This window comes from Haloechinothrix sp. LS1_15 (assembly GCF_033042135.1).
Classification (GTDB): Bacteria; Actinomycetota; Actinomycetes; order Mycobacteriales; family Pseudonocardiaceae; genus Haloechinothrix.
The window spans coordinates 54,671-112,341 of record NZ_WBXM01000014.1 but is presented as its reverse complement, the minus strand read 5'-3'; the positions used below and the strand labels follow the sequence as shown (position 1 = coordinate 112,341).

General features: G+C 67.4%; 49 protein-coding genes, 4 pseudogenes and 1 riboswitch (2 of these 54 running past the window's edge). Of the genes and pseudogenes, 26 read left to right on the top strand and 27 right to left on the bottom strand.

What is annotated here, in order from left to right:
- Positions 1-753 carry the 3' portion of a thiazole synthase gene (locus tag F8178_RS18430; protein WP_317496087.1) on the top strand. 30 nt of this gene lie to the left of the window's left edge, so only the last 753 of its 783 coding nucleotides appear in the window; its start codon lies off the left edge, out of view; its stop codon occupies positions 751-753.
- Positions 754-803: 50 nt separating this feature from the next.
- Here the strand turns inward: F8178_RS18430 and F8178_RS18425 are convergent, their stop codons facing one another.
- The 8 genes from F8178_RS18425 to F8178_RS18390 all read right to left on the bottom strand — a co-directional run bounded on the left by F8178_RS18425 (position 804) and on the right by F8178_RS18390 (position 7,965).
- Positions 804-1,298, bottom strand: coding sequence for a hypothetical protein (locus F8178_RS18425; protein WP_317496086.1), 495 nt, complete (start codon positions 1,296-1,298; stop codon positions 804-806).
- Positions 1,295-1,705, bottom strand: a complete 411-nt coding sequence (locus tag F8178_RS18420; protein WP_317496085.1) for a hypothetical protein — start codon at positions 1,703-1,705, stop codon at positions 1,295-1,297. The genes F8178_RS18425 and F8178_RS18420 overlap by 4 nt, the downstream gene beginning before the upstream one ends.
- Positions 1,706-1,717: 12 nt before the next feature.
- Positions 1,718-2,812, bottom strand: coding sequence for a hypothetical protein (locus tag F8178_RS18415; RefSeq protein WP_317496084.1), 1,095 nt, complete (start codon positions 2,810-2,812; stop codon positions 1,718-1,720).
- Positions 2,813-2,870: 58 nt separating this feature from the next.
- Positions 2,871-3,047: a hypothetical protein gene (locus F8178_RS18410; protein ID WP_317496083.1), complete on the bottom strand. Its 177-nt coding sequence runs from the start codon at positions 3,045-3,047 to the stop codon at positions 2,871-2,873.
- Positions 3,041-3,691 carry an ion transporter gene (locus tag F8178_RS18405; RefSeq protein WP_317496082.1) on the bottom strand — a complete coding sequence of 217 codons (651 nt, stop codon included), beginning with the start codon at positions 3,689-3,691 and terminating at the stop codon, positions 3,041-3,043. The genes F8178_RS18410 and F8178_RS18405 overlap by 7 nt, the downstream gene beginning before the upstream one ends.
- Before the next feature lie 257 nt (positions 3,692-3,948).
- Positions 3,949-4,779, bottom strand: coding sequence for a bifunctional hydroxymethylpyrimidine kinase/phosphomethylpyrimidine kinase (gene thiD, locus F8178_RS18400; protein ID WP_317496081.1), 831 nt, complete (start codon positions 4,777-4,779; stop codon positions 3,949-3,951).
- The gene (gene thiC, locus F8178_RS18395; RefSeq protein WP_317496080.1) at positions 4,779-6,443 is read right to left on the bottom strand and encodes a phosphomethylpyrimidine synthase ThiC; all 1,665 of its coding nucleotides are present in this window, start codon (positions 6,441-6,443) and stop codon (positions 4,779-4,781) included. Before thiC ends, thiD begins: the two co-directional genes overlap by 1 nt.
- Positions 6,438-6,562, bottom strand: a riboswitch (TPP riboswitch). It overlaps the preceding gene by 6 nt.
- A 65-nt stretch (positions 6,563-6,627) precedes the next feature.
- On the bottom strand, positions 6,628-7,965 hold the full coding sequence (locus tag F8178_RS18390) for an FAD-dependent oxidoreductase (RefSeq protein ID WP_317496079.1): 1,338 nt from the start codon (positions 7,963-7,965) through the stop codon (positions 6,628-6,630).
- 100 nt (positions 7,966-8,065) lie between these two features.
- On the opposite strand from F8178_RS18390, the gene F8178_RS18385 reads away from it, so the two are divergent.
- On the top strand, positions 8,066-8,905 hold the full coding sequence (locus tag F8178_RS18385; RefSeq protein WP_396345781.1) for a helix-turn-helix domain-containing GNAT family N-acetyltransferase: 840 nt from the start codon (positions 8,066-8,068) through the stop codon (positions 8,903-8,905).
- A gap of 29 nt (positions 8,906-8,934) precedes the next feature.
- On the opposite strand, the gene F8178_RS18380 is transcribed toward F8178_RS18385, so the two are convergent.
- Positions 8,935-9,507 (bottom strand): peptide deformylase, encoded by a 573-nt coding sequence (locus F8178_RS18380; RefSeq protein ID WP_317496077.1) that lies wholly within the window; start codon positions 9,505-9,507, stop codon positions 8,935-8,937.
- A gap of 153 nt (positions 9,508-9,660) precedes the next feature.
- Here F8178_RS18380 and F8178_RS18375 point away from each other — a divergent pair, with 153 nt between their 5' ends.
- Positions 9,661-9,984, top strand: a complete 324-nt coding sequence (locus F8178_RS18375; protein WP_317496076.1) for a DUF3263 domain-containing protein — start codon at positions 9,661-9,663, stop codon at positions 9,982-9,984.
- A complete protein-coding gene (locus tag F8178_RS18370; protein ID WP_317496075.1) occupies positions 9,981-10,607 on the top strand; it encodes a LytR C-terminal domain-containing protein in 627 nt (208 codons plus the stop codon). Before F8178_RS18375 ends, F8178_RS18370 begins: the two co-directional genes overlap by 4 nt.
- A 127-nt stretch (positions 10,608-10,734) precedes the next feature.
- On the opposite strand, the gene pssA is transcribed toward F8178_RS18370, so the two are convergent.
- From pssA to glp, 4 genes are all read right to left on the bottom strand, one after another.
- Positions 10,735-11,640 (bottom strand): CDP-diacylglycerol--serine O-phosphatidyltransferase, encoded by a 906-nt coding sequence (gene pssA / locus F8178_RS18365; protein ID WP_317496074.1) that lies wholly within the window; start codon positions 11,638-11,640, stop codon positions 10,735-10,737.
- A gap of 5 nt (positions 11,641-11,645) precedes the next feature.
- Positions 11,646-12,410: a phosphatidylserine decarboxylase gene (locus F8178_RS18360; RefSeq protein ID WP_317496073.1), complete on the bottom strand. Its 765-nt coding sequence runs from the start codon at positions 12,408-12,410 to the stop codon at positions 11,646-11,648.
- A 124-nt stretch (positions 12,411-12,534) separates the two neighbouring features.
- Positions 12,535-12,810, bottom strand: coding sequence for a GlsB/YeaQ/YmgE family stress response membrane protein (locus F8178_RS18355; RefSeq protein WP_317496072.1), 276 nt, complete (start codon positions 12,808-12,810; stop codon positions 12,535-12,537).
- Positions 12,811-12,833: 23 nt separating this feature from the next.
- Entirely contained in the window at positions 12,834-14,060 is a 1,227-nt protein-coding gene (glp, locus tag F8178_RS18350; RefSeq protein WP_317496071.1) for a gephyrin-like molybdotransferase Glp, read from the bottom strand.
- A 38-nt stretch (positions 14,061-14,098) separates the two neighbouring features.
- On the opposite strand from glp, the gene F8178_RS18345 reads away from it, so the two are divergent.
- Together F8178_RS18345 and groL are read left to right on the top strand one after the other, a co-directional pair.
- The gene (locus tag F8178_RS18345; protein WP_317496070.1) at positions 14,099-15,253 is read left to right on the top strand and encodes a serine/threonine-protein kinase; all 1,155 of its coding nucleotides are present in this window, start codon (positions 14,099-14,101) and stop codon (positions 15,251-15,253) included.
- Positions 15,254-15,520: 267 nt separating this feature from the next.
- Positions 15,521-17,161, top strand: a complete 1,641-nt coding sequence (gene groL, locus F8178_RS18340; RefSeq protein WP_317496069.1) for a chaperonin GroEL — start codon at positions 15,521-15,523, stop codon at positions 17,159-17,161.
- 153 nt (positions 17,162-17,314) lie between these two features.
- On the opposite strand, the gene F8178_RS18335 is transcribed toward groL, so the two are convergent.
- The 4 genes from F8178_RS18335 to F8178_RS18320 all read right to left on the bottom strand — a co-directional run bounded on the left by F8178_RS18335 (position 17,315) and on the right by F8178_RS18320 (position 19,693).
- On the bottom strand, positions 17,315-17,536 hold the full coding sequence (locus tag F8178_RS18335) for a PspC domain-containing protein (protein ID WP_317496068.1): 222 nt from the start codon (positions 17,534-17,536) through the stop codon (positions 17,315-17,317).
- Between the two features lie 104 nt (positions 17,537-17,640).
- Positions 17,641-18,525: a DUF72 domain-containing protein gene (locus tag F8178_RS18330; RefSeq protein WP_317496067.1), complete on the bottom strand. Its 885-nt coding sequence runs from the start codon at positions 18,523-18,525 to the stop codon at positions 17,641-17,643.
- A gap of 119 nt (positions 18,526-18,644) precedes the next feature.
- Entirely contained in the window at positions 18,645-18,830 is a 186-nt protein-coding gene (locus tag F8178_RS18325; RefSeq protein WP_317496066.1) for a DUF397 domain-containing protein, read from the bottom strand.
- Positions 18,803-19,693 (bottom strand): helix-turn-helix transcriptional regulator, encoded by an 891-nt coding sequence (locus tag F8178_RS18320; protein WP_317496065.1) that lies wholly within the window; start codon positions 19,691-19,693, stop codon positions 18,803-18,805. Before F8178_RS18320 ends, F8178_RS18325 begins: the two co-directional genes overlap by 28 nt.
- A gap of 374 nt (positions 19,694-20,067) precedes the next feature.
- Here F8178_RS18320 and F8178_RS18315 point away from each other — a divergent pair, with 374 nt between their 5' ends.
- From F8178_RS18315 to F8178_RS18290, 6 genes are all read left to right on the top strand, one after another.
- Positions 20,068-24,132, top strand: a complete 4,065-nt coding sequence (locus tag F8178_RS18315) for a LamG-like jellyroll fold domain-containing protein (RefSeq protein WP_317496064.1) — start codon at positions 20,068-20,070, stop codon at positions 24,130-24,132.
- 67 nt (positions 24,133-24,199) lie between these two features.
- On the top strand, positions 24,200-31,390 hold the full coding sequence (locus tag F8178_RS18310) for an RHS repeat-associated core domain-containing protein (RefSeq protein ID WP_317496063.1): 7,191 nt from the start codon (positions 24,200-24,202) through the stop codon (positions 31,388-31,390).
- A gap of 17 nt (positions 31,391-31,407) precedes the next feature.
- The gene (locus F8178_RS18305; RefSeq protein ID WP_317496062.1) at positions 31,408-31,917 is read left to right on the top strand and encodes a hypothetical protein; all 510 of its coding nucleotides are present in this window, start codon (positions 31,408-31,410) and stop codon (positions 31,915-31,917) included.
- A gap of 406 nt (positions 31,918-32,323) precedes the next feature.
- A complete protein-coding gene (locus F8178_RS18300; protein ID WP_317496111.1) occupies positions 32,324-33,856 on the top strand; it encodes a polymorphic toxin-type HINT domain-containing protein in 1,533 nt (510 codons plus the stop codon).
- Positions 33,853-34,371, top strand: coding sequence for a hypothetical protein (locus F8178_RS18295; protein WP_317496061.1), 519 nt, complete (start codon positions 33,853-33,855; stop codon positions 34,369-34,371). Before F8178_RS18300 ends, F8178_RS18295 begins: the two co-directional genes overlap by 4 nt.
- A 918-nt stretch (positions 34,372-35,289) precedes the next feature.
- On the top strand, positions 35,290-35,991 hold the full coding sequence (locus tag F8178_RS18290; RefSeq protein ID WP_317496060.1) for a hypothetical protein: 702 nt from the start codon (positions 35,290-35,292) through the stop codon (positions 35,989-35,991).
- A gap of 121 nt (positions 35,992-36,112) precedes the next feature.
- Here F8178_RS18290 and F8178_RS18285 read toward each other — a convergent pair.
- The 5 genes and pseudogenes from F8178_RS18285 to F8178_RS18265 form a co-directional block, all read right to left on the bottom strand.
- Positions 36,113-36,429, bottom strand: a pseudogene (locus tag F8178_RS18285) (transposase); the annotation flags it as partial.
- A gap of 25 nt (positions 36,430-36,454) precedes the next feature.
- Positions 36,455-36,643: pseudogene (locus F8178_RS18280) on the bottom strand (IS30 family transposase); the annotation flags it as partial.
- Positions 36,610-37,776 (bottom strand): IS110 family transposase, encoded by a 1,167-nt coding sequence (locus F8178_RS18275; RefSeq protein ID WP_317496059.1) that lies wholly within the window; start codon positions 37,774-37,776, stop codon positions 36,610-36,612. The gene F8178_RS18275 and the pseudogene F8178_RS18280, both read right to left, overlap by 34 nt.
- Before the next feature lie 254 nt (positions 37,777-38,030).
- A pseudogene (locus F8178_RS18270) lies at positions 38,031-39,213 on the bottom strand (IS30 family transposase); the annotation flags it as partial.
- Between the two features lie 113 nt (positions 39,214-39,326).
- Positions 39,327-40,165, bottom strand: a pseudogene (locus tag F8178_RS18265) (DDE-type integrase/transposase/recombinase); the annotation flags it as partial.
- Between the two features lie 26 nt (positions 40,166-40,191).
- On the opposite strand from F8178_RS18265, the gene F8178_RS20470 reads away from it, so the two are divergent.
- The 5 genes from F8178_RS20470 to F8178_RS18245 all read left to right on the top strand — a co-directional run bounded on the left by F8178_RS20470 (position 40,192) and on the right by F8178_RS18245 (position 42,928).
- Positions 40,192-40,491 carry a putative toxin gene (locus F8178_RS20470; RefSeq protein WP_396345774.1) on the top strand — a complete coding sequence of 100 codons (300 nt, stop codon included), beginning with the start codon at positions 40,192-40,194 and terminating at the stop codon, positions 40,489-40,491.
- Between the two features lie 62 nt (positions 40,492-40,553).
- Positions 40,554-41,270 carry a hypothetical protein gene (locus F8178_RS18260; protein ID WP_317496058.1) on the top strand — a complete coding sequence of 239 codons (717 nt, stop codon included), beginning with the start codon at positions 40,554-40,556 and terminating at the stop codon, positions 41,268-41,270.
- A 62-nt stretch (positions 41,271-41,332) separates the two neighbouring features.
- Positions 41,333-41,755: a hypothetical protein gene (locus F8178_RS18255; RefSeq protein ID WP_317496057.1), complete on the top strand. Its 423-nt coding sequence runs from the start codon at positions 41,333-41,335 to the stop codon at positions 41,753-41,755.
- Between the two features lie 587 nt (positions 41,756-42,342).
- Positions 42,343-42,573 carry a hypothetical protein gene (locus F8178_RS18250; protein WP_317496056.1) on the top strand — a complete coding sequence of 77 codons (231 nt, stop codon included), beginning with the start codon at positions 42,343-42,345 and terminating at the stop codon, positions 42,571-42,573.
- Between the two features lie 28 nt (positions 42,574-42,601).
- On the top strand, positions 42,602-42,928 hold the full coding sequence (locus F8178_RS18245; protein ID WP_317496055.1) for a hypothetical protein: 327 nt from the start codon (positions 42,602-42,604) through the stop codon (positions 42,926-42,928).
- A 78-nt stretch (positions 42,929-43,006) separates the two neighbouring features.
- On the opposite strand, the gene F8178_RS18240 is transcribed toward F8178_RS18245, so the two are convergent.
- Together F8178_RS18240 and F8178_RS18235 are read right to left on the bottom strand one after the other, a co-directional pair.
- Entirely contained in the window at positions 43,007-44,644 is a 1,638-nt protein-coding gene (locus tag F8178_RS18240) for a DNA repair helicase XPB (RefSeq protein WP_317496054.1), read from the bottom strand.
- Between the two features lie 43 nt (positions 44,645-44,687).
- Positions 44,688-45,662: an ABC transporter substrate-binding protein gene (locus F8178_RS18235; protein WP_317496053.1), complete on the bottom strand. Its 975-nt coding sequence runs from the start codon at positions 45,660-45,662 to the stop codon at positions 44,688-44,690.
- 295 nt (positions 45,663-45,957) lie between these two features.
- Between F8178_RS18235 and F8178_RS18230 the strand changes: the two genes are divergently transcribed.
- From F8178_RS18230 to F8178_RS18220, 3 genes are all read left to right on the top strand, one after another.
- A complete protein-coding gene (locus F8178_RS18230; RefSeq protein ID WP_317496052.1) occupies positions 45,958-48,789 on the top strand; it encodes a nitrate- and nitrite sensing domain-containing protein in 2,832 nt (943 codons plus the stop codon).
- Positions 48,790-48,982: 193 nt separating this feature from the next.
- Positions 48,983-49,351: a roadblock/LC7 domain-containing protein gene (locus F8178_RS18225; protein ID WP_317496110.1), complete on the top strand. Its 369-nt coding sequence runs from the start codon at positions 48,983-48,985 to the stop codon at positions 49,349-49,351.
- A gap of 12 nt (positions 49,352-49,363) precedes the next feature.
- Positions 49,364-49,783 (top strand): DUF742 domain-containing protein, encoded by a 420-nt coding sequence (locus tag F8178_RS18220; RefSeq protein WP_317496051.1) that lies wholly within the window; start codon positions 49,364-49,366, stop codon positions 49,781-49,783.
- Between the two features lie 34 nt (positions 49,784-49,817).
- Here F8178_RS18220 and F8178_RS18215 read toward each other — a convergent pair whose 3' ends face one another.
- On the bottom strand, positions 49,818-52,163 hold the full coding sequence (locus F8178_RS18215) for a helicase-associated domain-containing protein (RefSeq protein WP_317496050.1): 2,346 nt from the start codon (positions 52,161-52,163) through the stop codon (positions 49,818-49,820).
- Between the two features lie 148 nt (positions 52,164-52,311).
- On the opposite strand from F8178_RS18215, the gene F8178_RS18210 reads away from it, so the two are divergent.
- The 4 genes from F8178_RS18210 to F8178_RS18195 all read left to right on the top strand — a co-directional run bounded on the left by F8178_RS18210 (position 52,312) and on the right by F8178_RS18195 (position 55,456).
- A complete protein-coding gene (locus tag F8178_RS18210) occupies positions 52,312-52,500 on the top strand; it encodes a hypothetical protein (RefSeq protein WP_317496049.1) in 189 nt (62 codons plus the stop codon).
- 118 nt (positions 52,501-52,618) lie between these two features.
- Positions 52,619-54,004, top strand: coding sequence for an NAD-dependent malic enzyme (locus F8178_RS18205; RefSeq protein ID WP_317496048.1), 1,386 nt, complete (start codon positions 52,619-52,621; stop codon positions 54,002-54,004).
- 28 nt (positions 54,005-54,032) lie between these two features.
- The gene (moaC, locus tag F8178_RS18200) at positions 54,033-54,512 is read left to right on the top strand and encodes a cyclic pyranopterin monophosphate synthase MoaC (protein ID WP_317496047.1); all 480 of its coding nucleotides are present in this window, start codon (positions 54,033-54,035) and stop codon (positions 54,510-54,512) included.
- Between the two features lie 2 nt (positions 54,513-54,514).
- Positions 54,515-55,456, top strand: coding sequence for a molybdenum cofactor biosynthesis protein MoaE (locus F8178_RS18195; RefSeq protein ID WP_317496046.1), 942 nt, complete (start codon positions 54,515-54,517; stop codon positions 55,454-55,456).
- 198 nt (positions 55,457-55,654) lie between these two features.
- Here F8178_RS18195 and F8178_RS18190 read toward each other — a convergent pair whose 3' ends face one another.
- Together F8178_RS18190 and F8178_RS18185 are read right to left on the bottom strand one after the other, a co-directional pair.
- Positions 55,655-56,290, bottom strand: coding sequence for a transglycosylase family protein (locus tag F8178_RS18190; RefSeq protein ID WP_317496045.1), 636 nt, complete (start codon positions 56,288-56,290; stop codon positions 55,655-55,657).
- Positions 56,291-56,700: 410 nt separating this feature from the next.
- A complete protein-coding gene (locus F8178_RS18185; protein ID WP_317496044.1) occupies positions 56,701-56,985 on the bottom strand; it encodes a MoaD/ThiS family protein in 285 nt (94 codons plus the stop codon).
- 185 nt (positions 56,986-57,170) lie between these two features.
- Between F8178_RS18185 and F8178_RS18180 the strand changes: the two genes are divergently transcribed.
- A complete protein-coding gene (locus F8178_RS18180; RefSeq protein WP_317496043.1) occupies positions 57,171-57,587 on the top strand; it encodes a TOBE domain-containing protein in 417 nt (138 codons plus the stop codon).
- A protein-coding gene (modA, locus tag F8178_RS18175) for a molybdate ABC transporter substrate-binding protein (protein WP_317496042.1) crosses the window boundary here: on the top strand, positions 57,584-57,671 show its beginning. The gene runs 677 nt beyond the window's last position; 88 of the gene's 765 nt are visible here — the first part of the coding sequence; its start codon is at positions 57,584-57,586; its stop codon lies off the right edge, out of view. The genes F8178_RS18180 and modA overlap by 4 nt, the downstream gene beginning before the upstream one ends.

Sequence of the window (57,671 nt, the reverse complement as noted above, 5' to 3'; positions counted from 1 at the left end):
GACGACCCGCTGGTGATCGCCGGCCACAAGCTGAGCTCCCGGTTGATCATCGGGACCGGCGGGGCGGGCAACCTCGCGGTGCTGGAACACGCGCTTGCCGCTTCGGGGACCGAACTGACGACGGTGGCGATGCGCAGGGCCGACACCGAGGGCGGCTCGGGTGTGCTCGACCTGCTGCGGCGGATGGGAATCGGCTTGCTGCCGAACACCGCAGGCTGCCGCAGCGCCGCCGAAGCGGTGCTGACGGCGCGGCTGGCGAGGGAAGCACTGGACACCGACTGGGTCAAGCTCGAGGTGCACGCCGATGACCGTACCCTGCTGCCCGATCCGCACGAGACGCTGGAGGCCGCCGAGCAGCTGGTCGGTGACGGGTTTACCGTGCTGGTCTACACCAACGACGACCCGGTGCTGGCGCTCCGGCTGGAGGAAGCGGGGTGCGCGGCGGTGATGCCGCTCGGCTCACCGATCGGCACCGGCCTGGGTATCCGCAACCCGCACAACATCGAGCTGATCGTCTCCCGCGCAGGCGTGCCGATCATCCTGGACGCCGGTATCGGAACCGCGTCGGATGCGGCGCAGGCGATGGAGCTCGGCTGTGACGGCGTGCTGCTGTCCACCGCGGTCACCAGGGCGCAGGATCCCGAACGGATGGCCGCCGCCATGCGCTCCGGCGTCCAGGCAGGCCGCCTCGCCCGTCTCGCGGGCCGCGTCCCGCAACGCTTCTGGGCGCAGGCCTCCAGCCCACCCCGGTGAGGGGGTGGGGTCGCTGACCGTGACAGTCGGCGCCCTCGAGGGAACGGCTGTCACGCCCGGCTCCCACCCGGCCCGGCCCGCCTGCGTGGCTTGCGGGGTGGGCCGAGGAAGACGCGCGCGACGACGACGATCACGATGCCGGCCATGATGAGAATCCCGTCTGCGCGGAAGAGTGGGTAGAGGGTGAGCACGGGGCCGCTGGTGGCCTGGATCCACTCGCCTCTGCCGCAGGTGATCACCATGCCCTCCGGGGGAGGCTCCACGTACTCGCCACGCACAATGGGGTTCCTGCTGGCCTGACGCGGGAGGGTAAGGGTTCGTGGCTCGTGTCCGGGGGACCGGAAGGTGCATTCGCGAGTTTCGGGGATCGAGGCTGTGGATACCAGAAAGCGGGTGTCGGTGTCTCCGGGCGGGATGACCAGCCGGTCGCCGACGGTCTCGCCGCCGTAGCGCGCGTAGGCGCTGGCGCCGAGCATAGCTACGACGAGCGCGCCCCCGATGAGGTAGGCCAGCCAGCGCAGGACGAACCGGGTGCGGTCGGTCATCGCTCTCCCAGGGGTCGGCCGAATCCCTGCCACAGCTGGTCGGGATCATCGGCGTCGTCCTCGGGCGGCTCGGTCTCCGGTGGCTGCTGGTGCTGGTCGTTGACCTGGTCGAGCTGCTCGGACAGCTCGGCGAGGTCGATCTGGCTGGCACGCCGGGCGCCGTCTTCCAGCGCGTCGCGGTAGGCGGCAACCTCGCCGAGCTGCCCCCAGGTGACGGTGCCGTCGCGCAGCTGCGTGCCCATCTCGCGGACGGTGGCGTCCTCGCTTCGGGCCATGAGGTCGCAGATCGTGCGCTCCATAGCGGCCTCGTCGCGCAGCAGCGGCCCCAGCGGCCCCTGCTCGATCTTCGCCATGAGCTGCTCGAGGCTGGGCTGCTCGGTACGCCCATCGTCTGCGGCGGCGGTCATCGTGGTGCTCCTCTAGGTCTGTGGGCTGGGAAGTGCCGGTGCCTCCGCAGGCAGCTCCGGCAGGGGGAGGCTGCCGTCCACCCGCCCGAAGTCGTTGGCCATGCTGTTGAACGCGTCCTGCGCTGCTTCGAGCCTGCCGATGAGGTCGTAGGCTTGTCGGAGGAGCGAGATGACCCGGTAGATCCTGCTGGCCGCGAACGCGCCGACCACCAGCGCCACCGGCAGGCCCACGCCGGTCTTGGCCGCCAGCCCGCTGATGCCCATGCTGGCCCCGGCCTTCAGCGCGGCATCGGCGGCATCGGCGACCACCGGCCCGAGCGCATCCCGCAGGTCCTGCGCGCCCTCCGCGGCCGCCTCGTACTGGTCACCGAGCGATTCCAGCGCGCCGGTGGCCGCCTCGAGTGCCCGAGCGAGCTCCAGCAGGTGTGCCTGGCAGCCGTCGGCGGCGTTACCCTGCCACACCTCCGCGAGGCCCTGTGCCGAGCGGCGCACGTTGTCTCCCATATCGGAGGTGGCGGCAGCGGCGTTGCGCCACACCTCGGCCGTGGCTGCCATGCCCGCCCAGTCGCCGCAGACCGGTTTGAGGATCTCCTCGAAGATGTCGTTGCCGGTCAGCGTCATGATCAGCGAGCGCGCGGCCGAGCTGGGGCCGGCATAGTCCGTCCATCCGGGTTCGTAGGCCATCCTGTCGCTGTAGTCGGCGGGGGGCCGGTAGTGGCCGGTCGGGTCGGCCACGTCCTCGAACGCGCCGGCCTGCGCGGAGACCTCCTCCGGCGCCCGGCCTGCCGCGCCCGCGTCGACCTCGGGGTAGCTGGCATCCAGCCGGGCCGCGCTGTCGGCGTCGGTGGAGCGGTAGTAGCGCGCCGCATCGATCAGCGACTCGGCCGTGGTGGCCGCCGTCCGGTTGGCCAGCCTGTCAAGGAAGTTCTCCACCTGCTGCTGTACCTCGCGGTGGCCACCGGAGATCAGGTTGATCAGCCCCTCACCGCTGAAGTCGATCTCCGAGTGGTTGCCCACGTACGACGTGCCCTGGATCGCGTGATCCTGTAACCGCTCCAGTTGCTTGCTCAGTGCGGCGACCGCGTCCGGATCGACCGAGAACCCCATGCTCACCCCTCATGCCGTCACATCCCACGCAAACGCAGGCTACCAATACCCCGGTCCCTCAGTCCTGGCGCTGGCGCAGGGCCTCCACCTCGTGGCGCAGGGCGTGCAGCTCGTCGAGGATCCGTTGGTTGGCAGCGGCCTGCTCGGCGGCGTGCTGCTCCTCCTGCTCCCGCATGTCGGCCCGCATCTGGTCCTCCATCGCGCTGACCACCACGGCGATGAACAGGTTCAGCACGGCGAAGCCGACACCAGGATGTAGATCACGAAGAACACCCAGGCCGCCGGGGCCTCGTCCATGACCGTTCGCGCTACCTGCGGCCATCCCTCGCCGGTCATGACCTGGAACAGGGTGAACAGTGAGCGCCCGAGGTGCCCGAAATGCTGTGGGGAGATCTCGCCGAACAGCTTGGTGGTCATCACCCCCGCGACGAAGATGATCAGTGCGAGCAGCGCGGCGATCGAGGCCATGCCCGGCACCGCGGCCAGCAACCCGGACACCACCCGCCGCATCGCGGGCACGGCCGACACCAGCCGCAACACGCGCAGGATACGCAGCGTTCGCAGCACCGCGAACGGCCCTGAGGCGGGGATCAGCGCGATGCTCACGATCACGAAGTCGAAGACGTTCCACGGGTCACGGAAGAATTGCCAGCGGTAGACACCGAGTTTGAACAGCAGCTCCACCACGAAGATCGATAGCGCGATGGTATCCAGCGTCCGCAGCGGCGTGCCGTACTCGGCGACCAGTGTCGGGGAGGTCTCCAACGCCAGGGTGATCGCGTTGGCCACGATGACCGCGATGATGAACCGCTGGAACCGGTGATGCTCGACGAACCGGCGTATCAGGTTGCGGGTGACCGGTGCGTTCCCCGTGATCACACTGCCCTCCCCGTGCGCTCGCGGGCGCGACTGGTGCTGCTTCCGGTTACTGCGTAACGGAAAGCGACGGGAGACTGTGTACCAGCGGGTCGAAGATGTGGTTGGTGACACGCTCCCGGCCACCGGCGGTGATCGCGCGGGTGCCCGCTGTCACCCGGGTCGCGACGGCGCGAGCTGGTGGCGGGCGAGCCGAAGGGCCCCTCCGGTGCATATTATGTACCCAAGGGTCCCTTCGGCTCGCCCCTCGGCGCGGGACGTCAGCTCTCGCGAACCCGCCACAATGGAGACACCGGGCCGATGCCGGAACCCAGCGGGTAGCTGTCGGCGACGCAGCGTTCGATGAAGCGCTTGCCGTGCGCCACGGCGTCCGGCACGGTCGAGCCGCGCGCGAGCTCGGCGGTGATGGCCGACGCGAGCGTGTCGCCTCCGCCGTGGGTGTGTTCGGTGTCGTAACGCGGCCCGACCAGCTCGGTGAACTCGGTGCCGTCATAGAGCAGGTCGAGGCAGTCGGTGGCACCCCTCAGGTGCCCGCCCTTGACCAGTACGTACCGCGCGCCCATCGAGGCGAGCGCCTTCGCGGCCTCCCGCTGGCCGTCGGTGTCGGTGACGGTGATACCTGCCAGCAGCCGGACCTCGTCGAGGTTGGGCGTTACCAGCGTGGCGCGCGGGATCAGCTCGCTGCGGATCGCCTCCAGCGCCTCCTCGCGCAGCAGCGGGTCGCCGTGCATCGAGGCGGCCACGGGGTCGACCACGAACGGGCTGCGCGCGTCCCGCCCGATCGAGACCTCGTCGAGCACCCCGGCCACCGCGGTGATGATCCCGGTGGAGGCCAGCATCCCGGTCTTGGCCGCGCCGACACCGATGTCCGTGGCCACCGACCTGATCTGGTCGGCGACCACCTCGGGCGCGATCTCGGTGAAGCCCTGTACGCCGACCGAGTTCTGCACGGTCACCGCCGTGACCGCGGTCATGCCGTGCACGCGGTGTGCGAAGAACGTGCGCAGGTCGGCCTGCAAGCCCGCACCACCGCCGGAATCGGATCCGGCGATGGTCAGGGCCGTCGGTGGACTCGGATTGGTCGTGCTCATCACTCGCTGTCACCAGGGGAGCCGTTCCCAGTCACCGGCAGGTAGATTCGGTTGCCCTGCTCGGTGAACTCCTTGGCCTTCTCCTCCATACCGGCTTCGATAGCCTCCACAGAGGTCAACCCGTGCTTGTCGGCGTACTCGCGGATGTCCTGCGTGATCCGCATCGAGCAGAACTTGGGCCCGCACATTGAGCAGAAGTGCGCGGTCTTGGCAGGCTCGGCGGGCAGCGTCTCGTCGTGGTAAGCCCGCGCGGTGTCGGGGTCCAGCGACAGATTGAACTGGTCGTTCCACCGGAACTCGAACCGGGCCTTGGACAGTTCGTCGTCCCACTCCTGCGCGTACGGGTGGCCCTTGGCGATGTCGGCAGCGTGCGCTGCGATCTTGTAGCTGATCACGCCGGTTTTCACGTCGTCGCGGTTGGGCAGTCCGAGGTGTTCCTTCGGGGTGACGTAGCACAGCATCGCGGTGCCGTACCAGCCGATCTGTGCCGCTCCGATCGCCGAGGTGATGTGGTCGTAGGCGGGAGCGATGTCGGTGGCCAGCGGCCCGAGCGTGTAGAACGGGGCTTCACCGCACAGCTCCTCCTCCAGCTCCACGTTCTCCTTGATCTTGTGCATCGGCACGTGGCCGGGGCCTTCGATCATCACCTGCACGTCGTGCTGGCGGGCGATGTGGGTGAGCTCACCGAGGGTGCGCAGCTCGGCGAACTGCGCCTCGTCGTTGGCATCGGCGATCGAGCCGGGCCGCAGCCCGTCGCCGAGCGAGAACGTGACGTCGTAGGAACGCAGGATCTCGCACAGCTCGGAAAAATGGGTGTACAGGAAGGACTCCTTGTGGTGCGCGAGGCACCACGCGGCCATGATCGAACCGCCGCGGGACACGATGCCGGTGACGCGTTTGGCCGTCAGCGGGACGTACCGCAGCAGCACGCCCGCGTGCACCGTCATGTAGTCCACACCCTGTTCGCACTGCTCGATCACGGTATCCCGGTAGATCTCCCAGGTGAGCTTCTCCGGTTCCCCGTCGACCTTCTCCAGCGCCTGGTAGATCGGGACCGTTCCCACCGGGACAGGGGAGTTGCGCAGGATCCACTCGCGAGTTTCGTGGATGCGCTTGCCCGTCGACAGGTCCATGATGGTGTCGGCTCCCCACCGGGTCGCCCACACCATCTTGTCGACCTCCTCCTCCACAGAGGACCATACGGCCGAGTTTCCCATGTTGGCGTTGACCTTCACGAGGAAGTTCTTGCCGATGATCATGGGTTCGGATTCGGGGTGCTTGCGGTTGACGGGGATGATGGCCCGGCCCGCCGCGACCTCCTGCCGCACGTACTCGGGGTCCATCCGTTCCCTGGCGGCGATGTACTCCATCTCCTTGGTGACGACTCCGGCCCGTGCCCAGCCGAGCTGGGTGTCGTGCTCGCGCTCGGCGAGCCACCCGGCGCGAGTGGGTGACAGCCCCGTGTGCACGTCGATGACGGCATCGGGGTCGGTGTAGGGACCGGAGGTGTCGTAGACGTCGAAGTGATCACCGTTGGACAACTCGATGCGGCGCGCGGGAACGCGCAGCCCCGAGGTGGTTTCGGTGTAGACCTTGCGTGAGCCCGTGATGGGGCCGGTGGTCACATTCGGCTGGGTGTTGGCACTCGTGTCCAGCGACGTCATCGGACGATCCCTCCCTACGCCGGCATTACCCGGTCAGGTTCGTGCGGTCGGCGGCGCCCGAGTCTCGACTCCAGCCGCCCTCTCAGCCCGCCTTGGCGCGAGCTCCCGCGGTACTTTCGGTTATCGCCGTAGACACTGCCACGAGATCGCCGCGGACTCAAGTCCGGCACCGCCGACCGTACGGTCACGCGCAGCTGGGCTGCCGGGTGTTGCCCGCCTGCGCCTCGGTGGCCACGGGCGCCTCGCGGCCTGCCGAGGTGTCCCCGTCCAGGGCCAGGGCCCCGGCACCGCTGCACACGCCGGTCTCGGGCAGGGTCAGTTCGACGCGCTCGGCCGATGCCGTGTCGCCAGCGAGCGCGGCTGCGATGCTGCGCACCTGCTCGTAGCCGGTCAAGGCGAGGAACGTCGGCGCGCGCCCGTAGCTTTTCATCCCCGCCAAGTACACGCCCGGTTCCGGGTGGGTGAGCTCGCGGACCCCGTGCGGGTAGACGGTTCCGCAGGAGTGCACGTTCGGGTCGATCAGCGGGGCGAGCGCCACCGGGGCCTGCAACGTCGGGTCCAGCTCGAGCCGAACCTCGGACAGCCACGACAGTTCCGTTCGGAACCCGGTCAGCGTGATCACCTCGTCCACCTCCGACAACTCGCGCCCGTCCGTCGAGGCCAGCGTCAGGCGCCCGTCGCGCTCCCGCAGGACCCGTTCAGCGCGGAATCCGGTCATCACGGAGATCCGCCCGCCTGTCACGGCCGCCTCCGCTCGCTTGCCCAGCGCACCCCTGGCTGGTAACTCGTCGGCGTCGCCACCGCCGAAGGTGTTGCCGAACTCATCCCTGCGCAGCAGCCAGGTGACCGTCGTACCGGGATGTTCGGCAGCCAGATTGTCGAAGCCGAGGAGCGCGGTGAGTGCCGAGTGACCGCTACCGGCAACCGCGATGCGCTTGCCCGCGTAGCGTCTGCTCACCGCCTCGCCGGACAGGTCGGGGATCCGGTAGGTGATGCGGTCGGCGGCCGCGAGCTCGCCGACGGCAGGGAGCCCGTCGGCGCCGAGCGGGTTCGGCGTGGTCCAGGTGCCCGAGGCGTCGATCACGGCTCCCGCGTCGATCCGTGCTTCTGTGCCGCTGCCGGTACGGACGTAGGCGACCAGTGGCCGGTGAGCCCGGTCGGTGTCGGAGACGCGATCCCTGCCCTTGCGCGCCACGCCGACCACGTCCACGCCAAGGCGTACCCGCGATCCCAGCTCGGCGGCCAGCGGCCGCAGGTACCGTTCCACCCAGTCCGCGCCGGTCGGATAGCTGTCCTCGTCCGGGTGTTGCCAGCCTGTTCGACGCAGCAACCGGCTGGCCGCGGGGGCGGTCACTTCACCCCACCGGGAGAACAGCCGGACGTGTCCCCACTGGCTGACGCTCGCCCCGGCAGCGGTGGCGCGTTCCAGCACCAGCGGCTCGATGCCGCGCTCGACGAGCTCGGCCGCGGCCGCCAGCCCCACCGGACCGGCGCCGATCACCACGACGGGTAACTCCGACATCCCCACCCCTTTCATCGACATGTATCGATCGAATGGCACGTACTCTATCGACGTATATCGATGGAATCAACCATCGAAAGCGATCGATACAATGAGGGGCGTGACGAGCACACTGCCCAGCGACCGGGTCCTTCCGGACAATGACGCGGCCACCTACGCCGGTTGGTTCGCGTGCCTGGCGGAGCCGGTGCGGGTACGGCTGCTGCACGCAGTGGCGACCAGCCCCGAGGGCATCACCGTGGGAGCGCTGGCCGAGTTCCTCGGCACCAGCCAGTCCACCTGCTCCCATCACGTCCGCAAGCTCGCCGAGATCGGCTTCGTGCGGGTGCGTAAGGAACGCACGGCCACCGTCGTCACCGTCAACGAGGCGTGCTGCACCGGCCTGCCGCATGCGGCAGACGTGGTGATGGGCGCGCTCGCGCCGCGGCCCTGCTGCCCGGCGGACCTGCCTGCCGATGTCTCCGTGCGCGCCCTCGAACCGCAAGACTGGCCCGCGGTACGCCGGATCTACCGGGAAGGGCTGGCCACCGGCATCGCCGACTTCGCCACGGCCGTGCCCAACCGGACCACGCTGGACGCGTCCTGGCTACCGGCCCACCGGTGGGTGGCCGAGATCGGCGGGGAGACGGTGGGCTGGACCGCCGCCGCGCCGGTCTCCGCCCAGCCACACTTCGCGGGGGTCGCCGAGACCTCGGTGTACGTGGCGGAGGGCCATCGGGGTCGCGGTATCGGCAAGGCCCTGCTGCACCGGTTGGTGACCGCGGCCGATGAGGCAGGACTGTGGACGTTGCAGGCGTCGGTGTTCACTGGCAATCGCGCGGCGGTCGCGTTGCACCACGCCGCCGGGTACCGCACCGTGGGGGTGCGTGAACGCTTCGCGCGGCGGGACGGGGTCTGGCACGACTCAGTCTTGCTTGAGCGCCGTTCGGCCGTGGTGTGACGACCGGCGCGCCCGGTGTGGCGCGGTGCTCAGCCGGACTGGTACTCGGCAGCCGAGGAGGGGTCCCAGCTCAGCCCGGGCACGTTCCAGCCGTTGCGCTTGAGCATCTTCTTCGCGGCACGCGCGTGCCTGCCGACGAGCCGATCCAGGTACAGGTGGCCGTCGAGGTGGTCGGTCTCGTGCTGTAGGCAGCGGGCGAAGAACCCGGTTCCGGCCACTTCGATGGGCCGGTTGTGTTGGTCGACACCGGTGACCTTGGCCCACGCGGCACGGCCGGTCGGGTACGACTCTCCGGGCACCGACAGGCAGCCCTCCCAGTCGTCGTCGGGGTCCGGCATGGTCTCGGGGATCTCGGAGGTCTCCAGCACCGGGTTGACGATGACGCCGCTGTGCCGGTTGCCCTCGTCGTCGGGGCAGTCGTAGACGAACAGCCGCAGGTCGACGCCGATCTGGTTGGCGGCCAGCCCGACACCGCTCGCGGCGTACATGGTCTTGAACATGTCGTCGACCAGCGTGCTCAGCTGGTCGTCGAACACCTCGACGGGGCGGGTCGGCTGGTGCAGGACAGAGTCGCCTGCGATGCGGATGGGATACACGGTCACGGCAAACCAGGATAACCGGCCGTTGTGGGGTCGGACTCGCCGACGGTCGTGGGCAGCGAGGAGCCTCACGTCATGATCTAATAGGGAAGGCGGAATGACACCGATGTGATTACGGCCGTGCGGTCCCGACGCGATTGTGAGGCGAGCAGCCAGATGGACGCCGCGGAGTCGATGCTCCCGAGCGAGGAACGCGCCCCATCGGTACCGGCGGAAACGCCGACTGGGGGACTCTCTCACCGCGATCACGAGATCCTTGCCTTCGAACGTCAGTGGTGGAAATACCAGGGAGCCAAGGAACGCGCCATCCGGGAACTGTTCGGCATGTCCCCGACGCGTTACTACCAGGTGCTCAACCGGCTGATCGACTCGCAGGAGGCGCTGCGCGCCGACCCCATGCTGATCAAGCGCTTGCGTAAGGCGAGGTCCGCGCGACGCCGTACCCGCGTCGCCAGGAGGCTGGGAATCGAGTTGTCATGAGCTTCGCAGGCCTGTCTCGCCCGATGCGCGCCGCTGGGTTCGGACTCATCGGCGTCGCGGTCATCGCGACCGCGATCGGGACCGCCACCGCGATCAGCACTGATGATCCGACGGACGACACCGCGGTGCCCACCGACCCGCCCGAGCCGGAGCCCGATGAGCCGGATCCCGACGAGGAGGAGACCCCGGAGACCCCGCCACCGGAGGACGAGACCACGCCACCTCGGGAGGACGATCCCGAGGAACCGGAGGACCCGGAGACCGACGTCGTCCCCGAGGACGATGTCGAACTCCCCGACGGGGTCGAGCTCGACCGGGACGCCAGGGACACCCCGGTGCGGGTGTACAACAACAGCAACATATCCGGCCTCGCGGCGCGGGCGGCGAGCGATGTGGACGACGCCGGTTGGAACGTGACCGGCTACGGCAACTACGGCGACGGCGTCATTCCTACCTCGACCGTGTACTTCCGGGAGGGGACGTCGGAAGAGGGGGTCGCCAAGGCTATCGCGCTGGAGTTCGGGATGCGTGCCGAGCCGAGGTTCGAAGGCATCCGCGACTCCAATCCCGGTGTGATCATCATCGTGACGAGGGACTACGACGAGTCCGCCAAGGAGTACTAGACGCGCATAGCCGGGCTGACATCATCGCGGGTGCGCGGGAGCCACCCGTCGCACCGGGTGTAATGTCGGCCAGAGTGGATGGTCCTCACGGGACGACGTGTCGCGCGAACCGCCACTGGTCTAGGGCTTATCGGGGGCGTTGTCGGAGCCCGATCCGGCGCCAGTCGCGCGCCCGCCTGCCGGGGGTGGTGGGCTGCGTCGCCCCCGCGACAGTGCGCCGTGACGGCCGCCGCAGCCCGAGCCTGCGTTGGGAACGCCCGCTGCGGCGGATCGCACGTCGTTCCTTGGACGGCACTTCCCAGGCTTCCGGGTGGGCGGCGAGCCACCGGTAGCGGTGCACCGCATACGGCACGTGCGCCAGGTAGAGCAGCAGCGCCGCCGACAGCGCGATCAGCGGGAACTGGATGACCGCCGCGGCGAGCAGGCCGACCCCAACCAGGAGCGGCGCCACGGCCTTGGCCGGTACCCGTAGCGTCTTGACCGACAGCGTCGGGATACGGCTGATCAGCAGCGTCGCCACCCCGATCGTCCACAACCACACCACCGCGGGGTGAGCCCACCAGCCAGAGCCGAACTCCAGCGTCACCGCCAGCGGGAGCAGCGCTAGCAGGCCGCCTGCCGGGGCCGGTACCCCGACGAAGAACTCGTGCGTATACGGCGGCTGCTCGGCATCGTCCAGCAGCGTGTTGAACCGGGCGAGTCGCAGGATCATGCAGACCGCGAACACCAGCGCCGCGATCCAGCCGAACCGGTGCCCGTCCGACATCCAGATGAACAGCACGAGCGCGGGCGCCACCCCGAAGGAGATGGCGTCCGACAGCGAGTCCAGCTCGGCGCCGATCTTCGAGGTGGCGTCCAGCAGCCGGGCGAGCCTGCCGTCCAGGCTGTCGAGCAGTGAGGCGACCACCACGCCCACGATCGCCAGTTCGAACTGGCCGAGCAGCGCGAACTGTACCGAGGACAGCCCGGCACATACGGCGAGCACGGTGATCGCGTTCGGGAGCAGGCGAACGCCGGGGGCGGTTCGCGTCATGACGCTCAACTCCCGGCAGGCGAACCGGATGGGGGCATCGACGGCGGGGCGTCCGCGTCGGACGGTAGTTCGGCCAGCGGGGTCTCGCCACCGATGGCGCGCTGGCCGGGCCTCACGAGCACCCGGCTACCGGCCGGGAGGTACAGGTCGAGGCGGGAGCCGAACCGGATCAGGCCGTAGGTGGTGCCGACGTGCCCGGAGTCGCCATCGCTGACATCGCAGACGATGCGGCGGGCGACGAGCCCCGCGATCTGCACCATGACCAGTTCCTGCCCGCGCTCGGTGCGTAGCAGTACGGAGTTACGCTCGTTGTCGTCACTGGCCTTGTCCAGATCGGCGGAGAGGAACCTGCCCTTGCGGTAGGCCACCCGCTCGACCGTGCCGGTGGCGGGAAGCCGCTGCACGTGAACGTCGAACACGGACAGGAAGATGCTGATCCTGGTGCGTGGTTCGGCGGGAAGGCCGAGTTCGGCAGGCGGTGCGGCCTGGTCGACGGCCGCGATCGTGCCGTCGGCGGGCGAGGCGGCCAGGTCCGGGTTTTCCGGCGGCACCCGGATCGGCTCCCTGAAGAACCACGCCACCGCCGCCGCGGCGACGAACCCCAGCGTGCCCAGTGGCCGGGCGATCCGCCGCAGCGCGAACGCCACGGCGAGCGCGCCGTACACGAACGGTCTGCCCGCCGGGTGTACGGGTGGGATCGATCGCCGTGCGAGGCGCAACAGGCGCATGAGGGTGCCTTCGGCAGGGTGCGACTCGGTATCAGCTGTCATCGCTTCTTCTGCTCTTCGTGGTCAGGGGCCGGGCGTTGTCGTCGCCTTAGACGCTAGACCACGCTTGGTGGCTTCCTGCGCCGGCCTCGATTGCCCTCGGCCACGGTGGGGCCGGCTGCGCTGGCTACCGGCGCTGCGTGCCGCTGCGGCTGAACAGTTGCAGCAGCAGCAACAGCAGGATGGCGCCAAGCACGGCGACGGCGAAGCTGTGGAGGTCGAAGCCGAAGGAGATGTCCCTGCCCGTGCCCACGGTGTAGACGAACCCGCCGAGCGCGGCGCCGACCACCCCGGTGAGCACGTTGAGGATGCAGCCCCTGCGCTCCCGGTTACGTCCCCCCACGACGACGTTGGCCACCCAGCCCGCGATGGCACCGAAAATGATCCACGAGATGATGCCCATGCCTACACGGTAAGCCTGGCGGCTCAGTCCAGCAGGAGCACCTCCACTTCCTCACCCTCGGCCACCTCGGTGACATCCTCGGCCACCACGATCAGGCAGTTGGCTTCGGTGAACGCCGCCAGCAAGTGGGAGCCCGGCCCGCCGCGAGGTTCGACGGTACCGGTGGTCGCACCGGCCGCGCGGGGATCGTCGTGCTCGGTGTAGTGGCCGCGGCGGAACTGGCGCTTGCCCGCGGGAGCTTTGAGCGGTTCGAGTAGCCGGGCGCGGACCGTCGGCCGTTCGACTTTGGGGTGCCCGAGTGCGGCCAGCAGCGCGGGACGCAGGAAGACCTCGTAGGAGACCAGCACGCTGACGGGATTGCCTGGCAATGTCACGATCGGTACGCCGTGTAGCGTGCCGCAGCCCTGCGGCCCGCCGGGCTGCATCGCCACCTTGGTGAACGTGACGTGCTCACCGGCCAGCGCATCTTTGACCACCTCGTAGGCACCCGCGCTGACGCCGCCTGAGGTGACGATCAGATCCGCTGCCGTGGCGCGCTCGGTGAGTGCTTCGGTGAAGGCGGCCACGTCGTCGCTCACCGCGCGCATCAGCTCGACCCGGCAGCCGAGACCGCGCAGCGCCGCCGCGAGCATCACGCCGTTCGATTCGTAGATCTGCCCGTCGGCCAGCGGGGCGGGTGGTGTGACCAGCTCGGTGCCGGTGGAGACCACGAGCACGCGCGGCGGCAACCGCACGGTGAGGCTGTCCCTGCCGGTCGCAGCGGCAAGGCCGAGCTGCGCCGCCCCGAGCACCGTGCCGGAGGTCAGCGCCCGCGCGCCCCGCGCGATGTCCTCACCCGCGCGGCGGATGTTGGCGCCCGGCTCGGCGGCGGCGTGGATCGCGACGGTGCCGGTGGCGGCGTCGGTGTCCTCCACCCGCACCACCGCGTCCGCCCCGCGCGGGACCGGGGCGCCGGTCATGATGCGGTGCGCGGTGCCCGCGACGAGCTCGGGGACGTCGGTGCGGCCAGCCGGTATGTCGGCGGCGACCGGTAGTCGCACCGGCCGTTGCGGACCCGCTGCCATGATGTCGCTCGCGCGGACCGCGTAGCCGTCCATCGCCGAGTTGTCGAACGGCGGCAACGCCACACCCGCGGTGACGTCCTCGGCCAGCACCAGCCCATGGCACTCCTCGAGCGGCAGCGTTCCCGCGGGCGCGCGTGGTACCAGCTGCCGCACCGCTGCCCGGTGCTCCGCGACGGAAACGGTCATGCTCGGTTACTCCTCCCGTTGGCGCTAGGCTACCCGGTGTGGCGGACGGTGACGGGGACGAACTGACCGGGCGCGAATTGGGGCGCTATCGCATCGATTCGGTGCTCGGCCGTGGCGGGATGAGCATGCTGTACCGGGCCACCGATCTGCGGCTCGGGCGCAGCGTCGCGCTCAAGGTGGTCGGCCAGGATACGGATGCCGAACTCCTGGCGCGTTTCGCGGACGAAGCGCGGAACACCTCGGCGATCGACCACCCCAACATCGTGCCGGTCTACGACGTCGGCGACGTCGACGGCACGCACTACATCGCGATGCGGCTGGTTGACGGTTCGGATCTGGCGTGCCAGGTCGAGCAGGGACCGTTGCCGCCGCGGCGGGCGCTCGACCTGCTGACCCAGCTGGCCGACGCGCTGGACGCGCTGCACAAGCGCGGCATGGTGCACCTGGACGTGAAGCCGGCCAACGCGCTGGTGACCACCACCGAATCCGGCAGGGAGCACGTCTATGTCGCGGACTTCGGGCTGACCCGACATGATGCCTCCGGGCAGCCCAGCGGGGACGGCGAGGGACAGGAGGACTTCCTCGGCTCGCCGACCTATGCCGCCCCGGAACACCTGCGCGGCGAGTGCCTGGACGGCAGGACGGACCAGTACGCGCTGGCCTGCGTGCTCTACACCTGCCTCGTCGGGCGGCCGCCGTTCGGTGGGGACGTGAACGAGGTGATCAGCGGGCATCTCAACGACGATCCGCCGAGGGCGAGCGCGGTGGCGCCGACGCTTCCCCTCGCGATCGACGAGGTGATCGCGCGTGGGATGGCCAAGGAGGCCCAGCTGCGGTACGCGAGCTGCGTCGCGCTGATCGCCGCGGCCCGGCAGGCGCTGGCGGACGCCCCCGGTGGGGCCGGGGTGCGGCCGTACGTTCCGTCGCAGCAGGCTCCGGCGCATTCGGTACCCGCGCAGCCCACCCCGGCGCGGCCGACGCCCGCGCGACAGGCTCCGATACGGCAGGCGCCGATACAGCACGTGCCGCCCCCACCGGTCGACGGTCCGGTACGGCTGCGTCCGCCGGAACCCGTTACCGCTCCCGTGTTCGCCACGACACGCCCGGCCACTCGCGCTGCCTGGCTGGTTCCCGCCGTGGCTGCCGGGGTGCTGCTGCTGACGCTGGTCATCGTGCTGCTCGTGGCGCTGTGAGGGCGGCGGTGTGCCGGTGGCGTCGTGAGCAGCGACGTGACCAGCACAGCTTGCACTCTCACGGCGAGAGTGCTAAACACGTACTTGGCACTCGACGGTGTAGAGTGCTAGGTGGGATCCGCTGACAAGCGGATCTCGCGTTGAAGGTCGGGACGGTGAGACGCGGTTCGGCACCTGCGTTCCAGGTGCCCGGGCCGGTCGTCCGTCGCGGGCACCGAGCCTGGCCGAGGACGTGTCCATTCCCCCCAATCGGAGGACCACACCGAAATGGCCAAACAGATTGCGTTCGACGAGGACGCCCGCCGCGGGCTCGAGCGCGGCCTCAACACCCTCGCCGAAGCCGTCAAGGTGACGCTCGGCCCTCGGGGCCGCAACGTCGTGCTCGAGAAGAAGTGGGGCGCGCCGACCATCACCAACGACGGTGTATCCATCGCCAAGGAGATCGAGCTCGAGGACCAGTGGGAGAAGATCGGTGCCGAGCTCGTCAAGGAAGTCGCGAAGAAGACCGACGACGTAGCCGGTGACGGCACGACCACCGCGACCGTGCTCGCGCAGTCGCTCGTCAAGGAGGGCCTGCGCAACGTCGCCGCGGGCGCGGACCCGATCGCGCTGAAGCGCGGTATCGAGAAGGCCGTCGAGGCGGTCACCGAGCAGCTGCACAAGTCGGCACAGGAAGTCGAGACCAAGGAGCAGATCGCTGCCACCGCGTCGATTTCCGCCGCCGACCGCACCATCGGCGAGCTGATCGCCGAGGCGCTCGACAAGGTCGGCAAGGAAGGCGTCGTCACCGTCGAGGAGAGCCAGACCTTCGGTCTCGAGCTGGAGCTCACCGAGGGTATGCGCTTCGACAAGGGCTACGTATCCGGCTACTTCGTCACCGACCAGGAGCGGCAGGAAGCCGAGCTGGAAGACCCGTACATCCTGCTGTACGGCGGCAAGATCTCCAACGTCAAGGACCTCCTCCCGCTGCTGGAGAAGGTCATGCAGGCCAACAAGCCGCTGCTGATCATCGCTGAGGACGTCGAGGGCGAGGCGCTGGCCACCCTGGTCGTCAACAAGATCCGCGGCACCTTCAAGTCGGTCGCCGTCAAGGCCCCCGGCTTCGGTGACCGTCGCAAGGCGATGCTGCAGGACATGGCGATCCTGACCGGCGGCCAGGTCATCACCGAGGACGTCGGCCTCAAGCTGGAGAACGCTGACGTCTCGCTGCTCGGCCGTGCGCGCAAGGTGACCATCACCAAGGACGAGACCACCATCGTGGACGGCGTCGGCGACGCGGACCAGATCCAGGGCCGGGTCAACCAGATCCGGACCGAGATCGAGAACAGCGACTCCGACTACGACCGCGAGAAGCTGCAGGAGCGGCTGGCCAAGCTGGCGGGCGGCGTTGCCGTCATCAAGGCAGGCGCGGCCACCGAGGTCGAGCTCAAGGAGCGCAAGCACCGCATCGAGGACGCCGTGCGCAACGCGAAGGCCGCCGTTGAGGAGGGCATCGTCGCCGGTGGTGGCGTCGCCCTGCTCCAGGCCTCGCAGGACGCGTTCGAGAGCCTCCAGCTCAGCGGTGACGAAGCGACCGGAGCGAAGATCGTCAAGGTTGCCGTCGAGGGCCCCCTCAAGCAGATCGCGGTGAACAGCGGTCTCGAGGGCGGCGTCGTGGTGGAGAAGGTCAAGGGCCTGGAGAAGGGCCACGGCCTCAACGCCGCGACCGGCGAGTACGAGAACCTCATCGAGGCCGGCGTGATCGACCCGGCCAAGGTGACGCGCTCGGCACTGCAGAACGCCGCGTCGATCGCCGCGCTGTTCCTCACCACCGAGGCTGTCGTCTCCGAGAAGCCGGAGAAGGCAGGCGCGGGCGCTGGTGCCGACCCGACCGGCGGCATGGGCGGTATGGGCGGCATGGACTTCTGACACTCCCAGGCCTCCAGGCCAGAAGTCCGCGCACAGAGCCCGGTTCGCTACGGCGGACCGGGCTCTTTTATATGTGCCGTGTCAGGCGTACGGGCACCCCGTGTCGGGCGTGTGCGCACCCCGTGTTGGGCGCCCGGGCATGCCGAGTCGGGCTTATACGGTCTCTTCCTCCGGGATGAGCAGCCAGCCGGCGGCGTAGAGCACGACGGGCAGCCCCAGCGAGATCAGCGCCGTGGCCACCAGCACGATCCGCACCAGGATGGCCTCGATCCCGAAGTAATCGGCGACGCCGCCGCATACGCCTGCGATCATCCGGTTGGTCTTGCTGCGGCGTAGCTTCTTGAGGTTCTCGGGGTTGAAGTAGTTGTCGGTCATAGGTCCATGCTGCCGCGCCACGTACCGGTGCGCATCAGGGAAGTCCCCGATCACGACCCTGGTCGGTGGTGGGGTGCCTGCCTGCCGGTTCCCTGCGGGCTGCCTCACCCCGTCCCTGCCGTAGCCCCCACTATCGCGGCCAGCCTGGTGGCGTCGTGCGGGGCGTGGCCCGCCTCGTCGTTGTCGAAGTACAGGTAGACATCGCGCGGCCGTTTCGGTGCTTCGCCCGCCACGGTGTGCTCGGTGCGCGGGCTGTCCCCGGTTGCCCAGGTCTCGATCAGCCGCGCCCACTCGCGGAGCGCCTCGTCGGTGTAGCCCCCGGCGTACAGTTCGCGCTCGCCGTGCAGTCGGATGTAGACGAAATCGGAGGTGACATCATCCAGCCGGGGGAACTGCCCGGCGGAGTCGGCTACCACGAGCCCGATGTCGTGCTCCCGCAGTAGCTCCACGCACTCGGCGGTGGCGAAGCTGGGATGCCGCACCTCCAGCGCGTGCCGGAGCGGGCGGTCGCCCTCGACCTCGGTGTGGGGATCGCCTTTGATCTTGTCGTCGTGTCCCGTGGCTACCTCGGCTGCCTCGGTGGTGGTGCGGGGAAGCTGCGCGAAGAACCCGGCCAGCCGCTCGGCGTCGAACCGCATCCGGGGCGGTAGCTGCCACACGATGGGCCCGAGCTTGCCGCCGAGCGCCAGCGGGCCGCTGGCGAAGTAGTTCGCCAGGGCGCCCGCGACGTTGCGGAGCTGCTTCATGTGAGTGATGAAGCGGCCGCCCTTGAGAGCGAACACGAAGTCCTCGGGAGTCTGCTCGTACCAGGCACGGAACGACTCGGGGCGTTGCAGCGAGTAGAAGGTGCCGTTGATCTCGACGGTGCCGAGCTGCCCGGACAGGTACGCCAGCTCGCGCCGCTGCACCAACCCCTTCGGGTAGAAGCTGCCGCGCCACTCGGCGTACTGCCACCCGGACGTGCCGATCCTGATCTCCGAAACTGCCATCACCCCCTTGCCGTGTCGCACCCGCGCCGGTGGGTGGGGCTGAACGTGACGTTCAGCGCCCTCTAGGGAACGAACGCCACGTTCAGCTCCCTGCCGGTGTGTGGTGGGCGGTTCCGCCGCTAGCGCAGCGTGGCCAGGAAGGCGCGCCAGGCACCTACCGGGGCCTGTAGGATCCCCCCGTCGGGGTCCTTCGAGTCCCGTACGGCCACCGCGCTCGTCCGCCAGGCGACCTCGACGCAGTCGCCGTTGCCGCCGCTGTAGCTGCTCGTCCGCCAGGTCAGACCGGTGTGCTCGCGGGCAGGCATCGCGATCCATCCTCCGCTCGGTCGTACTCGCTTGCCAGCTCGGCAAGCCGTTGCCTGGATTGTCCCTCATCCAGGGCGAGTTCGGCGAGGTGCGCGAGGATCCGGCGGTAGGTGGCGATGTCTGCGGGTTGCTCGAGGAACAGGCTGGACACCTCGTTCTCCACGTACACCACGGGCGGGTGATCCGTGTATTCCATCAGTCGAAACGGCCCGGCGAGCCCGGGGTGGGCGCCGGCCGAGTTGGGAACCACCCGGACGGAGCAGTGCGGCAGCGAGGTGACGAACACCAGCTGGAGCAGTTGCTCGTGCATCACCGCAGCGCCGCCCACCGGCAGCCGTAGCGCGTGTTCGTGCACGTAGAACAGCAGCACCGGTGGGCGGCAGCGGCGCAGCAACGCCTGCCGCGCCATCCGCGCCTGGACTCGCAGTTCTACCCCATCGGCAGGAACAGCCGCGGAGTTGCGCACGATTTCCTGCGCGTACTCCTCGGTCTGTAGCAGCCCGTTGATCCGGGCGAGCTCGAAGCTGGTGATCGCCGCAGCGGTGGTTTCCTGCACGACCAGTGATCGCAGCTCGTCCGGCAGGCCATGGCCGTGTGGGCGTACCCAGTAGCCGTCGTCGGCCTGCCGCGCCAGCTTCAGCAACCGTTCCAGCTCCGCGCGCGGCACGCCACAGCTACTCAGATAGATGGCGTTGTCCACTTCGGACCCTGGCCGCTGCCCGCTCTCCATACGGGAGACCTTGCTGTGCGACCAGCCCAGCTTGCGCGCCATCTCGACGCCGCTCAATCCCGTCGCCTCGCGGGCGCGGCGCAGCTCGGTGCCCAGCTCGCGCGCCCGGGCGGTGCTGTCGGGCAACCCCATTGCGCTCTCCCTCCATCTCGGTCGAGCGCCCAACCTAGACCTTCACCGGGTGTCACGGGAGCGCCGCGCGGGAGATTCACCGCAAGGGACGGTGCTGTGCCGGCAGGTCACAGGCCTGCGGGCGAGCAAGCGAGGCGCCGTCAACCGCCACCCGGACCATCACCAAACTACCTTTCCATAACGTTAACGCCGCGAATGATGTTACGTTCCTGTTATTGCGCATGTCTGCTTTCGGATGATTGCGTATCCCTCGTTTAGGTAAGACCGGATCACTGGGGCGTACCACTGGGGCGCGCTGGGGCGACTGGGGGCGAGACCTGGGAGGCTTCGTGCATTCCACTGCCAATAGACGGCGATGGGGACCTGTCACTGCGATGGTCGCGGCGTTGGCCATGATGGTCTCGCTGGTGCCGCTCGGTACGCCCGTCACGGCACAGGCTGCCGAGGCGGACGACGACACAACGGGTGAGCACGCTGAGGACGGCGGCGCAGCGGAAGCGGAACTCCTCGCCGAGCATGCCGAAGCCGCCGAGCGGGCGCTGGAGACCGGAGAACCGGCCAGAGTGGAGTCGCTGACCACCGCCACGGAGGAAACTGTCGCCCTGCCGGAGGGCGGCTTCGAGCAGATCTCGCACCGCTCACCGGTGCGTACCAGGGAAGCAGGCGAGTGGGTGGATGTGGATACCACCCTCCAGGCACGTGACGACGGGACCGTCGGGCCCAGTACCACCACGGTTGACCTGGCGCTCTCCGGCGGTGGCGCCGACACGCCGCTGGTGGTGATGGAGCACGACGGCGCTGAGGTCGGCCTGGATTGGGACGCCGAACACTGGGGCGGGCCGCTGCCCCAGCCGGAACTGGACGGCGACACCGCGACCTACCCCGAGGTGCTGCCCGGTGTTGACCTGGAGGTCACCGTCACCGACACCGGCTTCTCGCAGGTGCTTGTGGTTCAGGACCGCGAAGCCGCGAACCAGCCGGAACTACAGCAGGTGCGTTTCGGCAACCACACTCGTGGCACCGACGTGGCCACCAGGCCGCACCCTGCCACCGGCGAGGACGGCTACGAGGGGGACGGTGCGGAACCGTCCATGCTGGAGGTCACCAACGACAACGGGGAGGTCGTGTTCGTCGGTGACGCCTCGCGGATGTGGGACTCCACCGGCGAAATCTCGGCCACGGCACTGCGGGCCGGCGAACGTGAGGGCTCCGCGCGGGACGCCCGATCGGAGCAGGCCCGACAGGCGGTCATGGACGTGGCGGTCACCGACGACGAGGTCGCCATGACCCCGGACGAGGACTTCCTTGATGACGAGGAGACCGAGTACCCGGTCTACATCGACCCCTCCTACGGCTGCACCGACTGCAACATGCGCAACTACCTGGTGCTGTACCAGGAAGGTGGGGTGTCCTGGAACGATGACCCCGACGACCTGATGAAAACCGGGCGCGTCTGGGACAGCTTCAACAACAAGACCGTCACCGCCCGGTCGTACTTTGACTTCAACGTCTCCAGTATCCCGAGCAACGCCCATGTGGACGACGCACGGCTCTACCTGACTGTCAACAACTCCTACTACTGCTCGGGAACCACCGAGGTCTACGCCACGGGCAGGATCCACTCGAACATGAGCTGGGGGAACGGCCCATCGCTGGTGAGCAAGATCGGCGAGGTGAACGCCTACAGCGGCTGTCCGGATGCCGGTAACTGGACCAGCGGCAGCGGCACCGAGGTGCGCAACTACGTCCGCTCGTTGATCGACAACGGGACGGGCGTGGCGACGTTCGGCATGGGCGGTGCCGACGAGAGCGCCACCAACGACGACTGGCGCCGCTTCCGGACCAACCCGGGATTGCGTGTCACCTACAACGTCCCGCCGGACAAGCCCACTCATCTCGCCGCGTACAACGGCACCGAGAACCTCGGCTGCGGTGAAAACCGCTACGAAACGTGGGTCGGCGACGGCGACATCACCCTCCGCGCGCGGGCGTCCGATCCGGACGGCGATTGGGTGCAGGCGCGCTTCTCGTTCAGCAGGAACGGTTCGTTCCTGGGAACGCTGGAAACCGACTACCAGCCCTCCGGCGGGATCCACCAGGTCACGGTCCCGGACGACTGGCTGGAGGACGAGGGGCTGGTGTCCTGGCGGGTCCGGGCACGCGACGAGCACGGGGCGACCTCGCCACCAGCCGGGCCCGGCGGCTCCACCAGCGAGTTCTGCCGGTTCATGCTGGACTACACCCCGCCGGACACCCCGGGAATCGAGTCCCTCGACGGCTTGTATCCCGATGCCGACGAGACCGACGGTTACCACGGCGCGGTCGGCAAGACCGGATGGTTCACCTTGACACCCGGTGAACCGACCGGTGCTGACGGCGAGGTCGACGTCGATCACTACGGCTGGTCGCTGGAGCCCGACAAGTTCGACAACATCGTGCCCGCGCGCTCGGACGGTACTGCGGTCATCGGGGTGACCCCACCCGAAGAAGGACCCAACACGATCTACGTGAAGTCCTTCGACAAGGCCGGCAACCCCTCGCAGCGGGTCGAACCGGACGAGGACGAACCGGACGGCCATGAGTACTACACCTTCAATGTCGACGAGGAAAGCGGCCCCATCGCTTCCTGGGAACTCGACGGCGACGGCAGTGACTCCACCGGCAATGCCGGAATCCTGGAGCTGCGGAACGGGGCGACGTTCGGTGATGGCTACCGCGACGACGGGCTGCACCTCGACGGGGACGACCAGCACGCCGCCACCGGCGAGCCGGTATTGGACACCACCGACTCGTTCTCCGTATCCGCCTGGGCCAAGCTCGACCACGACGACGGGTCGGCCACGGTGCTGTCGCAGGACGGCACGCGTCGTAGCGGCTTCATTTTGCAGTACAACTACGCGTTCGATCGGTGGGCATTCACTAGACCCGAAGAAGACGTGGATTACCCGGATTTCAGTCGCGCATTGTCGGAGGAATCACCGGAGGTCGGAGAGTGGACGCATCTGACTGGCGTATATGACGCTGCGTCTGACACTAATCGTCTTTATGTCGACGGTGTTCTGGAGGCTGAAGCGAGCTTCAGCGACACCTGGGACGCTGACGGGACCTTCGCCGTTGGTCGGAACACCTCACGAGGCAACCACATCAGCCACTTCCCCGGTGCGATCGACGAGGTCACCGTGCATGACCGGGTGATCTCGGAGGGTGAGATCGCTGACCGCGCCGCCATGCCGGTGGAGCGGGCTCGCTACCCGCTGGACGAGGACGCCGGGACGACCGCTGCTGACAACGTGGGGGACCACGACGCCACCGTGACCGGCCTGGCCGAGGAGGGAAGCGAGGAGCTGAACCTGCTGGAGAACCCCGATCTGACGGAATGGGACGCGGACGGCATCCCGGAGTGCTGGTCCACTCCCGGTTGGGGTGACCACGACTGGTCGGTGGAGCAGGTCGAGGGCCGCGACAGCGCGTACGCCGCTCACCTGAGCATTAGCGATCACGAATCCGGTGTACGGCGTATCCGGCAGTCCTCACTCGACTGCGCAGCGACCGTCGAGGAAGGCACGAGCTACTCGGTGTCCGCTTGGTACCGGACCGACACCGAGGACACCGCGCTGGCGCTGTTCACACATGACGGTGACGGTTGGGAATGGTGGGACACCGTCGACGTGCTCGACCCCACCGATGACTGGCAGCAGGTGAAGGCCGACACCCCGCCGGTCCCGGAGGGGGTCGAGCGGATCTCGTTCTCGCTGACGCTGCGCTCGGAGGGATACCTCACCACCGACGACTACCAGATGGTCGAGGCCGGTGGGTCCGGTAGCGCGCCCGGCTCGGTGAGCTGGAATCCCGACGGCGACGGCGCGCTGTTCTCCGGCTGGGGCGGCGACGCGATGGGCGAGATCGTGGCGGATCTGCCCGGCACGGTGGATACGAGCGGCTCCTTCACGCTGTCCGGGTTCGCCCGGCACGACGGAGTGGACGAGTACGCGCGGGCCGCGTTCGCCGTCTCCGGGCAGGAGTACGCACCGGTGTTCGTGGGATACCGGCCCGATTGGAACCGCTGGGGAGTGATGGTGATGACCGGATCGCAAGACGCTCCGGTGATCCGGACCATGCTGTCGGACCGGGAAGTCACCGAAGGCATGTGGGCCGAGCTGGCGGTCACCTACGACGCCGCCAGGGAGGAGCTCCGTTTCTTCGTCAACGGCGTAGCGCAGTCCACGATGCCCGACGGGGTGGATGACGACGGGAATCACCAGATCAAGCAGTTGGACGAGCCGAAACGCACCGGCATCGGGCCGCTGGCGAGCGACTCGGGTGAGCTGCTGATCGGCAGGAGCCGCTGGGAAGGCAACGACGTGGATCCCTGGCTCGGCGGTGTCCGGGACGTGCGGGTGCACTCCGGTGTAGCCGTCACGCCGGGCGAGGAATGGTAAAGCCCCGCTATTTCGATCTGTCACTGAAACAGGGGCGGGACGATCTGTCCCATAACGAGGGTGAAACATGAGCGAGACGAACCACAAGACCGGTGTCATCGGCAAGCGTGTGGGAATGCGCCGAGCGGGCTGGACCGCCGGGGTGCTGTCCAGCGGAGGGCTCGGGTTGGCTGCGGCGACGAAGCTGGTGGCCGCCGGTGCGGCGGTGACGATGGGAGCCTCGCTGCTGACCGCTCCCGACCCGACGGGGCAGCCGGACTGGACCGGGGACGTGGACCTCCCGGAACTGCAGGAGGAGACCTCGGTCGAGGGTGAACCGGTGGCGGTCGCCGAGTCGATGAGCGACGACCAGACCAGGGACAACGCGATCACGTCGCTGCCGGAACCACAGTGGCCGGGTGCGGGCACCGCCATGGTCCAGTTGCCTGCACAGGCCCAGGAACGCGCGGCCGGGGCGGGGAAGGCACAAGCGGACGGGCTGCCGGTGCGGGTCGGTCGCGGCGCGCAGCCGCGAGCGGCCGACGGTGCCGGTCCGGAACGTCTGCGCGTACGGATGCTGGACCGCGACGAGGCGTCCGAGCTCGGCGTGACTGGCGTCGCGTTTTCCGTGGCTGATGCCGACGGGAACAATGGCGGCAGCGTCGAGGTCGAGCTGGACTACTCCGACTTCGCCACCGCCTACGGCGCGGGCTGGTCCTCGCGGTTGCGGCTGCTGGAGCTACCGGAGTGCGCGCTGACCGATCCCGACGAGCAGGAATGCCGCACTGCCTCGCCGGTACCCGGCGAGAACGACCCGAGCAGCCAGACGGTCAGCGCGCAGGTCGCGCTCGCGGAACCGGAGGACGACGGGGACACCGAGTCCACACCGGATCGCGCTGGACGGGATGAGCAGGACGGCGCGGGCGATTCCGGGTCGGGCGACGAGAACGGCCGGGAAGATACCGATCCCGACGCCGATGACGGCAGTGAGGTTCGTGGCGGCGGTAGTGCGCCGCAGGGTGACGGTGACGAGGACGAGGACTCCCCCACCGTGCTGGCTGCGGTAGCAGGCGCCAAGGGGCCGGAAGGGGACTTCACTGCCACCGATCTGTCCCCCGCGGGCGAGTGGGCGGCCGGCAACCAGTCCGGCTCGTTCGAGTACTCCTACCCGTTCCAAACCCCGGATGTGCCGGGCGGGTTGAAGCCGAACCTGCAGTTGAGCTACGACTCGGGCTCGGTCGACGGCCGCACCAGCGCCACCAACAACCAGGCCTCGTGGGTCGGTGATGGCTGGGGCTTCACGCCGGGTGGCTTCATCGAACGCCAGTACAAGCCGTGCGCCGAGGACGAGGGTGGTAACGAGCCCGACGACTCCGGCGATCTGTGCTGGTTCTCGGACAACGCCACCATCCAGGTCGGCGGCGTTACGGGTGAGCTGATCAAGGACAGTGACACGGGCGAGTGGGTGGCCTCCGCCGACTCCGGAGCCGAGATCGAACGGTTGACCGGTGCGGACAACGGTGCCCGCAACGGCGAGTACTGGAAGGTGACCACGACCGACGGCACCCAGTACTTCCTCGGGCGGAACCGGCTGCCGGGCTGGTCCAGCGGTGATCCGGAGACGAACTCCACGTTCACCGCCCCGGTTTTCGGTAACCACTCCGGGGAGCCGTGCCATGCGAGCGACTTCGAGGACTCGTGGTGCGACCAGGCGTGGCGCTGGAACCTCGATCTGGTGATCGACCCGCATGGCAACGCCATGTCGTTTTACTACGAGCAGGAAACCAACCGTTACACACTGGCCGATGTGGAGGGTGACGCCACCGAGTACGTGCGTGGCGGCTACCCGACGCGGGTTGAGTACGGCCTGCGGGAGGGCAACCTGTACGGCACGCCGTCGGCGAAGGTGGAGTTCGACGTCGACGAGCGGTGCCTACCGTCGGACGGGGTGGAGTGCACGGAGTCCGAGCGCACCGAGGACAACGCCGACCACTGGCCCGACACCCCGGTCGATCTGATCTGCGAGGAAGGCGACGACTGCCAGGCGGAGATGATCGAGGAGACCGGCGGCTGGGACCCCGGTAGCCACTCACCGGCGTTCTTCACCACCAAGCGCCTGACCGGCGTGACCACCAAGCTCCACCACGGCGGCTGGAAAACCGTGGACTCCTGGGAACTGGACCACCTGTTCCCGGGTACGACCGATGGCACGGATCCAGCGTTGTGGCTGGAATCGGTGCAGCGGACCGGCCACACCGCAGGAACGGAGACCGCCCCGGAGGCGGTGTTCGAAGGCATCCCCATGGACAACCGGGTCGACGACGTGGACGACCGGCCGCTGCCCCGCTACCGGCTCACCGGCGTCGACAACGGGCACGGCGGGTTCGTCGGCGTGTCCTATGCCGAGGCGGAATGCGACACCGACACCGACTTCCCCGAGCCGCACGAGAACACGCTGCTGTGCTTCCCCACCTGGTGGAAACCCTACAGCGGCTACGACGAACCGATCCTCGACTGGTTCCACAAGTACGTGGTCGACGAGGTCGTCGAGCAGGACAAGGTCGGCGGTAACCCGGCCGTTCACCACCGTTACGAGTACGACGGCGGCGGTGCCTGGGCCTGGGACACCAACGAGCTCGTCGACGAGGACGAGCGGACTTGGTCGGTCTGGCGTGGCTTCGAGACGGTTCGCACCATCCAGGGTGACTCGGAGGCCGAGCAGATCGTCTCCGAATCAACGTTCCTGCGCGGCATGGACGACGACAGGCTGCCGTCCGGCACTCGCGACGTCACAGTCAGCGGCGAGGGCGGCTCGGTCCGCGACCACGAGGCCTACGCGGGCATGCTGCGTGAGGAACGCGTCATCGAGGACGGCGAGCTCGTCGGGCTCACCGTGCACGACCCCTGGCGGCACGGCCCCACGGCCGAAGGCGAGCGTGGCGACGGCAGCACCGCACGCGCCTGGCGGACCGACTCGGAATCCGTGCGAGGCAAAGCCAGGATGTCCGACGGATCCTGGCGCTACAACCAGTCCAACACCGAGTTCGACGGCGACGCCCTGCCCGTCGCCACGGAAGATCTAGGCGAGGTCGACGAGTGGGGTGACCGCTCCACGACCGGTGACGAGACGTGCACCCGGACGTCGTATGTCCACAACCGAGACGCGAACATTATCGGTGCGGTCTCGGAAACCGTCACCCACGAGGGCACCTGTGACAGCCAGGCCGATCCCGACACGGTGCTGGGCAGCGAGCGCCTGTCCTACGACGGCAGGGACAACGGGCAGGCGCCCACCACCGGCGACATCACCCACGCCGAGGTCCTGCACGACTGGACCGCCGACGGCAAGGAGTGGTCGACCACCAGCGCCGAGTACGACGACTACGGGCGCATGAACACCGGTGTGGACGCGCTCGGCGGCGAAACCACCACCGAGTACTCGCCGGAGCACGGGCCGGTCACCGAGGTCACCGTGACCGACCCGAAGGGGCACACCGCCAGCAGCGAGATGGATCCGCTGCGGGGCAAGCCCGTCAGCATGACCGACCCGGCAGGAGTCACCACGTCGGCCGAGCTCGACGCGCTGGGACGTGTCACGCAGGTCTGGGACCCGAAGCGCACCGACGGGGACCAGCCGTCGAGCCGGTTCAGCTACACCTACCGGGACGACGCCCCCACCTACGTCGAATCGGAGACCCTGCAAGACGACGGTTCGTACCGGACCTCGTACGAACTTCTGGACGGACTGCTGCGTCCGAGGCAGACGCAGCAACCAGCCCCGACCGGTGGACGGATACTGGAAGACACCGTCCACGATTCCCGTGGCCTGAAGGTCAAGAAGAACGGTCCGTACTGGAACGAGGAGGACGTCGAGCCGGAACTGCTCGGCGTCAGCGACAACGCCGTACCGGCGCAGACCGTGCACGAGTACGACGACCGTGGCCGGGAAACCGACAAGATCTTCCGCAGCTTCGCCGAAGAACGGTGGCGTGTCGAGACCATCTACCACGGCGAGGAGATGACCAGCACCGTCCCGCCCGAAGGCGGCACAGCGACGGCCGTGCTGACCAACGCGTTGGGACAGTCGGTCGAGAAGCGGGACTACACCTCGGCCGAGGCGGCCCGCTCCGGCTCGCACGATCCGGACGACTTCCAGTCCACCGAGTACAGCTACACACCCGCGGGCGAGCTGGAATCAGTGACCGGCCCCGGCGGGGCAACCTGGTCGTTCGAGTACGACCTCGTCGGAAACCGGGTCCGCACGGTCGACCCCGACGCGGGCGAGTCGCACGCCGAGTACAACGAGGCGGGCTTGAAGGTATCGACCACCGACGCCCGAGGGGAATCGCTCGCCTACCGCTACGACGAGATCGGCCGCGAGACGGCGGTCCATGAGGGTTCGCTCGATGGTCCGACGCTGATCGAGCACACCTTCGACAGCCTCGGTGACGGCAGGCCCGTGTCGTCGACGCGCTATGTCGACGGTGATCCGTTCACCGTCGAAGTGACCGGATACGACGACGCTGGACGGCAAACCGGCACCACGTACTCGATCCCGGACACCGCCGGGGTGCTCGGCGGCGAGTACGAGTTCGAGACGACCTACACCGACACCGGCAAGGTCGCCACCGAACGGGTTCCGGAAGCCGGGAACCTGGCCGAGGAGGTCATCCACCGCACCTACGACGAGGACGGGCTGCCGGAAAGCTCGTACGCCTGGAACCCGGCCACCGGTATGCGGTCGACATTCGTCTCCGACACCAGCTACACGGTGTTCGGTGAGGTGCACCAGATCCGGCGGGGCAGCGAGCAGAGCTCGAACAACGTCTACACCACCAACTTCTACGAGGAAGACACCCGGCGCCTGTCGCGCACCATCGTGGACCGCCAGACCTCCACCGATTCCCGGGTCGTCGACCGCCGCTACAGCTACGAGGACGCCGGGAACATCGAACGCATCGCGGACGAACCCCTCGGGAGAGCCGACGATGTGCAGTGCTTCGACCACGACTGGCTGGGTCGGCTCAACCAGGCGTGGACACCGGAGGACGGCGAATGCGACGCCGATCCGGCGGCCGAGAACCTCGGCGGCGCGGCCCCGTACTGGCTGGAGTGGGAATTCGACGAGTCCGGCAACCGGACGGTGGAGACCGAACACGACCCGGCCGGGAGCGGCGAGACGGTGCGGGAATACGAACACCCGGAGGTCGACCCGGACACCGGCCTCGGTCGCCCGCACACCGTGGACGAGGTTCACGAAACCGCGCCGAACGGGACCGAGAGCGTCTCCCACTTCGGCTACGACGAGGCAGGCAACACCGTCTCGCGGGAGATCGACGGCGACGAGCAAACCCTGGAATGGGATGCCTTCGGCCGGGTGGAGAAGGTCGTCGAAGCCAACGGGGAGGCCACCGAGTACATCTACGACGCCGACGGCACGCGGCTCCTGGTCGATGACCCGGAGGCGACCACGCTGTACCTGCCGGGCATGGAACTGCGCGTCGAGGAGGGGAACTCGTGGATCGACGGCATCCGCTACTACGAGCACGGCGGGATGGTCGCGATCCAGCGGGATCCCTCCGGTGCATCGTGGCTGCACGGCGACCACCAAGGCACCGGCGTGCTCACCATGGATGTCCGCACCCTGGAGGTGACCCAGCGGCATCACACGCCGTTCGGCACGCCACGCGGGAACGAACCGGACTGGCCGAACCGGAAGGGCTTCCTCGGCGGTGACCAAGACACGACTGGCCTGACCCACATCGGAGCCCGGCACTATGACCCGGAGATCGGGCGGTTCCTGTCGGCGGATCCGATTATCGACTATGACGACACCCGTCAGATGCACGGGTACGCGTACTCGAACCAGTCGCCGGTGAACTATAGCGACCCAGACGGATTGCATGCGGAGTGGGGTCCCGATGGCTTGATCGGTGACTCGAGCGAGGAGAACGCATCCACGCGTGAGCACCAGATCGAGGTGCAGCAGTCCGCTGAGCGCAATAGGCGGGCGCGGAGCCGAACGGCGAGGACATCGAACATCATTCCGGTCGGGGCTTCGTGGAGTGATCCTGTTGTCGATGGAGGATTCGGATTCTCCGAGACGCATACACTGATGGGTCAAGGGCACGCCGTCGATCCGCAGTTCACCTGGGCTGATTATGTTAATATAACTGACTTCGATAAACTCCAGACAATTTGTAACTTTATCGAAGGTGACACTGGAGGAAGTAGGCCGGCGGCTTGTGGCCCTCGTCCGCAACGGGTCTCTGGCGGAGTAGTCGTAGCCGGCATATTGACAGGGCTTTCCGAGCTCAGCGGGGTCGCCGATGCCGGTCGCTGCTCTGAAGGTAACGTGGAGTCATGTCTTGCCTTAACACCGTTCGGACGAGCCTGGAACACTCTTAGACTCACGGCACGCTCCGGGAGGGCCCTGCATACGAGCGGTCGGCGTTCCTGCGCCTCGTTCGTGCCAGGTACTCAGGTCAGGATGGCCGATGGTGAGCTCAATGATATTGCCGAGATCGAAATCGGTGACGAAGTTTTAGCCAAGGATCCCGAAACGGACGAGGCTTCCGGACGCGAGGTAGTGGCCACGCTCGTCGACGACGGCGATCAGAATCTCGTCGAGATTACTACAGAAATACAGGATAAGCAGAATCCTTCTCAGCACGTGATCACCCAGCCGCTTGCCCCTCACTCGGATGCCGGGACCGATCAGGTATGGGACGGAAGCGTCATAGCCACGACCGATCACGGGTTCTGGGAATCTGAACGCGAAGAGTGGATCGACGCGGGAGATCTACAGCCTGGCGCGGTCCTTTCGGGTGGTAACGGAGAGAAACGCGAGGTCCAGCAAGTTCGTGAGTGGAGTGCGGAAACTCGGGTACACAACCTTACGGTATCAGGAGTACACACCTATTACGTCGGAATTGATTCCGGCGAGGCTCTCGTACAGAACAGTATTCCTGAAGGGTGTGGACTAACCTCTAGTCCTAATTCACCAGAACTTCCGAGTAAGACTGTATATCTAGGAAGAAGAGGCGAAAATTTCCGAGTTGACGTGGAGAATCCGTCTCCTGGGAAGCCCAATTCTGCTGGTATTCATGTGCAGTATACCGGGCGAGGTGCCAAGTCCGGAGATAAGTACTATTATAACCCAACTAGCGATCAATGGTTCCAGAAAGGAACTGGCAAGATGCTTTCTCCGAGGGAGGCGGCTAGAATACCTAGTTCAGCGATCGACAAGGCTTACAAGTACTTAGGTATAGGCCAGTGATGATAACTAATTCTCGGATGGATGAGATTCTACCGAATATTGCGGACGTTGAGTATACTCCGGGTGATTCGGAGGAAGCCGACAGGATTGCAGAGAATGGATGGCGCGTGGACGGCTCTGGCGCGCTGATTTTGGTTGCACTGAGTTCCCCTTGCGTACCGGGAAGTATATCTCCTTACGAGGTTGGCGAGTATGAGTATTCAGCTAATGATGTCTATCTCTCGCTTGATGATCTCCCGCGAAATGATATAGATAAGTACCTGAAGAGAGCTGCTGTGCGGGGTGTTGGATTGGCGAAGTGGATGTTACGTGATGCTGCATCCTTACCGGGGTCCGAAACGTTGCGTTCGTTAGTGCATGTGTTTGTTGATGTAAGCGATGAGGATTTCTTTATGCAAGGATCTAGAGTCAGGTTCTATACGAGTCGGGGTAGCAGTGAGTTGCTTGGCGATAGAGACTGGGAAAGTGCTTCGCAGATTGCTGTAGCGGTGTTGAAAATTGAGGATATTGTTTATAGCAATAGTTAATATGTTCTGAGCACGACCAGATGATGGTCAGGCGGGACGGTGAATGCAAGCAATTCAGGACGTTGCTGTGACGGGCATTGACGTCAAATATATGGTGTCGGATCAGTACACCCATCCTACTGGAGGACTGGGCGATTGGGCGCCGTGTCGTGTGTTATGTCTCTGAGCTTGGACCCGTAGCGCGGAGACCTGATGCCTGGTGGCTGCGGCTACCAGGGAGGGGTGTTCGCATGTCCATACCTCACCCGTCTGAGTGTCGGCAGCGTACCGTGGAGCTGGCGAGTTTGGGCGAGGAACCGGTCGTTGAGTTGGCCAAGAGTCTAGGTATCAGTGAATCGTCCCTACGGAATCGGATGGCTCAGGCTGATACCGACGAGCGCGGCAGTCGTACGAAGCTGACCAGGTGATGGAGGAGGAACTCGCCGGGCTTCTTACACACGCGGCGTTCGACCTGTTGGGGATCGAAGGCTGTTTCGAGGAACATCCTTATCATCGGGCGGTGACGGATCACCTAAGCGCCTATCCGGACGATGCGGGTTTGGCGTCCGACGCGTGGCCGCAGTCGGATGATCCGTTGCTCAGCGACTATGGCGATACCCGGCAGATGCACGGGTATGCGTACTCGAACCAGTCGCCGGTGAACTATAGCGACCCAGACGGATTGCATGCGGAGTGGGGCCCCGATGGCTTGATCGGTGACTCGAGCGAGGAGAACGCATCCACGCGTGAGCACCAGATCGAGGTGCAGCAGACCGCGATACGCAACACGCGGGCGCGGAGTCAGGGACCGGCAACGACGATAACGAGCAGCAGTGTGACGGGATCTCGCCCTGGCGCACGGATTATCGTGGAGCCGACAGAGGTGATAGTTCCGCAGGTCGGTGGTTTCTTCAAAGGTGCGGGCGAGTATCTTCGTGACACCGTCACCGGCAACTGGGATATGGTCAGCGGCGCCTTCAGTACGGTGAACTCGTGTCGTCAGGGGTTGTGGAATCCAGCGGCAGCCACTGACTGTCAAGGCGCGATGGAAACGGGCATGCTGAGCTTGCTTGCCATGCAGTCGGCGGATCAGCGCATGGGCGAGGCGATGGTCGCGCCGGTCGTTGACAGTTGGAGCGATGGCGACTACGGCGAAGCCTCCGGCTACGCCTTCATGATGGTCATTGAAGCGATTGCCGGCACTAAAGGACTGGGTAATACCTCCAGAGGCGCTCGCACCGCCGCGCGAGCGTGCAGTTTCGATGGTGAGACTGAGGTGGTGATGGCCAACCGATCGGTTAAGCCGATCGCGGAGGTCGAAGTTGGTGACGAGGTGTTAGCCACCGACCCCGAGACAGGTGAGCAGGCTGCGCGGGAAGTGCTGCACGTATTCGTTCACGAAGATACGTTACTTGATCTCGATGTCGACGGGAAGACACTGACTACGACGGCCGATCACCCCTTCTGGAGCGTGGACGACGAGGAGTTCATTCGGGCAGATCAACTTAATCCGGGCGATAATGTGTTGTCCGCCGACGCCCGGGCGTTGACGGTCGAAGGTCTTCAGGTGGAGACTGCTCGCCAGGATACGGCCTATAATCTGGAAGTTGCGGATATACACACCTATCATGTTGGTGAACAGGAAATCCTGGTACACAACATTTGTCGTGATAGGCTGCAAAATGCAGGACTATCAGACGCCGTTATCGACGAGGTAGAAAGGACAGCGACTCGGGCAAGTCAAGGAAAGGAAAGAGCCCCTGGCCATGACGGCAAAAGGTTCCACAATCGCTTTGGTGATCTACCCCAACAGCCTGATGGGTATTATCGTGAATGGACAGTAGCCCCAGAAGGTGCTAAGCGTGGTAAGCATAGGTTGATTATAGGCGGAGACAAGAGCAATCCGGACGTTATGTATTATTGGGACCACGAGTCGGGTTATATAGAAATTGGGCCATGATGAGTACAGTTATTCCCTCCAATGTAGTTTATTTGTCAGCCGATCAAAGGCAATCTGAAGTCATTGAGTCCGCGATGCGCAAGGCAGGTTCGAGTGTCGTACATCTTGATGTTGGTGCAGCGGTAGATAATGATTCACTGATCGACATCCTGAACCTGGAGCTTGTGCTTCCTGATCCGATCGGCGGGATTGATGGGGCTATCGATTGGATATCAGATACCGATTATGTGGCCAACGAATCCGGAATGGTATGGTTTGTCACCGGTCACGGCAACTTGCTTGCCGATCGTATGGAGACGCTCAAGTCATTTATCATCGTTATAGTCGGAGTATACGATCGCTTGCGTACACAGAACGTTCCTTTTGTTGTTGCATTTATGGGCGATGACAAGAAGATCGTATCAAAGCTTTCCGAAATGTTTGAGCAGGAGAATGAGTCTATGCGTCAAGCGGCGAAGTACCCTGGTACGATTGACATTCAGGAGGTGTTCGTTGTTGACTATCCTGATTTTTGACGACAGGCACCGCTGCCTAGCTCTCCGAGTCTTCTGGTCGCATTGACAGCCACAGTTGGTCGGGACGGGAGTGGTTGCTCAAATGAAGACGTCTTTCGGGGTGTACACGATAACTAGTGTCGTGGGTTGGTAGTTCGTTGGTGGCTGTAGGATGTGGCGATGCCGAGCCGGACGCTTGAGCCCGTGGACCTGGCCGACGAGGAGCGTAGCGTCCTGGGTGGGTGGTCGCGTCGGCGGAGGACCGCGCAGGCGTTGGCGTTGCTGTCGCGGATTGTGGTGCGCTGTGCGGAAGATTCTTGGTGATCTTGGTCGACACCGCTCCTACCAGGAGGTTGACTCTTTGTTAATCACCGACATGGCTTGGGCCGACTACCCGCCAACCACCGTCCACCCAGGTTGGGAAGGGCTCAGTATGTTTTGGATGTCGGACGAGGATCGTACAGTTTTACCCTGCGCCATGAGTGTTATCAATAGTCGTAGTTATGTGCGGCTTGGTGAGGGTGAGTTCATCCCGATCCATGGTCTTGATCGTTTTGACGGCGATTGCACCTGGGTTCCGGGTGCAATCGTGTGGACGGTGGAGGGTCAGGAGCTGTGTTCCTTCGATCTGTGGGATGATGTTAACTGGCTGTGGCCGTTTATGATTCGGGCGTTGGATGCGTGTAGGCGGGAGGGGTAGGTGAAATTCACTTTCCTGGCCAGCCGTTGCTATTTCGTGCGGAACATCTGGTTCGTTCGGGGACCGTCAGGTTATCGATCACTTGCGATCCCGTTTAGCGCCCCACAGGAGTTTATTGACGCGAACGCCAGCACGGTCAGGGTATGGCCCATACCGTAGTAGCTGGCCATACGCGCTGGAGGTGATGTGGTGTGTGTGCTGGTCGGCGTCGGCGTGGTGGTCGTACGGCTGCGGAGTTGGTGGCGGCGTTGGAGTCGGATCCGGAGTGGGTGGCTGAGCGGGATCGCCGTGAGGCGGAGCATCAGGCTCGGGTGGATGAGTGGCGGCGGGCGGAGGCGCCGTTGGTGGGGGAGTTGCAGGGGTTGGGGTATCCGGTGAAGTCGGTGTGGGAGTTGTATAGGCATAAGCCGTATGCGGATGCGGTGCCGGTGTTGCTGCGGCATTTGGGAGGCGAGTATCCGGCTCGGGTGCGGGAGGGGATCGCGCGGGCGTTGGGGGTGCCGGAGGCGCGTGAGGCGTGGGGTGAGTTGGTGGCGGTGTTTCGGCGTGAGCAGGAGAAAGGGCCGAAGGATGGTCTTGCGGTGGCGTTGGGGTCGTTGTGTGATGTGGGGGATGAGGGGCAGGTGAGCACGGTGGTGGAGTTGGCTGGGGATGCTTCGCATGGGTCGAGTCGGTTGTTGTTGTTTGGGGTGTTGGAGCGTTCGGGTCGTGCGGATGCGTATGCGGTGTTGGAGCAGGCGGCCGAGGATCCAGCCGTGGCGGGGGAGGCGGAGCGGATTCTGCGGCGGTGGCCGCGGCCGAGCGGGGGCGAGGATTCCGGGGGGCGCAGTGAGCTTCGGTGGTCGGTGGAGGGTTTGGTGGCGTCGTCGGCGGGTGATGAGCCGTGGGTGCGGGCGCGTGCGGGTGGTTCGGCGGAGTCGCGGGTGCGGGGCGGTGGCTAGGCTCGTGCCGTGATGTCGGGTCGTGAGCGTTGTGGGGTGTTGGAGGTGTTGTATGGGGTTGGTGGTGTCGTTTGAGTGTTGGGAGGGGCCGTATTGAAGCGCCCCTGGTTCTTTGCCGCTCCTATGCGGGTTGCGGCTTTCGGTTGAGGGTTGCGTAGTGGGCTGCCTCGTACTTGACGGGCGGCACGTAGCCGAGGCTACTGTGCAGCCGCTGGTTGTTGTACCAGTCGACCCAGCCGGCGGTGGCGAACTCGACGTCGGCGATGGTGAGGAACGGGTGGTCGTGGAAGACGGTGGTGCGGATGCACTCGGTTGTGAACAGGCCGATCACGCTTTCCATCAGGGCGTTGTCATACGATCGCCCACCGAGCCGATCGACGGCCGGATCTCCTCGAGCTCGAGGTGCTCGGCGAACCGGATAGAGGTGTATTGCTTAGGTTCAAGGGGTCGCTGCAACATTGACCTACGCGACAGATGATAACTGGTCGGTGAATGCTTCGGCTGGAGTGCGCCACGCGAGTGTCTTACGTGGACGGCGGTTGAGGGTGGCGGCGACTGCGTCGAGCTCGTCGACGCCCCAGCGGGACAGGTCGGTTCCTTTGGGTGCCTCTGTGTTTGTCAACCCGGTGGCGTTGGGGAGGTAGGCTCGTTGTCGACGGGTCCGGGAAGTGACTGATCCGAAGAGTCGGCGGGCGGGGTTGCGCCGGCCGCGCTGGATGTCAGAGTCGCCCCCGAGTGTCCTCCCGGACCCGTCCCTGATGTGCGGTTGCGTTCGTCGGCGATCATGGTGCGCCAGATGCGGTTGGCGAGTCGACGTTTCAGGCAGCGTTGTGCTTCACGTCGGGTTTTTCCTTCGGCGAGCTTACCGGTGTAGTAGGTGTTGCCGGGGCTTCCTGGTTGTCGGGTTTGGGTGATGGCGATGATGTGCAGCGCCGAGTTGAGTTGGCGATTACCACGGCGTGACAGGCGATGACGCGTGCGCTCGGCGCTGGCGATCTCGATGGGAGCGGTGCCGGCGTAGTTGGCGAACGCGGCCGCGGTCGGAAACCGGCCAGGATTGCGGGTATGGGCCAGCAGGCGCGCGGCGGTGATCACACCGACGCCGGGGATGCTGGTCAATGTGCTGCCGGTGTGTTCGACGAGCCCGGCCATGGCCTTGGCGTTGTCGTTGAGCTTCACGTCGTAGGCACGGATCTCGGCGATCAGGTCGGTGGCCAGCTGGTAGCGGGTGCGTTCGACGATGCCAGCGGGACCGAAAGACGCCAGCAGTTGCTCGGCTTTGGCCGCGGAGAGCTCGCGTGGTGCCCCGCCGGGAAGCAGCGCCCGCAACAAGGCATGGAGCTGATTCGCGGCCCGCACCCGAGCCTGGGAGATGTTCGTGCGGCGCTCGTCGAGTAGTGCCAGAGCGTCAGTGGGGCCTTCGGGGTGCAGCGGATAGGCCTCGCCTTGCAGTGCGGCGACGCACGCTGCGGCAGCCGCATCAATGCGGTCATTCTTGCGCCCCGCCCCGCGGGAGAGCTGCCGCACCCGCGCGGTCGCGCGCGGCGGCGCATCCACGACCTGTTCTCCCCGGGCCAGCAGCCAGGAGGACACGTGTCGCCCCATGCCGTCGGCGTTTTCGACCGCCCAGCGCCGCTGGGGCCACTGGGCGGCCCAGTCCAGCATGCGCTCGTACTCGCTCAGGCTGGCGCCGAAGCGCATCGAGGCAACGTCCTGGTTGGTGTCCGGGGCCACGGTCGTCGCGGTATGAGTGTGCTTGTGCGGGTCGATACCGATCAGCATCATCGGCGGCAGTCTCCGTTCTCGCATGGTCGGGGTCGGGGAATCCGCGGCCGACAGTCCGACTTCGAGAACCAGGGTGGCCTCGCAGTTCACGCCTCTGTTGAGTCAGGCCGCGAACGGAGTCCGGGCAGGTCGACACACCCAAAGACAGCCAGCCCCACCGGGGCGGCAGGAAGTACTCGAGCCAGCCTGCCCGGCCTCCTGCGGCACGTTACGGGCGGCCAACCCGATCACGACACCGCTGGAGACATACAAGTCGGGAAGTATTGGCGCAGGAGTCCGTTGGTGTTTTCGTTGCTGCCGCGCTGCCAGGGCGAGGCGGGGTCGGCGAAGTAGACGGCGATCCCGGAATCGATCGTGAGTTGGACGTGGTGTGCCATTTCGGCGCCTTGGTCCCAGGTCAATGATCGGCGCAGCTGCTCGGGCATTGAGCCGAGTTGGGCGAGGATCGCGTCCCGGACCGCTTCGGCGCCGTGCCCGGCCAGAGGCGGCCCGTTCTTGACGGTCCCGCCGCCGTATCCCTGCATCCTCGGTAGGTGCAGCAGCATCGTGAACCGGCTGGTGCGCTCGACCAGCGTGCCGATCGCCGATCGATTCAACCCGATGATCAGATCACCTTCCCAGTGCCCGGGCACGGCCCGGTCAGTGACCTCGGCCGGCCGTTGGCTGATCCGCACCTCGTCGGTAACGAACTTCTTACCCTTCGACTGGGTCCTCGCTCGCGGCTCACGAAGGGCGCGGCCGGTGCGTAGGCACGCGGTCAGCTCGCGTTTGAGCGCCCCCCGGCCGTGCACATACAGCGATTGATAGATCGTCTCGTGACTGATGCGCATTCTCTCATCATGGGGGTAATCGACCCGCAGTCGCTTGCTGATTTGCTCCGGGCTCCAGCAGGCTCCCCACCGGCGGGTCCGCCCGCGGCCCGTGGCGTCGACCGGCCCAGGGCACGTTCGGCCCGGATATCGGCTTGCCGTCGGCGCCGGTGACCGTACCGGAGAGCCGTTCGCTCACGTACTCACGCAGCCGCTCATTGGCTGCCAGCTTCGCGATCTTCGGCCGTTGGGCGACCTTCTCGGCCTTCCATTGCGCTACCGACGCCCGATACTCACGCTCACCGGCACGGGTCGCGGCATTGCGCCGCAGCTCACGCGAGATCGTCCCAGGGTCCCTCCCGATCCGGCGTGCGATCTCTCGCACGCCACGACCCTGCGCTTTCAAGATCGCTATCTCCTCGCGTTCGGCGAACGACAAATACCGGCCCGACGGCTCGGCAACGTTGATCGGTGGCATGCCGCCAGCCTGACGGAACCAGCGGGAACCGACCGCCTGCGCCACGCCGCACGCCAGCGCGGCCTCCTCGCTACTGGCGCCCTCGGCGATCCGGCTCCAGAACGCCCGCCTGACCTCCCTACGCGGCAGCGGACGCCCCGGCGACCACATCGACGGCCGCACCGCACGATCCGCCGCCTGTTGCCGTCGACCACCGCCCGAATCCGCCTGCTGTGACGGCATAAAACACCTCCATCATCGAGGTGTTGCGACGACCCCTGGAATCCGCCTTGCGACCCGGCATCGGAGTGCGCGATCAACTCCCCGCCGGCCACCGGCTGTCCCTCGCGGTCGCGCTGCCACAGCGCCATCCGCAGCGGGATCATCACCAGCGTGGTGTCCTTGGGCATCGCGGCGTGCCAGGCCACGATCTTTTGGGCGAACACGTCGACGATGAAGGCGACGTAGACGAATCCGGCCCAGCTGCGGCAGTAGGTGAAGTCGGTGACCCACTTGGTGTTGGGCGCGGCTGCGGTGAAGTCGCGGTCCAGCAGGTCACCGGCCCGCTTACCGTCCCTGGCCGGGATCGTGGTCCGGATGCCCTTGGCCCGCCGCACACCGGACAGCCCCCACGTGCGCATCGCGTCGATCACCTGCGCGTCGGTGAGGGTGCGGGCCGCCACCGGACGGACGGTCCGGCGCCACTCCCGGTAGGTCCGCGCGGCGATCTGGCAGCCCTGCTCGGACAGGACTCGACAGATCGACTCGACCGCGTGGCCCTCGACACGCATCGCATCGATGAACCCCGCGATCAACGGCTGCGGGGGTCGAGTTCGGCCGCGAAGAAAGTCGTGGCCGCCTTCAGAATCGCCACGTTCTCACGCAGCTGACGGTTCTCGACCTTCAGCCGCTTGATCTCCTCGCGCTCCTCACTACTCACCCCGGGCCACTCGCCAGCGTCGACCCGGGCCTGGCGCACCCACCGGCGCACCGACTCCTGGCCGACCCCGACCTGCCGCGCCACGACCTCGCACGCCGCCGTCAGCGACGGGTACTCCTGCAGGTGCTCAAGCACCAGCCGCACGGCCCGCGCCTTCAGCTGCTCATCGATCCTCTTCGGCATGAACTGCATCCTTCCAACTCAGAAAGATGCGGCATCAAACCTGGGGCGATTCAGCCGGAGCCCGAGAACACTATAATATTGGCGAAAAAGAAGCGATAACGGTAAATAATCGAGATCGTATACCGGATGGTATTACATCCAAGGGAGTGCATGAGGTCAAGAATGTGAAATATTTAAGCAATACGAGACAGATTCGTGATTATAAGCAGTTTGCCGACAGTACGGGGCGGAAGCTGCATCTAGACACCCGGACCGACACTAGGCTCGCTGAGCCGTTACGAAAGGCTGTACGCGATGGTAAGATAAAATGGCGACCCATTCCGTAATCGTATCGGCTCACTAGAAAAGGGGTAACAGTATGGGAACTGATAGGAACCGAAAGGAGCCAGTGACGGCTGGGGAGTTGATGGCGGAGTTGGAGGCGGATCCGGAGTGGGTGGCTGAGCGGGATCGCCGTGAGGCGGAGATGGCTGCACGGCAGGCGGAGTTGCGGCGGGCGGAGGCGCCGTTGGTGGCGGAGTTGCGTGAGTTGGGGTATGCCGTTGATTCTGCCTGGGATATGTACAAGTATAAGCCTTATGAGGACGCGGTAGCGGTCTTGGTAAGGCACCTGGGGGTGGATTATCCGGCTCGGGTTCGTGAAGGCATTGCCCGTGCACTGAACGTTCCGGCGGCTCGGTGGGCGTGGGATGAGGTGGTGGCGGCGTTTCGTGGTGAGCAGGAGAAGGGGGCGAAGGATGCGTTGGCGGTGGCGGTGGGGTCGTTGTGTGATGTGGGGGATGAGCGGCAGGTGGCTGAGGTGATCGAGTTGGCTGGGGATGCCGCGCATGGGAATAGTCGGTTGTTGTTGTTTGAGACCTTGGAGCGTTCGGGTCGGGCGGATGCCTATGCGGTGTTGGAGCGGGCCGCCGAAGACTCGACTGTGTCGGCCAAGGCGCAGGAGGTGTTGCGGCGGTGGCCCCGTCCTGGTGAGGGGGTTGCTGGTGGGCAGGGTGAGGCCAGGTGGTCGGTGGAGGGTTTGGTGGCGTCGTCGGCGGGTGATGAGCCGTGGGTGCGGGCGCGTGCGGGTGGTTCGGCGGAGTCGCGGGTGCGGGGCGATGGGTAACGCCCGTGCCGTGATGTCGGGTCGTGGGCGTTGTTGAGTGTTGCTGGTGAGGGAGGTGTTGTATGGGTTTGGCGGTGTCGTTTGATTGTTGGGAGGGGCCGTATAGCTCGTTTAATCGGTGGCGTACGGGTTTGGCGCGGGCTGCTGGGTATGCGGTGGCGCCGTTGGGGGGTGGTGAGTTGCATCCGGTGGTTGATTGGGGGCATGTGGATCAGGCGCGGATGCAGGGTGAGTGGGATCGGGTGCCGTGCACTATTGTGGGGGAGCCGGATCCGTTGTTGATCTTGTTGACGCATGCCGATAATGAGGGGCGGATTAAGGCCGAGCATTGTGGCCCGTTGGCGGATCGGCTCGATGAGTTGGTGTCGGTGTTGCCCGTCGAGCACGATCCGGAGCTGGGGGGGAGTTGGCAGGGGGTGACCCGGCAGTTCATTGTTGGGCTGCGTGATGCGGTCGAGGAAGGCGAAGACGTCGAGTTCGAGTAGGGTGTGTCGAGTTGCGGCCTGTTGGCGGAGGGCGGGGCTGGCCCAGACCGGTGCCCGGCAGGTGCACGGGTAGGCGTACTCGAGCCAGCCGCCGGCGACATCCAGCGATGGGGACGGGCTACACGAGGAGCGGAATCCCGTTTGTTCAGGGCGCGACTGCGCGGTTCTCTACGCTGCGTGGTCCTGGTTTGACGCAGCCGATGGAAGACAAGCTGGAGAGGTTCCAACGCAGGCCGCTTACTGTGATTGAGCTGGACGACGTGGTGCCGCGAGATGCGAATGAGGTCCTACGCTGACTTGGGCGCTTGTTATGGCTAGGGGCGTTCGAGGGCGAATTCGAGGTAGTCGGGGGCATGCGCTCGAACAGTTGCAGTGCGGGATCCGGATTCGGAGTCGTCGGCTGAGGATAAAGGTGTTGCAGGAGGGCGGGCGGTTCGTTGGGCCGGCTGTGGCAGGCCGATGGTTCGCCTGGTCGTCGGTGTATTCGGATAGCGACCGTGGGGAGAAATGGCTTGCACCCGGCGATCGTCGCTCCGTACTCTGCGCCTGGAATTGGCGGGTCGAGGAGGGGATCGTGGTGCGGTGCCATGACCGATGACGGCGTGAACTTGGATGATTTATTTGCGCAGTTCACCGGCGATGGCGCTGTTGTCGTTGCTCGGAGTTACGGTGGGCGGATCGCCGAGCTTCCCGACGGCACGTTGGTGGGGTTGCGGAAGCGCTGCCGTTCCGGGCTTCTCGGTACGACCGGTCATCTCACCTTGGATCTCTTCTTTCCCGACGGGAGGCGCGAGTATGTGCGGGTTCCTCCGGAGTGATATCGAGGCCGTGAAGCGGAAAGTGCTGGTGAACGGAACCGAGGACTGGGTGGATGTAACGGTTCCGCTGGGTGCGGCTATGTCGACGCAGCGCAGGCCGGACAAGTTGGCGGCGTTGCCGCTGGCGATCCATGCTGTCAAGGAGTTGTTGCGTGACGGCCTGGTGTGTGCCGGCGACGCCGATTGGGAGCAGGGTCGTTTCCGGCCGTGGTCGTTACCCGTGGACGTGGTCGAGAGCTATATCGACCGCGCGGCGCGTGAGCTGGAGCCACCGATCGCGTTCGGTGACCTGTTCTGGCTGGAGAACACTCCCGAAGGCGATGCCTACGCGGAGGCCGACCTCGCGACCGACTGAGCAACACTGGGTGCCGGGGCGCCGGACACGGCGTGCGGCGTTGCCCAACACGCCGTGCCGGGGTGCCCGACACGGCGTCTACTGGAAGGCTTCGGCGTCGAGGATGCGGTAGGCGTAGCCTTGCTCGGCGAGGAAGCGCTGGCGGTGGGCGGCGTAGTCGGCGTCGATAGTGTCGCGGGCGACGATGGAGTAGAAGTGTGCCTGCCTGCCATCGCCCTTGGGGCGCAGCAGTCTGCCGAGCCGTTGGGCCTCCTCCTGGCGGGAGCCGAAGGTGCCTGACACCTGGATCGCCACGGCAGCCTCGGGCAGGTCGAGCGAGAAATTGGCCACCTTGGACACCACGAGGGTGCGGATCGCGCCGTTGCGGAAGGCGTCGAAGAGCTTCTGCCGTTCGGCGGTGCGGGTGGAGCCGTGCACGATGGGCGCGTCCAGCTCGTCAGCGAGCTGCTCCAGCTGGTCGATGTAGGCGCCGATCACCAGCACCTGCTCGCCATCGTGCGAGTCCATGATGGAGCGGACGATGGGCGTCTTGGTGCGGGCGGTTGAGCAGATCCGGTACCGCTCCTCGGCCTCGGCGGTGGCGTAGCGCAACCGCTCGTCGTCGGTGAGCGTGCTGCGCACCTCGACGCAGTCGGCGGGCGCGATCCACCCCTGCTGCTCGATGTCCCGCCACGGCACGTCGTACCGTTTCGGCCCGATCAACGAGAACACATCGCCCTCGCGGCCGTCCTCGCGCACCAGCGTCGCCGTCAACCCGAGCCGCCTGCGCGACTGCAAGTCGGCGGTCATCCGGAACACCGGCGCGGGCAGCAGGTGCACCTCGTCGTAGATCATCAACCCCCAGTCGCGGGAGTCGAACAGGTCGAGGTGCTTGTACTCGCCCTTGGTCTTGCGGGTGACGACCTGGTAGGTGGCGATGGTGACCGGCCGGATCTCCTTGGTCTCCCCTGAGTACTCGCCGATCTCGTCCTCGGTCAGCGAGGTGCGCGCGAGCAGCTCCCGCTTCCACTGCCGCGCGGCCACGGTGTTGGTGACCAGCACCAGCGTGGTGGCCTGCGCCGCCGCCATGGCCGCCGCGCCCACCAGCGTCTTGCCCGCCCCGCAGGGCAGCACCACGACCCCGGAGCCGCCCGCCCAGAACGAGTCCGCCGCCTGCCGCTGGTACTCGCGTAGCTGCCAGTCGTCCTCGACCAGTTCCACCGGGTGCGCCTCGCCGTCGACGTACCCGGCCAGGTCCTCGGCCGGCCAGCCGATCTTGACCAGTGCCTGCTTGAGCCTGCCCCGCTCGGAGGGGTGCACGGTCACGGTGTCGTCGTCGACACGCTGCCCGATCATCGGCGCGACCTTCTTGTTCCGCAGCACCTCCTCCAACACGGCGCGGTCGGTGGTGGTCATCACCAGCCCGTGCGCGGGGTGGTTGCTCAGCGTCAACCTGCCGAAGCGGCCCATGGTGTCGACGATGTCGATCAGCAGCGGCTGCGGTACCGGGAACCGCGAGTAGGTGGTCAGCGCGTCCACCACCTGCTCGGCGTCGTGACCGGCGGCGCGCGCGTTCCACAACGCCAGCGGGGTCACCCGGTAGGTGTGCACGTGCTCGGGCGCGCGTTCCAGCTCGGCATACGGGGCGATCGCCAGCCGGGCGTCATCCGCCTGCGGGTGGTCGACCTCGAGGAGGACGGTCTTGTCCGACTGCACGATCAGCGGTCCGGTAGTCACATCCCCTTTATAACGTGCCCGCGCTACGGCTCAGCAGGAGCGTTCATTCATCGCCGGGCACCATCGCCGCCACGTCGAGCTGCTCGTCCAGCATGCCGGTGGCATGCATCAGATCGGCGACCCGCTGTAGCCGCCCGGTGTTGAGCACGGTGGGAAAGCTTCCCAGCGCCACGAGCGCGGCCGCGGTCGCGTCGATCGAGGTGAAGTCCGGCAGCGATCCTCGGATCAGTGTGGGGTCGCTGCCCAGCGCCTGCGACCGTTCCAGCAGCGAGCGGAACAGCGCGAACGTCTCGGGGTAGGCCTCGGCGGTGTCGCTGGTCGTGACGTAGGACGATACGGGGAAATCCCGCATCGGACCGCGCGCGGCGTCGGCGAGAACGGTGGCGCCGTACTCGCGTTGCGCGGTGTTGATCCGTGGTTCCTCGAGCCATACCGCGTCGAGCTCGGTACCGGCCAGTGCACGCATCAGGCCCGCGAAGTCGTCCTCCACGAAGGTGATCTCGTCGTGTTCGATGCCCTCGGTCGCCAGCAGTGAGTGCGTGGCGAGCCTGCCGAGGTCGGCATCGGGGCCGACGCCGATGCGGGGCTGGTGCATCGGAATCCTGCCTTCCGGCTCGACCGGGTCCTCGTCCTCGGTCTCGCCGTCCTCCCCGGCGCCTGGCATGGTCATCAGCGCCATGGTCGCCGCGCCCGCGAGGTAGGCCTCGCCCTGGAACTCGTACCGCACCCCTTCGGCGGCGCCCGTCAGCACGGACACGTTGTCAGCGAGCGCGAGGTCGACGTCCCCGTCCTCCAGCGCGTCGAGGGCGCCGGACCGGGTGGCGTGTTCGACCATCTCGACATCCACCCCGCGCCGCGCGAACAGGCCTTGGGCCACCCCCAGACGGAGGCATACCGCGTCGATGCTGTCGGTCACCCCGATCCGCAGGGTGTCCAGCTCCGGCTCAGGGGGCGGTTGCCGTTCGGCGTGCCCGCCGACCACCGAGCACGCGCTGCCGAGCAGTGCGGCCATGAGCATGACCGCGATTCGGCAGGGGCGGTGCCTAGAGCGCCTGGGCATGGGGGCCTTTCGCGTGTCACGTCGACGTGCGGGGCCGGATTCTATCCATCTCCAGGGCACAAACCCGCCGGACATGCGCTGCACGTGCGTATGCACAGCACGATCTGCCTTTCGTGGAGTCGGTCCCTACCGATACTCTTACTGCTGGGTAAGTAACCGCCATTGTCATAGCCTGATCGGTGGACTCGAACGTAGTCCGCCATGGGCAGCAAGCCCTGGACAGGGGAACGAGGTCCTGGAAAGGAAGCCAGGTGTGGCCGGTCGCAGTAGCCGTCGTTCCGGCGACACTGCCGTAGCCTCGGAGGGGGGCAGCGACCGGCCCGGCAACGACGAAGCGGAGTCGTTGGGCCCCGACCCCGAGCCGCGCGGCCGCTGGCGGTTACGTAACTGGTCGTTGCGCAGCAAGCTGTTCGCGATACTGCTGATACCCACCCTGGTGGCGCTCGTCCTCATCGGTATGCGGCTGTCCTCCGAGTACGCCTCCGCCGAGCGGCTCGAACAGCTGTCTACGAGGGTGAGCACGGAGGCCTCGCTGGCCGGACTGGTGCACGAGCTGCAGCGGGAGCGAGACCTGACCGTGGCCTACGTCGCGGGCGGGCGCGAGGACGACCTCGACGTACTGGTCGAGCAGCGGGACCGGGTCGACGAGCGCATCGGCGGTTTCAGCACCGAGTTCCGGCAGGCCCGCGCCGAGATGCACCGCGAAACCGTGGCCGAGTTCGACGAGGTGAGCGAGCGGTTGGAGGTGCTCACCGGCCTGCGGTACGCCGCGGAGCACGAGCAGTACCCGCCCGAGACGGTGCTGCGCTCCTACAGCGAGGTGATCTCCAGCCTGCTCGACGTGCGCGAGGAGGCGGTGGCCTCCATCCGCGAGCCGGAACTGGTGCGGTTCCAGATCGTCGGGGTGACCCTGGCCAGGGCCAAGGACACGATGTCGGTGGAGCGCGCCATCGTCGCCGAGGCCCTCCGGCAAGGGGAGCTGCGGCAGGAGGCACTGCGCGAGCTGATCGGCACGCAGGCCCAACGGGACACCGCGCTGGAGGACTTCTCCCAGTACGCCACCCAGGAGCAGCAGCGGGCCTACGAGGAGATCGTGACGGGCGCGGTGGTCGACGACGCGAACCGGATCAGCGAGTCCGTCATCACCCGGGCGGAGAGCGACCGCGCGCTCGACGGCATCGACGCGGCCGAGTGGGACGCCGCCGCGACCGAGACCGTGAACCTCGCCTACGAGACCGAGAGCGAGCTGCTGGGCAGCATGCAGGAACGCACCGACGAGCTGGCGGCGCAGGCCACCGCTGCCACGCTGCGGGACGGCGCGATCGTGCTCGGCCTGCTGGTGCTGGCCGGGTTGCTGACCGTGGTGATCGCCCGCTCACTGCTGCGGCCGCTGCGGTTGCTGCGCAGCACCGCGCTCGACGTGGCCGAGCGCAAGCTTCCCGCCGCGGTGCGCGGTATGCGCGACGACCCCGGTGCCCGGTGGTCGACCGAGATCGCTCCTGTCCCGGTGTACAGCCGGGAGGAGCTGGGTCAGGTGGCACGGGCGTTCGACGCGGTGCACGGTGAGGCGGTGCGGCTGGCCGCCGAGCAGGCCGCGCTACGCACCAACGTCAACGCCATGTTCGTCAACCTGTCCCAGGCTGGACGGGAGCTGGCTGAGCGGCAGCTGGCCGTGCTCGACCGGATGGAGGCCGAGGAGACCGACGCGGAAACCCTCGCTGGCCTGTTCGAACTCGACCACCTCGCCGCACGGCTGCGCAGGATCGGCGAGAACCTGCTGGTACTCACCGGGAACGACTACGTGCGGATGTTGCCTGGCACCGTCGGTGCCGCCGAGGTGTTCGGTGCGGCGCTGTCGCAGATCGAGCAGTACCAGCGGGTGCAGCTGGCCTCGGTGCCGCCGATCGCGATCCGTGGCGACTCGGCGAGCGACGTCGTGCACGTCATCTCCGAGCTGCTGGAGAACGCCACCAACAGTTCGGACCCGCAATCACCGGTGACGGTCACCAGCTCGGTCAACCACAGGGGGGCGTGGCTGGTCGAGATCACCGATCGCGGTCCCGGCCTGTCGCGGGACGCGATCGAGCGCATCAACGCCAGGCTCAGCGAACCCCCCGAGATCGATGTCGAGGCCACGCGGCGGATGGGGCTGTACGTGGTGGCGTGCCTGGCGCAGCGGCACGGGCTGCGGGTCTGGCTCCGCCCCGCCCGTCCCGTGGGGCTCGTCGCGTCCTTGCTGGTGCCTGCCGAGCTGGTCAGTGACCTCCCGGAGGGCGCGCCTGATGCCTCCTCCGTGGCGCCGCTGCGCCGTCCGGACCTGCGCAAGACCGACAAGCTGCGCAGGCCGGAGGCCCCCCAGCCCGAAGGCCCGTCCACCGGCCCGGCACCCGCCGGTCCACCGAAACGGGCGCCGGTGGTGCCCGACCACCCCTCGGGGGGCACGGAGCCGCCCGTGACCCACCCGCTCGACGAGGAGCAGCCGACCGAGCGTTTCCGGGCGTACCAGGAACTGCTCACACGCTGGTTCGATGCGCTGCACACGCGCGGTGAGGCCGGTGACGCGGCTGGCGAACCGGCACGGCGGCCACCGGGGAACGTGCCAGGTACGGAGCACCAGCAGCCGTGGCAGGTACCGCAGGCCGACGCGCAGCGTCCGGCCGCATCCCGGCCGAGCGCGCCGGAACCCGAGGACGGCAAGAGCGCCGACGTCGACGGTCCCACAGTGCGGAACATCACCCATGTGAATGCGGCCATTGGGGTGAACTTGTCCAACGGTACGCACGATGGGACGACGGAGGACGACGCGTCCGGCCGGGACGAGTTGACCCTCGGGGAGGACTATCTCGACCTGGTTGATTACGAGGGATCGCCCGCGCTCGAGACGGTCCGTGGCCTGGTGGAACGGGATCATACCGACGGGTGGCAGGACCCCGGCGGGGGCTCGCAGGCGCTGGGCGAAACGCCGGTCTCGCGGCAGCCGCAGGCCGTCGGCGAGCGGATGGCGAGCCTGATCGACGGCGTGCAACGGGCTCGACAGGAGCGTGGCGATGAATATGCTGGCCGCGACGGCAGCTCGTCGGGCTAGGTCGTGCCTCACGGCGGGTGGACCGGTGCCGAGGTCACATCGGTGGCAGCTTGCCCATCCCGTACGGGGTGGGCAACGCCGGTTGCTGGCCGAGGACACGATGTGCAGGCAGGTCACCCTGGACTGAGGACGCGTCGAGTAGGGAGAGGCAGTGACTACGTCCGATGGCCAGTCGGGGCATGCCGGCTGGTTGATGTCGGACTTCGTCCGGCGTGTCCCTGGGGTGGCACACGGGGTGGTGGTCTCCGGCGGGGGCAGCCTGCTCGGGCGTTCCGATGGGCTCCCGCAGCAGCGGGCCGAACAGCTGGCAGGCGTTGTCGCCGGGCTGATACGTACGACCTCGGGTGCAGCGGAGCACCTGTCGGCCGGTCGCGTGCACCAGGCCGTGCTGGAGATGGAGCGCGGCTACATGTTGCTGATGACGGCCGGTGACGGTTCCTGTTTCGCGGTGTTGGCCTCGCCACGAAGCGAGATGGGAACTGTGGCCTACGAGCTGGCGTTGCTCGTGGACCGGGTGGAGGAACCCACCACGCAGCAGCCGGATGGCGTGCAGGACGATTGACGGGGGTGAGCAGTGACGAGTGAGCGTCGGGACGCGGGTCAACCGCATGTGTACCCGTTGCCACGCGACGGCTCGGCCGCACCGGAGCAGCGCAGGCGCACTCTGGTACGGCCGTACGCGCGCACAGGGGGTCGGACCCGGCCGGAGCACGATTTCGAGCTCGAGGCCATGGTGTCCACCACCGATGCAGGCATGCGTCACGAGGGGGTGCAGACTATGGAGCAGCGCAGTATCTGCGACTTCTGCACCCAGCCGCGTGCCATCTCCGACATCGTCACCGAGCTCGGCCTGCCGATCGGTGTCGTGAAGGTGATCGTGGCCGACATGATGCGGGCGGGCCTGGTACACGTCCACGACCCCGGCCTGCCGTTCGGTGAGGCCTCCTCCCGGCAGTTCCTCGACCGGTTGCTCAGCGGGCTGCGCAACCTGTAGCGGGGCGGTACCGGGACGGCGGGCGGCGGGCTGGTCAGGACTCGACGAACGCCGCGGAGGTGATCCGGTGCAGCGGGTACCGCTCGTCACCTTCGCCTTCGAGCACGCCACCCGCCACCCGCTTCGGCGTGACCACGCGCTGGCTGGCGGTGCCGTGGCTGTCCACCAGCCCGATCCACACCTCTCGTCGCTGCTTGCTCGCCCGCGCCAGCAGCTCCAGCGTCGCCGAGGTGTCCCCGGTGCCCGCCGGGTTGCGCACCCCGGCGCCGCGCCGTGAGCCCGCTGCCCGGTCGCCAGCGCGGATGCGGGCGACCACCTCGGTGGCCCGGTCGGAGCTCGGTGAGCTCGCGTTCGGCCGTGACCGCGCGCGGGCGGGCGCCCGACGGGGCGCGCGGTCGTCCGCGGCGCGTAGGTCGACAAGCCGCCCGTCGGGAGCTTCCGCGGCGGGCGCGAACCCGCGTTCGCGGAGCCCGTCCAGCACGTCGGCGAGCGGTAGCTGGCTGACCAGCACGGTGGGGGCGATCTTCTGCAACTGGAGCTCGTGGCCGGCCGGGCTCGCCAGGATCTCGGTGAGGGTGACCTCGTCGTCGCAGCGCAGGAACGAGGCGCAGGCGCCGCCACGCAGCCGACCGTGCCTGCGTGCCACGTCGTCGATCAGGTAGCTCAGCCCCTGGGGCACGGGGGTGCTCGACCGGTTGGCGAACAGCTCGTGCAGTTCCTCGGCGGTGCGCCCGCTGTCGAGGGCGCGCCGGACGGACCGTTCGGTCACCCGGTACACCGTGGCGTGCCCGGCCGATTCCACATCGGCGACGGCGTCGATCTCGGCGGCGAGGCCGGGTTCGAGCGGCCCCGGCGCCACCACGGTCAGATCGGCCTGCACCAGCACGTGGTCCACCGGCGCGGGCAGCGCCTCGGCCATGGCGGCGGTGGCGCGACGCCTGCGCTCATCGGGGGTCTCGTCGGTCTCGTCGTCCCCGTGCCCGGCGGCGTCGCCGCTGCTGGACTGGCGTGCGGCGTCACCGCCGTCGCCCGCGAGCAGGATGCGGCTGGCCGTGGTGACCGCGCCGAGCGCCACCATGCCCAGCGCGGTGGCCTCGGCCAGTGTCGCGCGCACGGTCTCGTCGCGCAGCGCGCCGCCCCGCCGAGGGTTGCGCCAGGCCAGCAGCGCGACGAGCTCCTCGCCGTCGGCGATACCGGTGCCCTCGTCGAGTTCGGCCAGCGCGGCCAGTACCCGGCGCCGGTCGGTGACCGCACGCGGCCGGTGCAGCTGCTCGGACAGCGGGGCGGGTGGCTTGTCCTTGCTCTCGGCCTTGCGGCCACCCCCGCCTGCCGGGTCGCGCGCGAGGCAAGGCAGCCGGGGCAGGTCGAGCCACGCCGTGGCCAGCATGGCCCACCGGTATGAGGGCGGCGAGCCGAGCCAGCTGTCGGCGAGCGTGGTCAGCATCCACTCCGGCTCGGTCGCCGTGCTCTCGGCGACCAGCCCTGCGCCGTAGGCGAGTTCGGCGAGCAGCACCGCGCGGTCGTGATCGACGTCGAGCTCGCGGCAGATCCTGCGGATCTCACGCACCCCGAGACCGCCTGCCTTCAGCACCGGCGGCGGCGTCCGCTCCCAGGACCTCAGCAGCGTCTCGAGCTGGCGTGCCAGCTCACCGAACTCCCCCGCGGCGGTCTCGTCCACCGTCGCGGCGGAGTGCGGGTGGGTCCGTACGGCAGGCTCGTCGAGGGTCGATTCGGGAAACGGCGAGCCGCCGCGCAGCGCGATGCCGATCTGCCGTGGCAGCTCCACAGTCTGCGCGTCGGCACGCAGCAACAGTCCCCTGGCGAGCAGCTGCTGTACGGGGCGCTCAGCCCGCTCCAGCGGCACCTCAGATGCGGCGTCCCGGCTGGTGCCGACCGGGGGTCCGTTGGCCAGCGTGGCCAGCAGCCTGCGTTCCGGCTCGGTGAGTTCATCGAGCAGCTGCCGCACGTCGACCCCGCGCAACGCAGGCGCCTCCCGCCCCAGCCCGGCCGGGTAGGGGCCGAGGGCTTCGCGGGCAGCCGGGCTGGTCCGCAGTGTGTCGTCGTCACCCCAGACGAGCGCGAGGTCTCGCAGCCGGGCGGTCGCGACGGCAGTGGACCTGCCGACCAGCGTGTCCAGCTCGCTGTGCGGCACAGGCCCCGTGTCGGCATCGAGCAGCAGCAGCGCTTCGAGTGTCGCCAGCGTGAAGGTGTCGAGCTCTTCACAGGCCCGCGCCACCGAGCCCGGTGTCGTGGCTCGCCCGGCGAGCACGGCGCTGTCGGCGGGGGGTGGGGTGGCCAGGTCGCGGCGCACGCTGAGTAGCCGTGCGAGGCGGCCGTCGCTTATCGAGCGCAGCCAGTCTGCCAGGGACGTTGCCGACACGGCGCCACGATACCGGCGGCGGCCGCGGCCACGCCGTAGCCGGGTACGGCCGGGTGGTGGGTCCCACCACCGCGGGAACCTCGCTGCCACCGCGCGCCCGCGATACGGCAAACTGGAGAGTAGGAACCGAACCCTTGCGGAGGAGATCGTGGCGAACAGCAAGAAGGTTGATCCCGACCGTATCGATCCCGACTGGCCGCGGCTGGGCGACGGCGAGATGCCGGTTTCCGAACTCGCCGCGGACAAACAGGGTGCGCTGTCCCCCTACGGCGAAGTGACCTTCCCGCTGGACGCAGTCCCGTACGAGCACCCGGAGACCGAGATCAACCGGTCCTGAGTCGCCGCGACGCAGCTGTGCGGCCGTGATCTTCGTAACGACGCCTGCTTCGGCCGGTGGTGGCTAAAAGGATAGGGTTTAAATCACAACCACCGGATCACGTTGATACGAGGTACGCATGGCTGTTCCAGGACCTGGATATTCCATCACCGTCCGTGTCGAGGCGCCCGCCGCGGTCAGCACCGCCGGGGATCTCACGTCCACCGTGACCAAGGCGGGCGGGGTGCTCACGGCGTTCGACATCGTCGAGTCGCACCCCGACAGCATCGTCGTCGACATCAGCGCGAACGTGCTCAACGAAGGGCATGCCAGCGAGGTCACCCATGCTTTGGAGGAGCTCGACGGCGTCCACGTGCGCAAGGTCTCGGACCGGACGTTCCTGCTGCACCTCGGCGGGAAGCTGGAAGTCTCCTCGAAGGTGGCGCTGCGCAACCGTGACGACCTGTCCCGGGCCTACACCCCGGGCGTCGCGCGGATCTGCCAGGCCATCGCCGCGAACCCGGAGGACGCGCGCAGGCTGACCATCAAGCGGAACACCGTCGCGGTGGTCACCGACGGCTCCGCCGTGCTGGGGCTCGGCAACATCGGCCCGTCCGCCGCACTGCCGGTGATGGAGGGCAAGGCGGCGCTGTTCAAAAAGTTCGCAGGCGTCGACGCCTGGCCAGTCTGCCTGGACACGCAGGACACCGAGGAGATCATCCGCACCGTGCGGGCGCTGGCCCCCGGCTACGCGGGGATCAACCTGGAGGACATCTCCGCGCCGCGCTGCTTCGAGATCGAAGCCAGGCTCCGCGAGTCGATGGATATCCCGGTCTTCCACGACGACCAGCACGGCACCGCGATCGTGGTGCTCGGTGCGCTGCGCAACGCCCTGCGCGTGGTGAACAAATCGATCACCGACTGCAGGGTCGTGGTCTGTGGCACCGGCGCGGCAGGCTCGGCGATCATCAGGTTGCTCAACCGACTCAGCCCCGCCGAGGTCATCGCGGTGGACAGCAGGGGCATCCTCACCACCGAGCGCGACGACCTGCACGACAACCTTCGGTGGCTGGCGGAGAACACCAACTCGGAAGGCCGGTCCGGCAGCCTGCACGACGCGCTGGTCGGTGCCGACGTGTTCATCGGGGTCTCCGCGCCGAACCTGCTGGATGCCACGCACGTCGCCAGCATGGCCGACGACGCGATCGTGTTCGCGTTGGCCAACCCCGACCCGGAGATCGACCCGGTCGAGGCCCACAAGCACGCTGCGGTGGTGGCCACCGGCCGGAGCGACTACCCGAACCAGATCAACAACGTGCTGGCCTTCCCTGGCTTCTTCCGCGGCCTGCTGGACGCCCACGCCCACGAGATCACCGACGACATGCTGGTGGCGGCCGCGAACGCGATCGCGGACGTGGTCGACGGGGAGCGGTTGAACGCCTCGTTCATCGTGCCGAGCGTGTTCGACTCCGCCGTCGCGCCCGCCGTGGCGGACGCGGTCAAGCAGGTAGCCGCCGGCGGGTGAGCGGCGGGCCGGAACTATCCTGCTAGGCGTGAGTGACTTCAGCCACCTGGATTCCACCGGTGCGGCCCGGATGGTCGACGTGTCGGAGAAGGCCACCTCGGCGCGTACGGCGGTGGCCGCCGGGGCGCTACGCACCACGCCCGAGGTGATCGCTGCGCTGTCGGGTGGCCGGTTGCCGAAGGGTGACGCGCTGGCCACGGCGCGGATCGCGGGGATCATGGGTGCCAAGCGCACCCCGGACCTCGTCCCGCTGTGCCACCCGATCGACATCTCGGGCGTGGACGTCGCCTTCGAGCTCGGCGACCGCGAGGTGCGGGTGACCGCGACGGTGCGCACCACCGACCGCACCGGCGTGGAGATGGAGGCGCTGACCGCGGTGAGCGTCGCCTGCCTCGCGCTGCACGACATGGTCAAGTCGGTGGACGCTGCGGCGACGATCGACGGGGTGCGCCTGGAACGCAAGGAGGGCGGCAAGTCCGGGGTGTGGACGCGGCCGGAAGGGCGGTAGAGATGGGCTACAGCGCGCGGGTGGTGGTGGCCTCCAACCGGGCCGCCGACGGCGTCTATCCGGACCGTACCGGCCCGATCATCGTCGGCTGGCTGGCCGAGCGGTCCTTCGATGTGCCCTCGCCGGTCGTGGTGCACGACGGGCAGGCGGTGACCGAGGCGTTGCGCGAGTGCGTCGCCGAGGGGGCCGACCTGGTGATCACCACGGGCGGTACCGGGATCTCGCCGACCGACCGCACCCCGGAGGCCACGGCCGCGGTGCTGGACTACGAGATCCCCGGTCTGGCCGATGTGGTGCGGGACGCCGGGCTGCCTGGGGTGCCCACCTCCGTGCTGTCACGCGGCACCGCTGGGGTGGCCGGTCGCACCCTGGTGGTGAACCTCCCCGGCTCGACCGGTGGGGTGCGTGACGGCCTCGCGGTCCTGGACGGCGTGCTGGAGCACGCGCTCGAGCAGTTGGCGGGAGGGGATCACCCGCGGCAGGAACACGCGGGCGAGCGCTCGGTCGCGGGCGACTCGCCGGTGGCGGTCCCGGTGTGTGAGGTCACCGAGCAGCCGATCACGGCGGAGGGCCACGGTGCACTGGTGGCTGATCGCTCCGCCGGTGCCGTGGTGAGCTTCGCTGGCGCGGTCCGCGACCACGACAGCGGCAAGCAGGTGTCTTCGCTGTTCTACGAGGGTCATCCGAGCGCGAAGGAGACCCTTGAGGCCGTGGTCACCGAGGTGACCGGGCGCCATCCCCAGGTCAGGTCGGTCGCGGTGAGCCACCGTATCGGCTCGCTCGACATCGGTGATGTCGCGCTCGCTTGCGCCGTGGCGGCCGCCCACCGAGGTGAGGCCTTCGCGGCCTGCTCCGACCTGGTCGACACCGTCAAGCAGCGCCTCCCAATCTGGAAGCACCAGGTCTTCGCAGACGGCACCGATGAGTGGGTCAACTCCCCCTGATCACACGCGCCGTGTGCGAGCCGAAGGGACCCTTCGGTACACATAGGGCACCGGGGGACCCCTTCGGCTCGCCCCCTCGCCGGGGCGGTGTGGTCATGAGGAGGCCCCACCGCCGGGCAGGGCGATGGGGCCTCGGGCCGCGCGCCGGAGGCGCGTGGCTATATCACGCTCGGATGACCGTGATCAGCGGTCGGAGCATCAGCTCTCGGTGGCGATCTTCTGGCCCACCAGGATGAAGTCCGGGTCGCCGATGTAGTCCTCGTTCAGCTCGTGCAGCTTCTCCCAGCCGCCGTCGATGTCCTTGGCGTTGGCGATCTGGGACAGGGTGTCGCCCTCCTCGACGGTGTAGTCACCGTCAGGGTTCGACTCTGCGATGCGTGTCTTCTCCGGAGCAGCCTGCTGTGGCTCGGTGCTCTGGGTTTCCTGCGGTTCCGGGGCTGGCTCGGCGCCGCCGGTGTTGGTGCCCTGGTGGCTGGCACCGGAGCCGGCGTACTGCCCGCAGACGGGCCATGCGCCGATGCCCTGGCCCTCGAGGACGTTCTCCGCGATGCGGATCTGCTCCGCACGGGATGCCTCGTGCGGCATACCGGTGCCGCCGTAGGCCTCCCAGGTGCTCAGGGCGAACTGCAGTCCACCGTAGTAACCGTTACCGGTGTTGATGCTCCAGTCACCGTTGCTCTCGCACTCGGCGATGGCGTCCCAGTTGACGCTCTGTGCCTGGGCCGGGGTAGCGGCCACTGCCAGCGGTGCGCCGAATGCCAGGCTCGCGACAGCGACGCGAGCGATGTTGCGGGTAGCTGTTGATGTCTTGCGGTGCTTGGCTCGGTAAGACATGTGGCATCGTCATTCCTCCGCGCCGCGTTGCGCTCGGGGATCGCTCCCCGCTCCCTGTCCCGGAGTTTGCTCTCGCTCGGGGTATGGATCCGGGGGCCGCAGGACAGGGATTGGCGCACGGCTCCCCGGGTCTTTCCTGGCTGGTCGGGGCCAACCGGAGACGACAGTACGTAGCGAGATTCAAGATCGGAAATCGAGAGCTATGTGATCTGGATCACTGTAACGAGCCAAAACTTGTGACGATCCCGATATATTCGCAGGTCAGGCCGCCGTTACCGAACCGTGTCCGTCTCGAAATTTTTCACCCTAAGTGAGGGATGCATCACGTCGATTTGGACCTCTGGGCCGTTCGTGCCGCGCTCGGGGAATCCGGCATATGCGGCGTAGTGGCGAAAAGTGCGCAAATTTCGTTAACCGCCTGCGAACGGGGGAAGAACATCCAGCTCCACGTCGGCGCCGAGGGGCGTGGCGCCGTCCCGCACCGCGACGCCGTCCACCAGGAAGCTCGCCACTCGCAACACGCGGTCCAGCTCCGCGGAGTGGTGCGAGCGGAGCCGTTCGACGGCATCGGCGACGGTGCTACCGCTGGGCAGCTCCACGGTCTCCCGCTCGGTTCCGGCAGCGGCCCTGGCCGAGGCGAAGAACCGCACCCGCACGGTGATCGTGCCGGGGTTGCCCGCCGGGTCGCTGCTCATGGGCAGTGATCGTATCCGGCTGCCGTCAACTGCTGATGATCGGGGTCACAGCGATCGGGCGACTATCGGTATCCGGCCAGGTGGTGGCGTGGGTCGGTATGTGCGGGAAGTCCGGTGGCTTTAGATCCGCGTAAGCGGACGTTTGTCCACTAGTTTATCTGCAGATGCGGAGATAGCATCTGCAGATGACCTGTTTCCGGTTCGCCGAGGCAGCCAAGGTGCTCGGTGTGAGCGACGACACCATCCGGCGCTGGGTGCGCTCCGGCCAGCTGCCCTCGGATGTCGACAGCGCTGGTCGCAAGGTCATCGACGGCGCCGAGCTGGCCGCTTTCGCCAGGCGCGCGGCACGGCGGGAGGGCGCTGGCGGGGACACCGCGATCTCCCGGTCGGCACGCAACCAGTTCGAGGGGCTGGTCACCGAGGTGCGCGCCGATGGCGTGATGGCCCAGGTGGAGATCCAGGCCGGGCCGCACCGAGTGGTCTCGCTGATGAGCGCCGAGGCCGTGGCCGAGCTGGGGTTGCGTCCCGGGGTGCTCGCGGTGGCCGTGGTCAAAGCCACCACCGTCGTCGTGGAGACCGCCGCAGGCCGGAGCGGGCGATGACGTCCCGTGCGGTCACCGCGCTCGCCTCGGTGGCGCTGGCCACCGCGTTGCTGGCAGCCGGGTGCACCCCGGGAGGCGACCGTG

Excerpts from the sequence above, each read along its gene's own strand:
- F8178_RS20470 (WP_396345774.1), top strand. The coding sequence starts at position 40,192 with ATGCGGCATCAAACCTGGGGCGATTCAGCCGGAGCCCGAGAACACTAT.
- F8178_RS18370 (WP_317496075.1), top strand. The coding sequence starts at position 9,981 with ATGAGCTTCGCAGGCCTGTCTCGCCCGATGCGCGCCGCTGGGTTCGGA.
- F8178_RS18205 (WP_317496048.1), top strand. The coding sequence starts at position 52,619 with ATGGCTGTTCCAGGACCTGGATATTCCATCACCGTCCGTGTCGAGGCG.
- F8178_RS18375 (WP_317496076.1), top strand. The coding sequence starts at position 9,661 with ATGGACGCCGCGGAGTCGATGCTCCCGAGCGAGGAACGCGCCCCATCG.
- groL (WP_317496069.1), top strand. The coding sequence starts at position 15,521 with ATGGCCAAACAGATTGCGTTCGACGAGGACGCCCGCCGCGGGCTCGAG.
- F8178_RS18255 (WP_317496057.1), top strand. The coding sequence starts at position 41,333 with ATGGGTTTGGCGGTGTCGTTTGATTGTTGGGAGGGGCCGTATAGCTCG.
- F8178_RS18295 (WP_317496061.1), top strand. The coding sequence starts at position 33,853 with ATGATGAGTACAGTTATTCCCTCCAATGTAGTTTATTTGTCAGCCGAT.
- F8178_RS18225 (WP_317496110.1), top strand. The coding sequence starts at position 48,983 with ATGTCGGACTTCGTCCGGCGTGTCCCTGGGGTGGCACACGGGGTGGTG.
- F8178_RS18420 (WP_317496085.1), bottom strand. The coding sequence starts at position 1,705 with ATGACCGCCGCCGCAGACGATGGGCGTACCGAGCAGCCCAGCCTCGAG.
- F8178_RS18300 (WP_317496111.1), top strand. The coding sequence starts at position 32,324 with ATGGAGGAGGAACTCGCCGGGCTTCTTACACACGCGGCGTTCGACCTG.
- F8178_RS18180 (WP_317496043.1), top strand. The coding sequence starts at position 57,171 with ATGACCTGTTTCCGGTTCGCCGAGGCAGCCAAGGTGCTCGGTGTGAGC.
- F8178_RS18250 (WP_317496056.1), top strand. The coding sequence starts at position 42,343 with ATGACCGATGACGGCGTGAACTTGGATGATTTATTTGCGCAGTTCACC.
- F8178_RS18360 (WP_317496073.1), bottom strand. The coding sequence starts at position 12,410 with ATGACAGCTGATACCGAGTCGCACCCTGCCGAAGGCACCCTCATGCGC.
- F8178_RS18310 (WP_317496063.1), top strand. The coding sequence starts at position 24,200 with ATGAGCGAGACGAACCACAAGACCGGTGTCATCGGCAAGCGTGTGGGA.
- F8178_RS18195 (WP_317496046.1), top strand. The coding sequence starts at position 54,515 with ATGGGCTACAGCGCGCGGGTGGTGGTGGCCTCCAACCGGGCCGCCGAC.
- F8178_RS18305 (WP_317496062.1), top strand. The coding sequence starts at position 31,408 with ATGGATGAGATTCTACCGAATATTGCGGACGTTGAGTATACTCCGGGT.
- F8178_RS18425 (WP_317496086.1), bottom strand. The coding sequence starts at position 1,298 with ATGACCGACCGCACCCGGTTCGTCCTGCGCTGGCTGGCCTACCTCATC.
- glp (WP_317496071.1), bottom strand. The coding sequence starts at position 14,060 with ATGACCGTTTCCGTCGCGGAGCACCGGGCAGCGGTGCGGCAGCTGGTA.
- thiC (WP_317496080.1), bottom strand. The coding sequence starts at position 6,443 with ATGACGTCGCTGGACACGAGTGCCAACACCCAGCCGAATGTGACCACC.
- F8178_RS18235 (WP_317496053.1), bottom strand. The coding sequence starts at position 45,662 with ATGCTCATGGCCGCACTGCTCGGCAGCGCGTGCTCGGTGGTCGGCGGG.
- F8178_RS18330 (WP_317496067.1), bottom strand. The coding sequence starts at position 18,525 with ATGGCAGTTTCGGAGATCAGGATCGGCACGTCCGGGTGGCAGTACGCC.
- F8178_RS18315 (WP_317496064.1), top strand. The coding sequence starts at position 20,068 with ATGGTCGCGGCGTTGGCCATGATGGTCTCGCTGGTGCCGCTCGGTACG.
- F8178_RS18355 (WP_317496072.1), bottom strand. The coding sequence starts at position 12,810 with ATGGGCATCATCTCGTGGATCATTTTCGGTGCCATCGCGGGCTGGGTG.
- F8178_RS18325 (WP_317496066.1), bottom strand. The coding sequence starts at position 18,830 with ATGCCTGCCCGCGAGCACACCGGTCTGACCTGGCGGACGAGCAGCTAC.
- thiD (WP_317496081.1), bottom strand. The coding sequence starts at position 4,779 with ATGAGCACGACCAATCCGAGTCCACCGACGGCCCTGACCATCGCCGGA.
- F8178_RS18415 (WP_317496084.1), bottom strand. The coding sequence starts at position 2,812 with ATGGGGTTCTCGGTCGATCCGGACGCGGTCGCCGCACTGAGCAAGCAA.
- pssA (WP_317496074.1), bottom strand. The coding sequence starts at position 11,640 with ATGACGCGAACCGCCCCCGGCGTTCGCCTGCTCCCGAACGCGATCACC.
- F8178_RS18390 (WP_317496079.1), bottom strand. The coding sequence starts at position 7,965 with ATGTCGGAGTTACCCGTCGTGGTGATCGGCGCCGGTCCGGTGGGGCTG.
- F8178_RS18190 (WP_317496045.1), bottom strand. The coding sequence starts at position 56,290 with ATGTCTTACCGAGCCAAGCACCGCAAGACATCAACAGCTACCCGCAAC.
- F8178_RS18185 (WP_317496044.1), bottom strand. The coding sequence starts at position 56,985 with ATGAGCAGCGACCCGGCGGGCAACCCCGGCACGATCACCGTGCGGGTG.
- F8178_RS18275 (WP_317496059.1), bottom strand. The coding sequence starts at position 37,776 with ATGATGCTGATCGGTATCGACCCGCACAAGCACACTCATACCGCGACG.
- F8178_RS18335 (WP_317496068.1), bottom strand. The coding sequence starts at position 17,536 with ATGACCGACAACTACTTCAACCCCGAGAACCTCAAGAAGCTACGCCGC.
- F8178_RS18320 (WP_317496065.1), bottom strand. The coding sequence starts at position 19,693 with ATGGGGTTGCCCGACAGCACCGCCCGGGCGCGCGAGCTGGGCACCGAG.